Origin of the sequence: Bacillus cereus group sp. BfR-BA-01330 (genome assembly GCF_022663885.1) — a bacterium.
Classification (GTDB): Bacteria; Bacillota; Bacilli; order Bacillales; family Bacillaceae_G; genus Bacillus_A; species Bacillus_A cereus.
In genome coordinates this window covers 1-57,671 of record NZ_JAKUGK010000012.1, presented here as the reverse complement: position 1 = coordinate 57,671, position 57,671 = coordinate 1, and the positions used below count along the sequence as shown (strand labels likewise).

The window sequence follows — 57,671 nt, the reverse complement described above, 5'->3', positions numbered from 1 at the left end:
AAATATAACTAAATGACGGTGCTGTTTCGATTTGGATATTGGCGAATTCTAAAGCCTTAGCCTGTTCAAGAACCTCATCACCAGTACCTAAGCCAGTATGGTCAACTTCTCCTGTTTGGAATAACTGAAGCTTCGTATCACCAGAAGTAATTTTATAAATGAAGTTTTGAATTTTTGGTTTACCCGCATAATAATTTTCGTTTGCTACAAAACGAACTTCTTGACCTGGAATATACTTTTCAAATTTATATGGACCCGCAGCTAATGGCTTTCCATATAAATCTTTTAAGTAATCTAAGCTTGTATTTTGCTTATAATCTTTTCCATAATAAGCTTTTGATAGTACTGTACCTCCTAAAACAAATATAGCTTGTGAATTCACTTTTTCAGTTGTAATTTTAATTGTTTGTGGATCAACAACTTGAATACCTTCAATTGAAGTTGCTTTTCCTTCCTTATATTCTTTACCACCTTTAACCGCATATTGAGAGATATCTACTTCACCTTCATATGCCTTATCATGTAAAAGCGTCAATGTGAAAGCTACATCATCCGCCGTTAATGGCGATCCATCACTAAATTTCAAATCTTTACGTAAATGGAATGTATATGTTAACTGATCAGAAGAAACGTCCCACTTCTCAGCTAATTCTGGAATTGGTTTCCCTTGTTTATCGGTTGATACGAGAGATGCAAAAATAACTGAAGTTACGTTTCCATCCCAACCATTTTGTTGGAAGTATGGCAAAAATACGCCGCCTGGCTTACTAATACCAACTACTAACGTATCTTTTCTATTCTTCGCTTTGTCTGGCACTTTCGTTTTATCTGTCGCAGCGATCTTTTCAATTTTCACATTTTTTAAATCCTGCTGTTTAACCGGCTCTGTAGAAGCCGCGTCCTCCTGTCCCCCACAAGCAGACAACACAAGCGAACTACTCATTAATACCGAAAATACACCAGCCCATTTTTTTGTCTTTTTCTTCATTGTCCCCACCCTAACTTTTTATGATTATACCCTCTGAACGAATTACCTTATGTATGCCTCCCACAGCAACATTTATAGCCAATCGGAAAAGTCGGTTTTAATCGTAAAAAAATAGATGTTTTTGAGGGGTAACAATCTTATTCCGACCTTTCCGGTAGACTTTATGGTTATTAGCTTATATCGTTCATTATGTTTTGTCAATTCTTTCTAAATAAATATTTTGAGAATTTTTCCAAAATTATCACTCTACATTTATACTTTAAGAAAACTCAGCTATAATTCGTATTAAAACTTAAAAATCTACTTCTATTCCTTCAGCATGAAACATAGAATACTAATAACCAATTACCAAAAAGGGGGCGAAAATATGGACAACCTATTCCAATACGTCCTGCACTACGTATTATTAACAATTATGATAGTCGGAGCGCTATTACTATTCCCGTTCTTCCCAAAGTTCGTCCTCTTTTTAGCTTTTTTTATCATGCTCGGGATCGCTATTATAATTTCAACGAGAGAAGATGCCACGCAAAAAGAGAGCAGAGTTCAGCGCGTAAAGCTGTAACTTTGCTCTCTTTTTGTTTTCATTCACTAGTCTCTGTTACACATATTTATTCCGCTATTTGCCGGGCAGTAAAACCCCCACTGATTAAAGTTTCACTTTATCTCTCGGGAAATAATTAGCCTTTGTTTTTGTAATTACTCCTATCGAAAAGCCACTAATGACATTTCTTTTTCACCTTATCATTTTCATATGTTTCACAAACTATGCAAATTGAGGAACACGGATTTATCTAAGTTACTGTTTCACGTGAAACACACCGCTTCATTTAATCTTTAAAGCAAAATATCATTATGAAAAAAGCCACTTCCTCCAACAAAACTGAAAGGAAGTGGCTTTCTACTCTTTACTCCACAATATTCTCTAACTCACTATATAACTTCGCTCGTAACAACTCTTTCATCGTTTTTTCCTCATATAATTTTTTAAGTCTTTCAACATCAGCTACATGTTCCATTTCACATTCTATTGCATATATATCTTCTTCTACATGCATTAACTCATTTTCAATCTCTTCAAGATTCCTAGCTTTTTTCTCTTTTACTGGAACCATTTCAACACTCTTTCTCCCTTGGCGTTTTTGCTTTATTACTTGCTTCTCAAGCTTTTCTTCCCATTTTTGACGAGCCCATGCATAGTTTCCTGCAAACTCAAATAATTTACATTCATCAATCCAGTACGTCTTTTCAAATAACTTATTTAAAAAATAACGATCATGTGAAACAGCTAGGATTGTTCCATTATATTGCTCAAGGGCTTCCTCTAAAACTTCCCTTGATTCAATATCAAGATGGTTTGTCGGCTCATCTAAAATTAGAAAATTGATGTCTTGATACATAAGTTGCGCAAGTCTTAATCTCATTTTTTCTCCACCACTAAGTTGCGTTACTTTCTTAAATACTGCTGGACCATAAAACAAAAACTTAGCTAATATATGTCTTGCTTCTCCCTCTGTTACAGCCACATTCTCTCTGAATGCTTCCAATACATTACTCTTCATATTTTCATATGCATGTTGTGATAAATAACCAATTTTGACACTACTACCAATTCGAATTTCACCAACGTCTGGATTTATTTCTTCTAATAGTAGTTTTAATAATGTAGTCTTTCCTGTACCATTACGACCAACGATAGCAGCACGCTCTTGAAAACGAACATGTAAATTCGCTTGTTCAAATAAAGATCGGCCAGCAAAACCTTTACTCACTTCTTTCATTACAACAACATCTTTTCCGCTTCTCTCTTGCCCTTCAAACTGAAGACCCATCTGTTTTCTTTCTAAAATCGGCCTCTTTAATTTCTCTATACGCTCTAACGCACGTTCCATATTCCTCGCTCTTTTATGCAATCCTTCATTCGGAGGATTCGCTTGATTTGCCCATTCACGTAGGCGCTTAATTGCTTCTTTCATTTTCTTTATTTTCTTTTGCTGCTCTTGATAAGCTTGAAACTCTTGAAGTAATCTTTCTTCCTTCTCCTCAACGAACTGAGAATAATTCGTATGGTACACGTGAATCTCTCCATCTTCCAGATCAAAAATTTTCGTTACAACTTCATCAAGGAAATAGCGATCGTGTGAAATAACCATAACTGTTCCATTATATTCTTTTAAAAATTTCTCTAACCATTCAACTGCAAACAAATCTAAATGATTTGTTGGTTCATCTAATAGAAGTAAATCTGGTTTCTGCAATAGCATATATGCAAGGCTTACTTTCGTCTGTTCTCCTCCACTTAATTCCGTAAATACTCTTGGAAATAAGTCTGTTACTTGTAAGCCATTTGCTACCTTCATTATATTTGCCTCTATTTCATAACCACCGAGAAATGCAAATTTTTCTTGAATTATTCCGTACCTCTCCATTAGCTTTTGCAAAGAAGATTGTTCCTGCTCCTCCGCCATATTTTTTTCTAGAGCATGCATTTCTTTTTCTAATTCCTTTTCTACTTTAAAAGCGGAACTCAATACATCATATACAGTCATGAACTCATCAAACTTCGGAATTTGTGCGACATGACCAATACGTGTACCTTTCTTCATATGGATGGCTCCTGCATCCAAACTCTCCATTCCCGTCAGAAGCCCAAAGATTGTTGTCTTCCCACTACCGTTACGACCAACTAACCCAACACGTTCACCATTCTTTATTTCAAGCGATATATTTTCAAATATGATGTTTCCACCAAAAGATTTCGTTACATTATTTACACTACAAATAGTCATTTTCCGTACTCCTTTCAATATAAAAAACCATGAGAAAGAAACATTCCCCATGGTTTTCGGCATAGAAAAAGGAAGCCAAATAGCTCCCTTTTCACACGTTTATTAAAAATGGGTGAAGAGATTTCTATCGTTCAATAGTCACTATGCAATTGTTAAAAAAGGGCATACGTATCCCGTTAACAACTACATCATGAAAAATCGCACGACAAAAATAGATAAAATCTAAAAATTTGGCACGCGCAGCTAAAGAACGTTTCATCTCATTCACCCCTTTCGTACGGAATTTAATACTTACTTCTTTATTATACTTTCCAATTTCATGTTTGAATAGTCATTTTTCTGAAAATAATGAAGATAGACTAAACATTTCAATAAGTGACATCAAATCTTACAAAACTGTTATGTTCACGTAATGGAAAGCGATAGTACAAAAAGATGCCTCCCTATACAATAAAGATGTAAACAAGCGAGACAAACAAAAGGAGGAAACAAACATGATAAAAGAAATCGTAAAAGCAATCTTTGAGGTATTAGTGAACGGACAAGCAGTTGTAAAAGAACTAAATGAACTATAAAAAGGAGTGAAGAAATATGATGAACATGGTGAAAATGATTTTACACGCTTTAGTCGATGCAAAAGCAGTTAGCCAAGAATTAAACCAACAATAAAAAGGGGTATATGAATATGAAGAAAGCCATTATTATAATTGCAAGCACAGCAATTACCTTATACACAATAAAAAAGAGAAAAAAGAAAAATAATGAAAATGTTCTATATTATCCATACACGCTATTAGAGAAAAAATAAAAGACAAGGTACCCTATCGTAATGAGGATATCTTGTCTTTTATTTTTCCCCTATTCCTTTAGAGGATTTCCTTCTCCTTTTCCCGAATGTATTAAGCGGGATTTTTACACATATTTTAAAGGGGCATATATACAAATGGATACACAACAACTATATTTTTTAAACGATATCGGTAAACAAAAACCAGAAAGTATTCGGAATAGAAGCGCTGCATGTCCATTTTGCGATAAAGAACAATTAACGGATATTTTAGCAACTGATGGTTCTATTATTTGGTTAAAAAATAAATTTCCTACATTACAAGATACATTTCAAACAGTGTTAATCGAAACCGATAATTGCGAAGATCATATCGCAACATATACAAAAGAACATATGAGAAAATTACTGCAATTTTCTATTCAACATTGGTTACACTTACAGAAGAACGAAGAGTTCGCATCTGTGATTTTATATAAAAATCACGGTCCATTTTCAGGTGGAAGTTTGCATCATGCACACATGCAAATTATCGGAATGAAATATGTAGATTATCTTGAAAATATTGAAGAAGAAAATTTCCAAGGGTTAATTGTTCAAAAAAATGAACGCATTGAGCTTAATATTTCAGAGCGTCCCATTATTGGCTTCACTGAATTCAATATAATCATTGATAATATTTCATATATAGATGAAATGGCAAATTACATTCAGCAAACTGTACGTTACATACTGACAGATTTCCATAAAGGATGCAGTAGTTATAACTTATTCTTCTATTACTTAAATGGAAAAATTATTTGTAAAGTTGTACCTAGATTTGTCGTTTCACCATTGTATGTAGGATATAAAATACCGCAAGTTTCTACAAAACTAGAAGAGGTGAAAATACAACTCACGCAGTATTTCACGAAAGAAAAGAATGAAATTATTCATAAAAAAACAGAGTAGGTATAGAAAACCTACTCTTTTATTACACCTTTATTTCGATAGTACACATCTTCTAATCCGATGTTATACTTCATGTTATTATCCGTCCACTCTGGCCCTAAATTCCCTGGCCATCCAGATGTATTCGCTATATATTTCAGTAATGCAAAATCAGTCAAACCTTTTTGCACCCCACGCTTATATCCTTTCATTAAATGCGGCATTGCAATTTGCGCATTTGTACGTGGATCTTTCAGCTCATCATCAGTTAAATGCTCTGGTGCAAGCCCGCCGCCGCGGTGTAGTTGAAACAATCCGAATGAAGTTCCATTATCTCCAACACTTCTTGGATTTAATCGACTTTCATGCTCGGCAATTGCAAGAGGTATCCATTCTGGAAGATTTACTTTCTTCGCTTCCTCTATAATGATTTGTTTCATCTGTTTTGCTTCTTCTGAATCAACATAGCTTGTTCCATTCACTAGCTTATCCATTCCTTCAGACTTTCCTTGGAAATATAAATATACTCCAAGAACAACTAAAAATCCTACAAAGAATTTCTTCACTACCTCTACCTCTTTCTCCGCTGAAATTTGTCCCCTTTCAGCCTTCCCTTTACAATTACCTACATTCTATTACTCTTTTATCATAGCAAATAACTATACATATTATCATCATGCTTTAGACCGATTTTGTGAAAAAACAGCTGGTAAATACGTGCAAAAATGTAACTTTCATAGACTATAACGCATTTATTGTATATAATTGTAAACTGAACTCTATATATAGAATAGGAGCATACAAAATGAAAAAATGCCTAACACTCTTGTTCAGCATTTTACTACTCATCCCTACCTACACCTCTGCACAAACATCATCAAAACCAAAAGTACTTGTTTTGTATAGTACACAAGACGATAAATTTTCAAATAATGTCCAAATCCTTAATACTCAATTAGGACATTTTACAAATGATATAACCGTAAAAAACTTAAAAGAAGCAACTTCAATTAATAACGTATCCTCCTATACACATATTGTTTATATCGGTGAAACAAAAGAAGCGTTTTCTGATGAAACGAAACAATTTCTAGAAAACTTCTCCGGCCCTGTATTAGTATTAGGACAAAATGTTGAACAATTATCTAAGCGTTTTTCTTTCATTACTTTGAATAGTGATGATATACGAGTTAATAAAATTGAATATCCAGACAAGAAGCTAAAAAATACCTTAGAGGAGGAACGATTAATTCAATCATTTGATACGAATGGAACTGTGCTTGCTAACGCCTTAAGCTCAAATAACACTAACCCACTAATCGTTCAGCATGAAACATCTTATTATGTTGCAACACCTAACCTCTTTGACTGGATGTCTCATTACGTCGGTGAAATGTTATTTTCTTATTTCAGCCAAAAACCAACGAAAAATAAAGTTGAAGCTTATTTACGCCTTGAGGATGTTCACCCCGCAGCAGATATAAATCAATTGAAAGAAATTGCTGAATTACTAAAAGAGAAAAAGATGCCTTACATGATTACTGTTATTCCGGTATATAAAGATCCAGATACAGGAAAGATAATACATTTAAAAGATAAACCAGAACTAGTTAATCTTTTACGCTCTATGCAAGATGATGGTGCAGCAATTATTATGCATGGTTATACTCACCAATTTTATGACAGTGAAACAGGTGAAGGCTTTGAATTTTGGGATGTAAAAACAGATCAACCAATTCGCCAACCGAAGCATGAAAAACCGAAGACAAAAGATGACTTTCCAAATATAGAGTCATATAACCAATATGTAAAAAAAGGGGAAGAATTCGAGGAAAAATATACGAAAGATCATATCGAAAAAGGAATTCAAGAACTTGTAGATGCTAAACTATATCCTGTTGCCTTTGAAGCACCTCATTACACGATGTCTCAAAAAGGATATGAAATATTATCAAGGTACTTTTCAACTTATGTAGGACAGCTACAGTTAAATGATACAACTTGGAAATCCATGCACTCACCATACTATACAAGTACTCCATCATTTTTACATGAAATGAAACTATTGCCTGAAACAGTCGGATTTATTGAAGAAGATACGCCACAAACTACTGCTAAAATGAAAGAGCGTGCTCTATCTGTTTCTAAATTATCCGATGGAGTTATTGGTGCATTCTATCATCCTTACTTAGGTGCGAAACCATTAAAAGAAGTGTTAAAGGATCTAGAAAGTATTCCAAATATAGAATGGATTGATTTACAAAAGGAAAAGAATGAAGTAAAAATGAAAGATATTCATATTACGACGAATAAAGACGGCATTCACGTTGAAAAACCAACCAGTGCGAATGACATAATTGATTATATAAAGCAATATGGCTTCTTCCTTATGCTAGGGTTCGTTATCATTGTCTTTCTTTTATTATTAAAACGTGCGAAAAAATTAGAATCCTAATACAAAACCACCGAGCGGAACGCTTGGTGGTTTTTTGTCCTATATCAAACCGTGGCATTTTATTAAATAAATTCAACTTTTACTTTTTCCGTTACATGATTAAAACTATAATTCTCTTATCCTTTCAAATAAAATCGACTTGTATTTTCATATATTGTTTCTGCGACCTTATCAATGGATATGTTTTTTATAGAACTAATTTCCTTTAATACCTCTCGAATCATTCTTGGGTGCGTTATAACATCTTCTTGAAATTCCCACGGACCATCTGTTTCTACCATCATATATTCAAGCGGATAATACGAAACGATTTTTCTAATCTTCTCCTTATGTAAAACATCCGGTGTAATCGAAATATAATAACCATTTCTCATCATCCGTTTCATTGTTTCATCGCTTCCTTTAAACCAATGAAAGTGTGCACGTGAAACTTTATATTTCTCTAGCAAATCACATACAATGTCAACATCTTCATAAACTGCGTGTAATACAATCGGCAAATTATACTTACTAGCTAGTTCTATAAATTTTTTCAATACAGCTATGTATGGATCTGCAGCAATTCTTTCATCTTCTTTTCTCAAATAATAGGGCAAACCTACTTCACCAATCGCAACAATTTCCTCTGCGTTCTGTTCAATAAGTTGATAAATCTGTTCACACTCTCCTTTATGAATCTGTTGCTCTGGATGAAACCCTATCGCTGGATATATAAAGGGATACTTCTTCGCTAAAGATAACGTTTCCTTACAAGATTGATAATTCATAGATACTGCAATAAGCCCCTTTATTTCCTTACTATTTTCCACCTCTTTCAGCAATCTGCTCTTCTCTTCATCCTTATATTGATCAACATGTATATGACTATCAATCCATTTCATCTTTATGCCCCCATAAAAAAAACAAGAAAGGACTTCCTTTCTTGTTTTAGCATCTATATTATTTAACAATTAAGTTTGTTATGATATCAAATAATCCAATACACACTACGGCAACAGTAAAGTAGCTACAGAAATCTTTAATTGGTAACTTCACTACTTCTTCTTTACGCATCCCATTCTTCTCCCTTCTTACTAGATCCCTAATTATTTTTCTATCTGTATCTATTATGCAAAAAATATGACAAATTTACTATCGAATTAACTTACGTAAACCTTACAATGTTGTAAGGTTTAAAAAAGGATCCCCATCTTTATTCAGATGAGGATTATTAAAAATTAGTTGGTTTTTCATTCTTCATTACAAACAGAAAGTAATACATTGAGACTTTCTAGTTACACTATATGAAAATTACTATCTTTTAACTATCGAATTACATTACAGAAGGCTTACATGTTTGTAAGTTATGTGTAATGTAATTCGATAGTTCCCCTTACTTATATTTCGTACAATAAAGTTAGAAAGTAAGCCAAATAAGAAGAACACTCACATAACCAAATTACATTGCTAGTAGCTACTCTTCTTATACCTTTCACCCATGCTACTACAATGTACCCCCTTCCCCTTTATATAATAAAAAAGCCTTAGTCTATATGGACTAAGGCTTTTTTGTTAATCTCAAAAATACCCTTACCCAGTATTTTTATTTTCGACAAAAAATAGCCGGGGGTATATTTCACTATCTCATCGTTAAAAGTTTGCTCTTCGCATTTATAGGAATATTTGCAACCTCAATCTCTTCAATCGATTCACCGTAACGTCCTTTTGCAAAAACCTTTAATGCTTCATCTCTCTTTAACATATGCTTAACCGTTTTCTTTATTTTCTGCTCTCTACCACGTTCATCGAATGCAATAAATTCATATTCATACCACTCATCACCAATATGCTGACCAATTGTATTCACAACCGTATAGTATTCTTTCGTCTTATAAAATGGATTATATTTATCGATAACTGGTCCAAGTTTCGTAGGCAGTAACATTACTACTATCACTATCATCGCTATTATAGTAGTGATCATTTTTTTCTTCATAATAAACATTCCTCCTCTGCAGGATATATATACATCCATTTTAAAAAGGGGGAATAAAATCTACTATTGAATCTCATTACATTACACTTACATTTTTGTAAGAATTAAAAAAGGTGAACGAATTTACTCGTTCACCTTTTAGCTTGCTTTAAAGCCACCGCCAAGTACATCACGTACATCATGTATAACAACGAAAGCATCTTCATCTACCCGGCTAATAACTTGTTTTAACTTAACAAGCTCTTGTTTATTAATAACAACATATAAAACTTCTTTATTTTTACCAGTATATCCGCCGCGCCCTTCTAATACAGTAACACCGCGTGTCATATTTTTCGTAATAGCTTCACGAATTAAATCTGGTTGATTCGAAATAATCGTAACAGCCGTTTTTGTGTCCATTCCTTCTACAATGAAATCAATCACCTTCGCTCCAATGAACACAGCCACAAGTGTATACATCGCCTTTTCTTGCCCTATTATAAATACAGAACCAGCAATTACAACAATATCAATAATTAGTACGCCTTTACCTACACTCCAACCTAAATATTGATTTGCTAACTGAGCTAAGATTGCTGATCCTCCCGATGTACCTCCGGCTTTGAACATACAACCTAATCCAATTCCCACAAATAAACCAGCAAATAAAGCTGCTAATAATGTATCACTATTTACATGATACTCAATATGTTCTGTAACGTATAAAAACAAAGATGTTTCTACAATCCCTAAAATTGTATAAATCATTGTTTTCTTATCAAAAAATTTATAACCAACAGCTAGTAAAATTGCATTTATAGCAAAGTTCACAATTCCTGGTGACCAATCAAATAAGTAGTACGTAACAACCGTTAAACCAATAATTCCACCTTCCGATAAACGGTTTGGAATTGCAAAGTAATTAATACCAATTGCGAATAATAATGAACCAATTGTAATTAGTGTTATTTCCTTTATACGTTGATTAACCATAGTTCATACCCTCCCCCCATTTGACATTGTATCACTATCTCCTAGAGGTTTAGAAGTGGTTTTTATTCCGCATTTTCCCTCTTGAAAATTGAAATATTATGTTTAAACAGAGGGTTGATTAATTATTCATATTTGCTCTAACTGCACGGACAAATCGCTCCACATTCCCTTTCTGAATATACTTAGCGCGAATGGTTTCATGACTACAAGTAAATTCAAAATACGGATGAAAATCTATGCTATCTATATACAAATATGAATACTCTTTAAATGTTGAAGAATAGTACGGAAATTTCCCGTAAAAAAGGAGACGTCTAGTAGTGGCAACAAAAACCCCATGTTGATACGATAATATAAAATTATCCTTCTCAAATATCCCTACCACAAAAGCCAGAATCTTTTCATCATCATCTACATACTTTTTCATACTCGATAAAAGTTCATTCATGCATATTCCTCCAAATTCTATTCACTGCATTAACACTTGAAAAGAATCCATGGATTATTACAGACCGGTTTAACTCCTTTATAAAGTATGAAACGCGTTTCCTGTCAAAGATATTTCAAAAAAATAATCCGTTATGCGATTATACACATAACGGATTACGATTAAACTGTAGAGCGTTCCACAAGTTCGTATGGAATTTCCAGCTTTTCTTGTTCAGAACTCTCGTCATTCACTTTTCTATGCAACATTTCAAAAGCAGTTTTCCCTATCTCCTTTAAATTTTGATCAATAGTTGTCAATTGTAACACTTGCGAGATAGGTTGATTATCAAAGCCAATAATCGCTAAATCCTCAGGAACTTGAATCCCTAATTTTTCAACCTCTGTCATAACCCCAATCGCAACTTCATCACCTGCTACTATTAATGCTTCAGGAAGATCCTGCATCTCTTTTAACTTATGAGCCACTTTTACACCATCTTCTAGTGTAAAACATTCTGTAAAAATCCATTCTTCATTAACCTCTTCGTCTATAGATTGCAATTGCTGTTTATAAACATCAAAACGCTTTTGACTACTCGGCCCTAATTTTCTTCCCGTACAATAACCAATTTTTTTATAACCTTTCTCAATCAAATAATCCATTCCTAATTGAAAGGCCGCTGAATGATTCGTATATACACTTGAGATGTTTGAAATATCATTGTCTTCACAAGCAATTATTGCGCCGTAAGAAGCATACGGTTCTATCGTTTCCCAATCATTTGCACGTGAACAAATAATAAGACCATCCAATTGTTTTGTTTTTAACATATGTAAACTTTTCATTTCTTCTTTTTTATTATAATTCGTTTGGCAAAGTAGCACCCTGTAATTATGCGCTAACGCAGTCTCCATCATTCCGCTCACCATCGCATCAAAACACGGATGATTAATATACGGTAAAATCACACCAACAATATTCGTTTTTCCTTTTGATAAATGAACAGCATTTGCGTTTTGCGAGTAATTCAATTTCTCAACTATCTCTATAACCGCTTTTCTTTTTTCTTCACTTACATATGGGTGATCATTCAACACTCTCGAAACAGTCGTAACTGAAACTCCCGCCATCTTTGCAATATCTTTAATATTAGCCATACACTCACCTCTACCTTTAACTTAATGAATCTCATGAACATATGTCAAATCTTCTTATCATTACACCTTCATTCGTTTCTCTTACAAAAGTGTAATTTTTCTGTAAGCTAATTCGATAGTGACTTTCCGCAACATTTCATACAATTAAGTCAGAAACAAGGTAACAACTATTTGAAAAGGAGCGGATTAATATGATGAACAAAATAAAAACGAACAATTTCTTACATACAATGGGCATGGTATTTTCCGCTCTTATCGACGCAAAAGCTGTTGCTTCTACATTAAACAAGTAAGGAGAATGTATTATGAATAACATCACTTTTAACAAATTAGATTTTTTAGGACTAGCTAGTGGCTCGATTCTTCTTACTGCTTTTATTTACGCCGCTACGCTTGTATAACTTTGTGTCCCCTTTCCCCTTTATTATAAATAGTAATAGAAAAGACGACCGTCTATGCCCGGTCGTCTTTTCTTATTTTTGATTTGATTGCAAAGCTTCTTTTAACTCCTCAAACTTCTCATTTAATTGATCCGTCATCATTTTCATAGCGGTTTTTCGATCTATTTGTTCTCCAGCCTCAATTTGAATTGGATCTCCAAAAATCAATTGTGCCTTTTTCCCCTTTATTAATTCTTTTACACTTGATGGACCAACATAAGCTGCTGGTACTAACGGAACATTGGAACGCATCGCAATTGTCACAGCACCCGCTTTTAATGAAACATCTTCCGCTGATCTTGTTCCACTCGGAAAAATCCCTACTACCTTTCCTTCTTTTAATAAACGTGATGGAATTTTAAGTGTACTTGGTCCTGGATTCGCACGATCTACAGGGAATGCATTTACATTTTTAAAGAACCAATTTTTGAATTTCCCTTCAAATAATTCTTTTTTGGCCATGTAATGAATTTGAGTTGGATACATCCCTGTAGCTAACATTAATACATCCATAAAACTTGTATGTGTACATGCAACAACATAGGGTCCACCTTCTGGTAGCTTTTCTCTTCCTTGTACTTCTACTTTCCCAGCTGTTTTAAATATATATTTCAACAAAAATGTAATTGGTTTATACATTTATTTCGTTCCTTTCTAAACATCCGAAGTATAATCATATTCTTATAATAATTATAACACTAAGTTTTAGGAGTTGATAATAAAATTAAGGATGAATTGTTAAATTTCAATTCTTACAAAAGTGTAATTTTCTTGTAAGCTAATTCGATAGTTACTTCTTACTATATTTCATACAATTAAGTCAGAAACAGGGCAACAATTATTCGAAAAGGAGTGGATCAATATGATGAACAAAATGAAAACGAACAATTTCTTAAATACAATGGGCATGGTATTATCGGCTCTTTTCGATGCAAAAGCTGTTGCTTCTGCATTAAACAAGTAAGGAGAATGTATTATGAATAACATTACTTTTAACAAATTAGATTTTTTAGGATTAGCTAGCGGCTCTCTTCTTCTTACTGCTTTCATTTACGCTGCTACGCTTGTATAACTTTGTGTCCCCTTTCCCCTTTATATAGAAAAAGACGACCGTCTATGCCCGGTCGTCTTTTTAATTTTTTCTTTCTTTCAATTCTTTTAAAAGCTGTATCAGCTCAGCTTGTTGTTTTATCTTTTTACGACCATTTCGATTAATTGCTGCAAGCTCACAGGCAACTCCGACGGCGAAGAAAAACAATAAACTTTCTAACATGTGAAATCCTCCATTTGCCTATTAAACAGCTTGACGTAATTGTTCTTCTTGTAAAACTCTCTTATTTATATTTTCTTCTTTTCTCTGGCAAACGTTATTGCGAATAAGCGCTGCAATAACAAGTACAGTCCCTATAATATCAAACATTGTGATTTGATACCCTTGCATCATCATAATAGCTAAAGTCGTAATTGGTACAAAATTAATAAATAAAATCCCATTAATGGATGATAAAATTTTCACACCATAGTTCCAAGCAAGTAGCGCTACAATACCTGGCAATGTCATCATGAATAACAAATCATATTTCACAATAGAAATCGTTCCCATACTCGGAACTGAAATATATCCAAGCGACGTAATAATTACCGTTATAATTCCTGTAACAGTCGTACCGAATACACACGTCAACGTAGAATAACGTAACGTTGACCAATCACTACAAGTTTGACCACCCATCGTATAAATAACCCACCCTACAACACCAATAAATATAAATGCTAATGGGAACATATTATCTTTCAATGTTACAAAGAAACTCATGTCACCTTTTGTAATAACAAACACAGCTCCTACAAAAGCAATAACCATACTCGTTATCATATACTTCTTCGGTTTTATATGCTTATATCCCCATAAAATACAAATAGAAATCATCGGCATAAGTGCTTCCATAATGGAAGCTACCATTACACCCGACTTACCCATTAACATTTGCCCTAAAAATATGAGGACATTATATACTGTAAATGCCATCGTTCCAAAAAAGACGAGTAACTTTCCTCTTCCCTCTAAACAAAATGCCTGTTTTCCTTCTTTCACTAACAACAATACAATCAGCATTATCGCCACTGCTCCATAGCGAATAAGCGAAAAATAAAATGGATCTATGTATTCTAGCGCATGATCAGCAACTGGAAACATCGCTCCCCATGACATACTCGCAATTAAACACGCCAAAGCCCCTATTATCATTTGACCTCTTCTCACCGCAATCCCCCGTTTCTTTCTATTTGCACAAAGAGAATTGTAAAAGAAAAAATATATCACGTAAAATGATTCAAAATGATGTTAACTATCATTTATAATGATAGTTAACATCAAGGGGGATTACAAAATGGAATTAAGAGACTTACAAATCTTTAAAAGCGTTGCCGATCAGGGTAGTGTAAGTAGCGCAGCAAAGGAATTAAATTATGTACAATCAAATGTAACTGCACGTATTAAACAACTAGAAAACGAATTAAAAACCCCACTCTTTTACCGCCATAAACGAGGAATGACTTTAACAGCTGAAGGAAGAAAAATGCTCGTTTATGTTAGTAAAATTTTGCAAGATGTCGACGAACTAAAACAAGTATTTTTAGATAGCGAAACACCTTCTGGTATATTAAAAATCGGTACAGTCGAAACAGTAAGTACACTGCCTACCATTTTATCTTCTTACTATAAAAGCTATCCGAATGTCGATTTATCATTACAAGCGGGTCTAACAGAAGAATTAATTAGAGAAGTACTTGATCATCAATTAGATGGCGCCTTTATATCAGGTCCTATTAAACATCCACTAATCGAACAATACGATGTTAGTACAGAGAAATTAATGCTTATAACACAAAATAAAGCCTTTCATATAGAAGAATTTACAACAACGCCTCTACTCGTTTTTAACCAAGGATGTGGATACCGCTCCAAACTAGAACGTTGGCTTAAAGACGAAGGTTTGCTACCAAAAAGAATTATGGAATTCAATATATTAGAGACAATATTAAACAGTGTTGCACTCGGTCTCGGAATTACACTCGTACCACAGTCTGCTGTCCATCATCTTTCTAAAGCAGGTAAGGTACATTGTCATGCAATCCCTGAAAAATACGGCAGTATTTCAACGGTTTTCATACGCCGTAAAGATAGCTATATGACGAATTCAATGCGTAGTTTTTTAAAAACAATTGAAGACCATCATCATATCAATATGCTGTGAAAGACATTCTTACATGAATGTCTTTTTTTCTTACAAAAGTGTAAGTCTTTCGTAAGCTAATTCGATAGTTGGAAGTATCCATATTCCCTATAATTAAGACATAAGCAGGGCAACAACTATTCGAAAAGGAGCGGATACGCATGATGAACAATATGAAATCAAATAAATTTTTAAATACAATGGGCATGGTGCTATCCGCACTTGTCGATGCAAAAGCTGTTGCAACTACATTAAACAAATAAGGAGAGATTATAATGAACAACATTACTTTCAACAAATCAGACTTTATCGGACTTGCAAGTGGAGCTACTCTTCTTACGGCTTTCATTTATACACTTGCTCAAGGTCTTATTTAACACTTTGTTTCCCCAAACCCCTTTATATATAGAAAAAGCTCCTCGTCTTATAGACAAGCAGCTTTTTAGTTTGTCCCGCTTTAATGGGCAGTAAGACCCCCACCTCAAAATTCAGCGAAAGCAAAGAAGTTAGGTGGGGGTCGGGCTGCCTATAAAAGTCCGATTGGTTCAACTAATAATCAGTGGGGGATGAAGAACCCCCACACTGATTAAAGTTTCACTTTATTTCATATACAATTTGACCTGTTTTCGTAATATCATATCCGCCAATCGCATTTAATTCATTATGAAATTCTTCCGATTGCAGAATGTCTTTCACAACTTCAATCAGCTCTTCATTTTCTTTATTCTTCAAAATTACTAAATCATACTGTTCTTTCATGATTGGAATAAAGTCCACATTTACAATTTGCGAAAACTTTTCTGAACCTACTCCTACATCAGCTTTTCCATTTGCAACTTGCGTGGCAACACCAAGATGATTCGATTCTTCCCATTCATATCCACTAATATCAGCTTTATTTAATTTTCGGATTCGTAATTGTTCATCCACTAACACTCTAATACCAGAACCCTTTTCTCGATTCACAAACTTTATAGTGGACCCGGATATGTCAGCCCATGTCTTTATTTTCTTCGGATTTCCTTTTTGAACATAAAACCCTACATTTCTGGACAATAAATTAATCATAAGACATGGCTGTCCTACTAAAATACGTTTTACGTAAGGAATATTATATGTACCCGTTTCACCATCAAACAAATGCAAACTAACGATACTTCCTTCTCCTTGATACATTTTCACTAAACTCGTTAAGCTACCTTGATACGCTCTTAAAACATTAGAACTTGGCAAACGATTTTCTATACGTTTAGCTAACATATCTAACGTTAGTTCTTGACCACTAATAATACACGTGTTCAAGATACTACTACCATCGTTTTTTACAGGATTAACTTGTACTTTCCCTGTTTTCATTTGCTTTATATATTGATCTAAATCTGCTGCATCAATGCGCATCTGTCTACCAACTCTATAAGAAGGAAGTTCTCCTTTTTTAATTAAGTCGTATACAGTTAATTTTGATACTTTTAATCGCTTTGCTACTTCTTCCGTTGTGTAGGAATGATGATCCATAGACGATTCCTCACTTTCTCCTTTCATTGTAACAAAGAAAAGAATATTTCTCCTATTTTTTAAAAATAGACTTATGTTCAAATTATATTCAAATATAACTAGTTATATTTAGTTATATTTAGTTATAATTAGATGTGTCAAAATGAAAGGGGATTTTTTTATGAATAAATTTATATTACGTTCCATCGGGGCACTTATACTTTCTTTCCTTCTTATATTTAGCGCTGCTTGTACAAGTGGGGAAAAGCATACAAAGTCAGCTGCTAAAGAGGATAAAACAGTTGAACTGACTATCTCAGCTGCTGCAAGCTTACAAGATGCATTAAAAGAAATCGAAAAACAATATAAAGAAAAAGAGCCAAATATCAAACTTTCTTTTAACTTCGGTGCTTCTGGAGCACTTCAACAACAAATTGAACAAGGTGCACCTGCTGATTTATTCTTCTCAGCAGCAGAAGATAAATTCCAAACCCTTGTAAAAAAAGGATTCATTAATGAAAAAGAAGGGAAAAATCTTCTTGGAAATGAACTAGTTCTAGTCATCCCTAAAGATAGTTCTCTTACAAAATTTCAAGATTTAAAAGATGAGAAAATCAAAAAAATTGCACTTGGTACACCTGAATCTGTACCTGCTGGCAAATATGCAAAGGCTTCTCTAACACACGAAAACCTTTGGAATGATGTTCAAAATAAAGTCATATTTACAAAAGATGTTCGCCAAGTGTTAACATATGTAGAAACAGGGAATGTCGATGCTGGTATCGTATACAAAACAGATGCTCTCATTTCGGATAAAGTAAAGATTGGTGAGACAGCAGCAGCTACTTCTCATGAGCCAATCCACTATCCTTTAGGTGTTATAAAGGAATCTAAACATAAGAAAGAGGCGACTTCATTTTATGAGTATTTGCAGTCAAAAGATGCACAATCTATCTTTAAAAAATATGGATTTACAGTCCTGTCGTAATTACTATGAGCATTGATGCTATTTTATCGCCTGTCTTTCTATCTTTAAGAGTAGCTGCATGCGCCACTATTCTCGTTACAATTTTAGGGACAATTGTCGGGCGAGCACTAGCTCGCTCCTCATGGCGATATAAAGTACTATTAGAAACCATATTTTTATTACCAATGGTACTTCCACCAACTGTTATCGGCTTCTTTCTCATTATCATCTTTGGAAACAACAGCCCAATCGGAAAGTGGGTTGAATCATTATTTCAGCAGTCTATTATGTTCACATCTACTGCTGCGATCATTGCTTCTACAGTTGTTGCATTTCCGCTTATGTACCAATCAGCGAAAACGGGATTTTCTATCGCAAATGTACAAATTGAAGAAAGTGCTCGTGACCTTGGCGCAAGTGAATATCAAGTTTTTCTGCACGTTACACTTCCGCTCGCATTTCCTGCCTTACTAAGCGGGATGATTTTGAGCTTTGTCCGCGCGCTCGGTGAATTTGGCGCTACACTTATGTTTGCCGGGAACATTCCTGGTAAAACACAGACAATCCCAACTGCAATTTACATGGCTATTGATGCAAGTAATATGCAACTCGCATGGACACTTGTAGTTATTACTATCGGTATGTCACTCGTATTTCTACTATGTATTCAACTTATTAATAAAAGAATTACTAACTCTTAAAGCAGCTTTTTTCGAAGCTGCTTCTTTATTTCTTAGGAAATAAAATATACCACCGGGAAATAACTGAATTTTACCTCTTATTAAAATATACATTTTATTTGAATTCACTTTCTAAAATAGGCAATTTCCTGTTATTATATGGAGGTGTTTCAAAAAATGAAGAAATGAAAACGCATTTATATCGTGAATTCTTCATCCTGTTTTAGCGATCGGTAATCTTCTACTCTATTAGTGGGGCATTACCGATCGTTAGAACGATATGTAACTATATTGGTATAGCAAACCGAAGGGAGTCTTGTAATGGACATTTTATTAGCGCTTCTTCCTGCAATTGCATGGGGAAACATCTTATTAGTAAGCGTAAAAATGGGCGGTGGTGCATATAGCCAAACGGTAGGTATGACAATCGGTGCTCTATTCTTCGCAACAATTATGTATGTATTTACTCAACCAGCTTTAACAATGACAATCTTAATTGTTGGTTTTATTTCAGGTTTATTCTGGGCTTTAGGACAAGTAAACCAATTAAAAACAGTTGAAAAACTAGGTGTTTCAACTACTGTAACGATTTCTACTGGTATGCAACTTGTTGCAACTTCTATCTTTGGGGTTATCGCTTTCCGTGAGTGGACTACTACTACAACGATCATTCTGGGAACGATTGCAATCCTATTAATCGTAGTTGGTGTTGTATTCACATCATTAGATGATAAAGAAAATGCTCAGCCACCTGGACAATTGAAAAAAGGACTTCTTACTTTAATTGTTTCTACTTTCGGCTATCTTGTATATGTAATTATTATTCGTTGGTATAATATCGATGGTTGGTCTGCTATTTTACCACAAGCAGTTGGTATGTTTGTTGGTGCGGTTGTACTGACGTCTAAACATAAACCATTTAACAAATATGCAATCCGTAATGCTTTGTCTGGTTTACTATGGGGAACTGGAAACTTATTCTTACTTCTTTCATTACCACGTGTTGGAGTAGCAACAAGCTTTCCATTATCTCAAACTGGAATCGTTATCTCAACATTCGGTGCGATTGTATTCTTAGGTGAAAAGAAAACAAAACGTCAATTGATCTTTATTGCACTCGGTAGTGTTTTAATTATTGGCGGCGCTGTATTACTTGGTATGACAAAAGCATAATCTTATATTCTATTAGTAAACCCCTGAAGCATATGTACTTCAGGGGTTTTTTAATTCTAATTATTTTCTAGATATAATTATTTGTATGTTCTTGCCCCTTATAATTGCTCTTCCACTCTAGCAAACCAGCTACACATATAAAGAGATTAATAATAGCTAATATTAGCATGACGTATAAACCAGTAGAAATATAAATTACAATGCTAACTACGTTATATAAAATCCATAAATGCCAGTTTTCTAATATTTTTCGACTTAACATAAATTGAGCCACTAGTCCCAATACGGCATTTAAAGCGTCTAAATATGGACTTGTTGACTCTAAATAACGGACTTGATAATAACCCCAACCAATCCAAGCAACTAAAATAAAACTTATATAAAAAGTCCATCCTTTCAAATCTAAACGAACTGTTGCTTTTACCTCTCCCTCCCCACTTCGTGCAATCCAATAATACCAACCATATACATTAAATATAAATTGAAAAGCGGCTAATACTGCCATTGCATATAAACCTTGTGTAATAAAAATGTATAGAAATACCGCAACAGTAATCATGCCAAATAAAAAGTTGGATACTTTTTCTCTCGCTAATAACCAAACATTAATGATCCCCATAATTGATGCGAAAATTTCAATATAACTCGATTGAATATACAATCCAACTAATACACAAATAATACTAGAAACAAGTAAAAAAAGTGAACTTCTAACCATATTTATCTCTCCCCAGATGTGTAATAAATTCCCTATCACCAGTATAAGGAATAGCCCTTTCCTTTACCATGAATTTCCTCCTTCTCATTATCCATTCCATCTACGGTAAGTCTTTTCTTTTTACAAAATTCTCTTAAAGATGATATCGTTTTTATAACATATCTCTACTAGAAAGGAATAAAGGATATGCTAACTAAACATCGAATTTTATTTATTGGTGCCGGTCGTATGGCAGAAGCTATATTTTCCGGATTACTTAAAACAAGCAAAGAGTACATCGAAGAAATTATCGTCTCTAACCGAAGCAACATAGAAAAGCTAAAACAGTTACAACATCGATATAATGTGTCTACTACAACAGATTGGAAACAGCATGTTACATCTGTTGATACGGTTGTTTTAGCAATGCCACCTTCGGCTCATGAAGAGTTATTAGCTGAGCTATCTCCGTTAATATCAAATCAACTAGTCGTAACAGTAGCAGCTGGCATTGGACCATCTTATTTAGAAGCTAGACTCCCAAAAGGCACGCCTGTTGCTTGGATTATGCCTAATACAGCTGCTGAAATTGGAAAGTCTATCTCCTTATATACAATGGGACAATCAGTAAACGAGATACATCAAGAAACCCTGCAACTACTTTTAAAAGGTATTGGTACTTCGCAACTTTGTACTGAGGAAGAAATTCATCAGCTTACTGCAGTTACTGGAAGTGCACCAGCCTTCCTTTATTACTTTGCTGAAAGCTTAATTGAAGCAACAAAAAGTTATGGAGTTGATGAAGAAACCGCAAAACATCTTGTCATTCAAATGATTTCTGGCTCTGCTTCTATGCTTGAACAAACGCAAAATCCAGCTAACCTTCGCGAACAAGTAACAACGCCAGGTGGTTCCACAGCTGAAGGTCTCAAAACTTTATACGAATATAATTTTTCAGAGGCAATTCAAAAAGCAGTAGAAGCAACAAACAAAAAAGCTAGGGGGAAATAATATGATTTTAACAAGTTTAAAAGACTATACAACATTACATAACGGTGTAAAAATGCCTTGGTTTGGTTTAGGTGTTTTTAAAGTAGAAGATGGTTCAGAAGTAATTGATTCTGTAAAAGCAGCAATTAAAAATGGCTACCGCAGCATCGATACTGCAGCAATCTATCAAAATGAAGAAGGCGTTGGGCAAGCGATTCGTGAATCCGGTGTTTCACGTGAAGAATTATTTATTACCTCAAAAGTATGGAATAGCGATCAAGGATATGAAACAACGCTTCAAGCATTTGAAACTACATTAGAGAAATTAGGTCTAGAATATTTAGATTTATATTTAGTACATTGGCCTGTAAAAGGGAAATATACTGAATCATGGAAAGCATTAGAAACACTTTATAAAGATGGCCGTGTTCGCGCTATCGGTGTGAGTAATTTCCACATTCACCACTTACAAGACGTATTTGAAATTGCTGAAATTAAGCCAATGGTCAACCAAGTGGAATACCACCCACGTTTAGCACAAGAAGAGTTACATGCATTCTGTAAAGAACATAATATCCAGCTTGAAGCTTGGTCACCATTAATGCAAGGACAACTACTAGATAATCCAACGTTACAAGAAATTGCGACAAAATATAATAAATCAACTGCGCAAATTATTTTACGTTGGGATTTACAAAACGAAGTTGTAACAATTCCCAAATCAATTAAAGAACATCGCATTATTGAAAATGCAAACATCTTCGACTTTGAATTAAGTGCTGATGATATGAAAGCAATTCAAGCTTTAAATGAAGATCGTCGCGTTGGTCCAGATCCAGATAACTTTAACTTCTAGTAGAAAAACCACTGCCATATGCAGTGGTTTTTCCATTTAAGAAAACTGAAAATTTAAACTATATTCCATTTAGTTGACACTTCATTATTCAAGGTGTAAGATTTTGAATTATCAAAGAAACACAAAAATTAATAAAATTTATTCGTTTACTCATTGTATCAAGAGAGGTGGAGGGACTGGCCCTTTGAAACCTCGGCAACAGGTTCATTTTGAATACTGTGCCACTTCCTGCAAGCTTTATGCTTGAAAGATAGAATGAGGGACTTCGTTTATATACGGGTGCATAACTTGTACGTAAAAATCCCTCTTTCTCAATATGAAAAGAGGGATTTTTTATTTTTCATTTCCCTCATCATCATCCAAACTTAATTATTTAGGAGGAAAATCAAATGAAAAAGAAGTTTGTACCCGGTATTGCATCAGTTGTAGGAGTAAGTATTTTATTAACTGGTTGCGGTAGTTATAAAAACGAAGCAAGCGGAGCAAATGCAAAAGACGAGGCACCTAGTAAACAGGTTTTAAACTTATCTTCACCTACTGAAATACGAACAATGGATACGGCTCGTGCTACAGATACTGATTCTGGTCAAGTAATGAGAAACGTATTTGAAGGTTTGTATAATCTTGGTGAAGGTAACAAACCTGTTCCTGGTGTTGCAAAATCTCATGAAGTAAGTGGCGATAAAACGAAATACACATTCCATTTGCGAGATTCAAAATGGTCAAACGGCACTCCTGTTACAGCTAAAGATTTTGTGTTCGCTTGGCAACGTGCCGTAGATCCAGCAACAGCCTCTGAATATGCATTTTTATTCTTTGATATTAAAAACGCAACAAAAATTAACAACAAAGAACTTCCAGCCGACCAACTTGGTGTAAAAGCAGTTGATGACCATACGTTTGAGGTAGAATTAGAGCGTCCTGTTCCTTATTTTATTAGCTTAACAGCGTTCCCAACATTTCTACCAATTAATGAGGAATTCTTTAAAGTACAAGGTGATAAGTACGCTTTAGAAGATAATACACTCTTGTACAATGGAGCTTTTACACTAAGCGATTGGAAGCACGAACAAAGCTTTAAATTTAAGAAGAACCCTACCTATTGGGATAAAGATACTGTCAAACTAGAAGAAATCAATTTTAATGTCGTAAAAGAAAAATCAACAGAAGTAAATTTATTCGAGTCAAAACAATTAGATCGTATAAAACTAACATCTGACTTCGTCGATAAATATAAAAAGGATGCTAACTTTAAAGAACGTCCAAACGTAGGCGTACAATTTTTACGTATGAATCAACAAAACAAAGTACTTCAAAACGTTTCTGCACGCCAAGCAATTGATCAAACAATTGATAGAAAATCCTTTGTAAATACGTTATTAAATGATGGCTCTACACCAACATTTGGTCTCGTTCCAAAAAACTTTGCAAAAGGACCTGAAGGAAAAGACTTCCGTACTGCAAACGGCGATTTAACAAAAGTTGATACAAAATCTGCACAAGAGTTATGGAAAAAAGCTAAACAAGAGCTTGGTTCTGAAAAGATAACATTAGAATTATTAACGAGTGATGCTGACCTTGATAAGAAAACTGGTGAATTCTTAAAAGGACAACTAGAAAAGAATCTAGATGGATTAGCAGTAAATATAAAACCTCAGCCGCGTAAGCAACAAGTTTCGCTTTTATTAAAAGGTGACTACGAAATCGGAATTGATGGCTGGAGCCCTGACTTTGCGGATCCAATTACATTCCTTGAGCTATTTACAACGAATAACCCTTATAACTTAGATCATTACTCTAATAAGGAATTCGATGAAACAATAGCAAAAGTGAAAACAACTTTAGCTGGTGATGAAAAAGCTCGCTGGGAAGCATTACTAGCATCCGAGAAAATATTATTTAAAGACTCTGTTATCGCTCCTCTTTACCAAAAAGGCGAATCTTATTTAGAACGTTCTTATGTGAAAGGAATTGTGCAAGTAGACTTTGCAGGTCAATTAAACTTCAAGTGGGCAAAAATTGAAAAATAAAGTGAAACTTTAATAAGTGGGGGTTTCTTCATCCCCACTTATTATTAGCCCACACCAATTGTTTTTTTAGCAAAATATATTAAAAATAGGTTCTCTCACACATGAGAATCTGCTTTTTTAATATATTATTCTGAGAAATTAACAATCTATTTTTATTATTGACATATAGTTCTTTTCAGTGTTAATATTCTAAATAATCAAAGAAACAAAATATTTCACCATCAAAATATAATGTCTACTACGTTGAAACATATAACGATAGATTATAGTTCGACATGTATATACATATAGAACACCTGATTACCTATAAACAAATATTTATAATAGGTTTTATCTCCTTCTATAGCTACTTCAAGACACGGACATTATGACGTTACGAACAACACATTTAGGGAGGAACGAACAATGAAGAAAAAAGTTGTACCTGTTGTTGCATCTGTTTTAGGGGCAAGTCTATTACTAACTGCTTGCGGGGGAAATAAAGATAATGCAAGCGGAGCGAAAGCAAACGATAAAGCACCTGATAAACTGGCAATTAACTTATCATTCGCTTCAGAAATTCCAACAATGGATGTTGCAAAAGCAACGGATGGGGAATCCATGAACGTAATGCGTAATGTTTTTGAAGGGCTATATGCAATGGGAGAAGATAATAAACCGGTTCCTGGTGTCGCTGAGTCGGTTGACATTAGTCCCGATAAAACAAAATATACATTCCATCTCCGTGATTCAAAATGGTCAAACGGTACTCCTGTTACAGCAAAGGACTTTGCCTTCGCTTGGCAACGTGCCGTAAATCCTGATACAGCAGCTGAATACGCATTCTTATTCTTCGATATAAAGAATGCGAAACAAATAAACCAAAAACAATTGCCAATTGATCAACTAGGGGTCAAAGCTGTTGATGATAAAACGTTAGAAGTACAACTAGACCGTCCTGTTCCCTACTTCTTAAGCTTAACTACATTCTCAACATTCTTACCAATTAATGAAGAGTACTTAAAGTCTCAAGGCGATAAATATGGTTTAGAAACAAATCATTTAATTTATAACGGTGCTTTCACATTAGATAACTGGAAACATGAACAAAGCTTCCAATTGAAGAAAAATCCTAACTATTGGGATGCTAAAACTGTAAAATTAGAAGAAATCAACTTCAATGTCGTTAAAGATAAGTCTACAGAAGTGAACTTATATGATTCAGGACAAATTGATCGTGTTGCTTTAACTGCAGAGTTTGTTGATAAATATAAGAGCGATCCAAACTTCAAAGAACGCGCTGAAGTCGGTATTCAATTCTTACGATTAAATCAGAAAAATGAAACATTAAAAAATCAACATGCACGCCTTGCTATTAACGGCGCAATGAATAAAAAAGCTTACGTAGAAACAATCTTAAATAACGGCGCTGTTCCAGCTGAAGGAATGGTTCCTGCGAAATTTACAAAGAGCCCAGAAGGCAATGACTTCCGTAAAGAAAATGGAAATCTAGTCAAGGATGATGTGAAAACAGCTAAAGAAAACTGGAAAAAAGCAAAACAAGAACTTGGTACTGACAAAGTAACAATCGAACTATTAACAAGTGACAATGCTTTAGCTAAAAAGACTGGTGAATATTTAAAAGGTGAATTAGAAAAGAACCTAGATGGATTAACAGTGAATTTAAAACCACAACCACGTAAACAACAGCTAAAACTACTATTAAGTGGTGACTATGAAATTGGTATTGACGGCTGGGGCCCTGACTTCGCTGATCCAATTACATTCTTAGATTTATTTACAACAGATAGTGCTTATAACTTCGATAAATACTCTAACAAAGAGTACGATGAGCTAATTCATAAAGTGAAAACAGATTTAGCTGGCGATGAAAAAGCACGCTTTGAAGCAATGAAGCAAGCTGAAAAAATTCTATTACAAGACGGCGCTGTCGCTCCTTTATACCAACAAGGCCGTTCTTACTTACAACGCTCTTTCATTAAAGGACTTGTAACAACTGACTTCGGTGGTGAGTTTAACTACAAGTGGACAGAAGTTACAAAATAATAAGTGCTAATAAAAAGGTATCCCACCGAGGATACCTTTTTATTTTATACTTCTTTAACTACAGAGCTTCTTCTTCCCTTTACCATTCCTTTTATAGCTAAAGTCATCACTGCTACTGATTGTGTAACCAATACAATAACTAATAATGAAATAATATTTCTCTCTGAACTAACTCCTCCAAATATTATTGTATAATAGCCATTCGCTGCATATGTTGCAGGAAATAATTCACTAATTGTTTGATATGTTTTAGAAAGCATTTCATGTGGCACAGTTACAACCATTTGTGTTAATGAAAGAAAGGCGAAAAAGACTATTGTCAATAATCCTCTTTTCCTTCTTTTTGCATTGAACCAAAACTCATCATAAATATAAACACAAACATCAAATATGTTCTCCACGTCAAAGAAGGTATATGCCCTGACCAAAGATAGCTAACTAAATAATTAATTCCCATAATACAAGACGATATTACTAAACTAATACTTATTAGTTTTACATATTTGAGCATATCTTTTCTCCTTGTTTTTATTTTTCTACTTCTTCAAACTGTAGATTCACCGGATCTTCTAAAAGTGTTTCATAAAAGTTCTCTGCCAAATCTGTTGAAGGGATTTTTTCATCTACTTCATCAAATCGAATACTATCTAGCCACACACAGCCTTCTCCTGATAATAAAACACCAAATGCAATACCAAGTGCTTCTTCTTTTATATCTAATACAACCGAGTACGATTGCCAGTTATTCGTATTTTTAATGGGGCGATTTTGCATATTATCCATAGCGAGCGGTTCTGTATCTTTTCCATCTACTCGCATCCACAATCCTGCCCAATCTCTTACATTTTCACTCTTAATAAATGCTGTAAAACGTAATCTCTTCCCTACATATTTATCCGCTCGGAACATTTGCATTAATGTTGAAAATCCTCCATGCGTAACATTCTCTTTTGCTTTTATGTATGCAGATACTTTTCCTTGATGGACAACTTCATAATCTAAACCCATCTCATATTCAGCAGGATGACTTCCACTTAAGATCCATCCTTTCGGTATACCTTTTTGCATTGAAACACCCTCTCTTTCTATATAAAATGACTGAAAGTACTTTCGATATTTCTTTGGTGGCAATTGAAACATTCTTTTAAAAGCTCTCGTAAATGCCTCTTGTGAGGAAAAACCGTATTGCACTGCAATATCAATAACAGCTCTCTCCGTTGACACTAAAACTTGCGCAGCATGAGTTAACCTTCTCTTTCGAATATAATCTGTTACACTCATCCCAACATATCTTTGAAAGATGCGATGAAAATGGTACATCGATACTGCACTGTGGGATGCCACTCTTTCTGTTGTAAGCTCCTCATGTAAGTGATTCTCTATATATTCAATTGATTTTTTTATTATCTCTTTATATTCTTCATGCATTTTAGCCCCTCCCTCACAACTTCAATTTACCATATACATACAAATCGTTTTTGATTTAAATTGCGGATTAGTCCTTGTGACTGCAGGATAATAATTTATTTTCAACACATACATAATTACATGTTTTTTGGAAAAACTTGTATAGAACGAATTTACATAAGGAGGAATTTATAATGAGAATTCTACTATCAGTTTTATTAGCTCTTATGCTAGTACCTGCATTAACAGGATGTAAAGCTCCTGCCAAAGAAGACACAACTTCTAATAAAAAGACGACTGAAGAAGCAAAAAATGAGGCTCCTGCAGATTTAAAACTAAACTTCAATGAATTTGATTTAAAGGCAGACTACCAAGATACAAAGAAAGACTACGAAGCAGACTATAAAAATGTAGCAGCTGACAAGAAAATGGAAGCAAAAATTGAAGATCATAAAGCAGATGTAAAATTAACAGGAGACGAGGCTATCACAAAATTAAGCCCACTTCTACAAGAATTAAAATTTGATAAAGATACTCCTGACCAAGAAGTAATCGATCAAGTAGTGAACGTGTTCAAACTTGATAAAGACTATCAAAAATTCGATTTAGAAGTTGTCTTCTCTGATGGAACGAAAAAAGAATATAAAAGAGAAATAAAATAAAGAAGTAGGCGGTAGTAAGAAGAAAAAATAACCTTGCATAGGCAAGGTTATTTTTTCGTTTCTGCTTGAAAACGTTTATAGTATGTCGATGCTGTTGCAAAATTAATTTCTATATCACGAATCAACGATGAATCTTCTTCTTTAGCTAACTTCTGTAATTTTTTCATTGCTTGTTCCGATTCATTCAAGAAACCGACATATACCTCATGTTCTTGCTCTTTCGACTTCGGAACACGAATTTCTTTTCGTATATGATCAATATCTTCTAACATGCTCGTTGTTACCTTTTGCACATCTTCTTTGTATGTAGCAGTCGTTATTTCCTTACCGCCCTTTTCTTTTGCCACTTCAAATAACTGCAGTGCGTTATTAATTTCTTTATTCATTTTCAAATCGTATTTTTCATGTACTGCAAGGTATTCTTTCATTTCTTCTGTTTGTTCTGTAGATTGCTCTACCTTTTCTTTCGGTTCTTTCGTATCCTTATTTCCATTACATCCTGCTAGAAGGATCATACTTCCCATTACAGCAATACCCAAAACCTTCTTCATCTCTTCTTCTCCTTTTATCTACAGCTACTACTCATTATAGTTTCTTTTATCTTCACTTGTTATTATACCGAGAACATCCTACTTTTTACACTTAAGACGACATCGTAACATGTATACCAACATGTTTGTCACAGTATCGTCACTTTATACAAATAACTTTTGCACTGCTTTACTACTCACCTTACAAAACTGTAAGCACACATAAAGAACAAACCATGCTAGACTTACATATGCATAACGCAAACATATGTAAGGTTTTAAGGAGAATCATCTATGTACAACACAATACCTTTTATGGGAGAAGATATTCGTGTCCTTATTCGCGAAAAATCACTTCATATCGAAAATACAGAGAGCCTTCGCCGCGTATTAAAGAAGAAGCATGCTCCATTTAAGTTAGCTCAATATTTAAAACAACAACATACAAATCAATTTCATACCGTGCTCAATATATCGGATAAATCATTAACAATCGAAATCATCGGTCATGTCTACATTGGAAACTTTGCAGATACCTTAAAGGAAATCCCACGTATACCGAAGATTGCTCCTATTATCGTTAAAAAAGCGTATAAAATTACTGACCATACCGATATTATCGACTGTGGGGAAAAAGAAGTCGATAGTAATCGCTGGGTGTGGGATAAACTTGCTGTTTTATATGATACGATCATGAATAATATGTATGAGGTATTTCAAAGAAATGAAAAAAAGAACTGATTCAAACATTCCCTTTGAATCAGTTCTTTTTTGTTAAGCCTCTAAATTTTGTTTTTGCTGCAGTTCAAACTGCTTCTCACTTCTTCTGGCCATAAATAGATAACATAACACTGCTCCTACTTCACAAAGCGCAATAACAACCCCCATCGGTAATGCTGTATTACTTCCACCGATACCTACTAGCGGCGCAACAAGAGCTCCTGAAATGAACTGTAATAAGCCTAATAAAGCTGATGCTGTTCCTGCAGCTTGTTTCTGATTTCTCATCGCTAATGAAAACCCAGTTGTTGATACAACCCCGACACTTGATACGACAAGGAATAACGAACATAAAACACCGATTAAACCTATTCCTAGTACGATTGTCAGTAGTAAAGATAGGCCACCAACAGCTGCGATAATAATACCAGCAACAAATAATGTCTTCTCATTCACTTTCCCCGCTAAACGACCCGTTACCTGACTAGCAATAATAATACCGATGCCGTTAATCGCAAAGAATAAACTAAATTGCTGTGGTGATGCTCCGTATATGTTCTGCAACACAAATGGTGAGCCCGAAATGTATGCAAACATTGCCGCTGTTACTAATCCTTGTGACAATGCATATCCCATAAACAGACGGTCCTTTAACAATTTTCCGTACGTCGCCAAAGTCCCTGACAAACCACCCGTTTCTCTTTCTTCAGGAGGTAATGTTTCACGCAATACAAAAGTAGCTGAGATTAACATGAATACACTAATTGCTCCAAGAACGATGAAAACACCGCGCCACGTTGTAAACTGTAATAATTGCCCCCCAATAATCGGTGCCAAAATAGGTGCTGCTCCGTTTACTAACATAAGCAGTGAGAAAAACTTCGTCATTTCAGAACCTGAATACATATCACGTACCATCGCACGTGATATAACAATCCCGGCTGATCCTGAAGCTCCTTGTAGGAAGCGCAATAACACTAATGTCCAAATAGATGGCGCAACAGCACAAAGTAAAGAAGAAGCAACATAAATAATAAGAGCAATAATAAGAGGTTTGCGTCTTCCGTAAATATCACTAATTGAGCCAACAAATAATTGTCCTACTGACAGCCCAAGCAAACAAGCTGTTAATGTAAGCTGCGCGAGGGATGCACCTGTTTGCAAATCATCCGTTAACTTCGGTAATGAAGGCAAATACATATCAATAGATAATGGTCCAATCGCCGTAAGTGTTCCTAATACAAGAATCATCCATAACCTGTTTGCCTTTACAGGTTTATATATTTCGTGATTAACTTCATTCACTTTTTCAATTCACCCTTTCCTATACAAACTGAATCGTAACAATTATAGTTACATCATAAACATACGTCAAGTACAGCGCATTTTCCTCTTTCATAATGTAAAAAAAGCGATAGAAATTCTATCGCTTTACTTTTTCACATTGCTATTCGTAAATTTAGATACTGAGGACATCATCTCTCCCGTATCTAAATATGTAATTTGAATTGGGTCTCCTACTTCTGTAAACATAGCATATGGGAATTTCTTCACCGGTATCATAAATACCTTTTGTTCATTCTCTAAAAGTACGTACACGATTGTATTTTCACCTGATTTTTCTTTATATACACGTTGTACAATACCTTCTTTTTGCGCTTCTTTTCCTGTTGAGGTTGGTCTAAATGTATCACCATTACCGCTCATTACGTTTTTATAATTCTCAAGCGCTTCTTTCTGCGAAGAACCTGTCGCAAATATTTTTGCATTAGCAGCATATACAACTGTATGTGCACGTACTAGGCCTCCGTCATCAACAACCGGAATAATCCAAGCTGGTTTACCGTATACGTTATAAATGACAGGCATTGTCCCATGCCATTTCTCTCTCTTAAAGGAATTATCTACTACTTCTGTAGCTGCTGAACCATCCATAATCCCCTTTACTTCTTTTCCATTATAGTAATATAGCTTGCCTGTGCGTGCATCTACTAATGAATAGCCTAGGGCTGAATCTACTCCTTCTTTTGGAGAAGTAAAGTCTGTAAAATAATACAGTGTTCCATCTTTACCAAAGATCGGGGTCACGCCTTCTTTCGTTCCCCACTCAGTCGGAATTTTCATATCTGTTTGTGAGAATTTCGTATTCCAAAATCCGTGAATATATTTACCAAAGTACGTATTTAACGTAGATGCAGTCTCATGATTTAATACACCATCAACAAATTTAGGTGCCTTTCCTTTATCATATCTTTTCACTTCACCTGTTTGTGCATCTACTACGACAACACCTTCTACCTCAAATCCAGATCTTCCTGAAATAAATTCACCATACGTCATTGTATAATATGGTTTTCCTTTATCATCAACCTCAAATTTGGGTTTTCCTTTAAAGATTAAATTTGGTTCTGCTTGCCTTACCACACGCTCTAAATTATTACCAAAAAACATGCTTGGCACATATTTCATTTTATAACCGAGGTGCAGTTTCGCTTCCGCATCAGGATTCGTACCTGACATCGTTACATACCCTGGAATTGTCTCAGCTTTACGCGCTTTAAAAAATCCTGAAACTTCAATCGGCGCTACATATAAAGCTTCGCCGTTTACCATTTGTGGCGTTAATTCTCCTAGCTCAAAATAAGCTACTTTCGGAATATCACCAAATACTTTTTTCATCTTATTCTCCGCTGTCTTTGGCGGCACTGTAAACGGCTGGTCATTTTCAGTAAATGGCTCTGAAATATCTTTCTCTATCTTAACAACAGAATCATATTTCTTTTGCGAGATTACTATATCGTGCAAATAACCAAAGTAGCCGTAACTTGCGAGTAAAATAAACATTAGAAGTCCTTTTAATGTACCTTCTAATTTCCCTATTTGATCTTGTGAAAATAAAACAAGCCCAATTAAAATTGCTACTGCAACAGAATAATGAGTAAGAATCGAGTCTACCCGATCATCAATTAGCCAAAAGTATTCATAGATTGCAATACCTATCCAAAATAAAACAGGAATAACTAAAATAGATGATTTCTTACCCTTTACAACCTTCTTATCTCCCTTCTTATCCACTGCTCGAAGCTTACTACTACTTCTTGTCCATGGAATCAAAAACAAAGTAAGAATAGCTAAAACTACAAATTTCATCAAAGGCACTGTCCCCTTTTCTTTTGTATTCCCTTTTAGTATAACAAATAAAGGGTATTAAGGTGAAAATAGGAATAGTTATATTTTTTTACTACTTAATACAATCCCGCTCACTACATATAGAATAGATGCAATATAAAAAATTGTACCAATCGTAAAGAAATCTACTAAATATCCCGTGGCAATAACCGCTACTGCTCCGCCAATGGATGTCCACACATGGTATTTTCCAATCTCATAACCAGCCTTTTCCTGCGCAACCTTTCGTGCTAATGAAGTCTTCTCAGTATTACGCTGCACAGCACCTAAAACTCCCATTACAATTTGAAGAATATACACATGCCATACTTCCGTGGCAATCGGAAAGCAAAGCATTAAGATTGCCATGGACCAAGCGTATATGATTAATAATTTTTTATCACCTACTTGATCAGATACCTTTCCCACTAGTGGATATACAAGTGCTGATGTTAAAGCAAATAAGCCATACGCCCAGCCAAATTGCGAGAAGCTATTTCCAATGTTTCGAAGCAATAATATATAAAAAGGAAATACCATACTTCCTGCCATCATGATGATACTTTGCGAAGCCACAAATCTTCTATATGTCATTTCGTATACTCCCTATAAAATAAATTCACAAATCTCTCTTCTGAATCTACTTCCTTCTTTTTCTTGAGAAATTCTTCAATACGAGGATATGCCCTCTTTAACTGCTCTTTCGTTGGATAAGAATAGTACGGCAAATAGTAACTACCGTTATGCTTTAAAGTAACATCAATCATCTTCCGAATGACATCCTCTGTTTTCTTTATCTCACTCTCTGAGCGTCCCTGGTTAATCAAAAGAACCAGCGCAAACATATCATCTTTCGCATAGGACAAAACTGCATTTTCATTCTTTTCCACGTAACGAATCGTAATGTTGAGTAAATTAAACTCTTCTTCATTTAATACGTTACGTAAATCATCTATATACTCCGTGAAAGCATCTATAGGCACAAAGTATTCTTGTAACACTTCGGTCCTATTTGGATTTTCATATTCCATAAAAGCACTATCTGATCTCATAACATTATTACGCGTCTCATACTTTCCATCTGTACGTTCAAAATAACCTCTTTGTATATCCCAAAACGTATTCTTTCCCCAATCACTATAACGTGATAACCCAAGTAAAAATTTCGGTACCGCTATAATATTTTCTTCCTTTAATTCACTGTACTCTTCTCTCATATTTTGATTTTGTGCCAAAGTATAATCTGTCACATACATCTCTTTTAAAAATGAATTTGGAGCAACAGAAATACGCGCTAAGTGCATACGAACATTCTCATCTCTTTTCACTTTCTCTTTGAAATAAGATGCGTATTCTTTATAATCTATCATTCTCGTGTGCATTTCATATAATTCATCATCTGTTAACTTCAGCGTCACATCTAAAATAACTCCAAATAAACCGTAACCCCCAATGACATATGGAAATAACTCTGCATTTTCTTCTCTACTTACATTACGTACCGTGCCATCTGCCATTAACAATCTAAATGAATCTACTGTATCAATTAGTGCCTCATGACGAATATCACGCCCGTGTACATTTACACTTAATGAACCACCAACAGTAAAAATATTTTGAGACTGCATGACCTGTACCGCAAGGCCATATGGATTTATTTTCTTCTGAATATCATTCCACGTGACACCACTTTGAACTGTAATCCACTTCTTCTCTGGATCAAATTCTAATATTTTATTATATCCTTTCATATCGAGCATCGTGCCATTTGGATAATATGTCTGTCCTCCTTGGCTATGTTGCATGCCTGCAATGGAAATTTTCTCTCCTGAAACTTTTGCATCTCGCACTAATTTTATTAACGAGTGCTCTTCCGTAGCACTTTCAACACGTTTTATTTTTGTCGGAAGCAATTTACCTACATCACTCATAATAGGATGATCAATTTGTTTTTTATACATATGTACAGACGTTGCAAGCAAAACCGTATATGCGACAATGACCACTACTATCTTTCTTTTTTTCAAAGGACACTCTCCTTATTAGCAACAAAAAGAGATACCCGTTCTTTCAGGTACCTCTCTTGACAGTGATTACTTTGCTGCTGGCAATTGTATTGGATCAAATTTATCATACGATGTAAACTTCGCATCCGTAATAATGTGCGCTTTATCCTCACCATTGCTACTCATAACCATATCTATCTTTGCTGATTCATATTTAAAATCTTTTGTAATAATATATTCTCCATCTATTTCTTCTATCTTTGCATTTTGGCCTTGTAGCATTTGTTTCTGCTTTTCATCCATACTAGCTAACATACTCTCTGTCTCTTGCCCTTTTAATGCAAACTTCAGCTTATAATTATCTCCACTTTTCTCCATCTTCACTTTATTTAAAATTTCCGATGGAATCTCTAAATTATCTACCATTCCTTGAGTCGCATTCATTCCGTTAGCATTTAATTGTTCCTCTGGTACAGACATAACTTCACCCGTATTAGGATTTTTCAACTGACCAGCAATTTTGCCACCCACATCATAAACAACAACCTCTGTACCAGAAACATTCATTTCAGAACGAGAATTTTTTTTCTTCGGCTCTAATTGCATTTTGGCCTTTATTACATTCATCTCTGTTCCTTCAGCCTTTATTCCCACATCATATGTCATCGTTACATTTTCTTCGTTTTTAAAAGCTTCATTCGCTTTATTAAAAACATCCTTCGCTGTTAATTCCTTTTCTTTCTGCACAGCTTCTTTTTTCGGTTCATCAGTCTTTTTTGCTTTCTCATTACTACACCCTACTCCTAGACCGACTGCAAGTACTAAACTTGAAATTAAAATAATTTTTTTCATAACGTCCCCTCCTTCCCAAAAATAATATCATCTCTTTTCCTATGAAATCTATATAATTCGTAATATTCTTCTTTAAATTTATTTCCTATATAGCAACATGTTTGAGAAAAAGTTTAAATATGATGTAAATAATAACAACTCATTTCAGGAGGTCATTATGAAAGCTATTATTTGCACAAAGTATGGACCACCTAATGTTCTCCAACTTCAAAATATAGAAAAGCCTAAACCTAAAAAAAATGAAGTATTAGTTAAAATTCACGCAACAAGTGTATCGACTGGAGATTGTAGAATACGTGGCTTTAATAGCCCCCTCTTATTTTGGATTCCTATGCGGATCATATTAGGTTTCAGAAAACCGAGAAAACCTATACTTGGCGTAGAGTTATCCGGTGAAATCGAAGACATTGGAACAGATGTAACACAATTTAAAAAAGGAGATCAAGTTTTTGCATTAACAGAACTAAACCTTGGTGGTTATGCCGAATACACATGCGTGCATGAAAGTGGATTAATAGCATTAAAACCTACCAATGTGACATATGAAGAAGCTGCCGTTATTCCTTTTGGCGGAACTTCAGCATTGCACTTCCTTAGAAAAGGACAGATAAAAAAAGGGCAACGAGTACTTATATACGGCGCCTCTGGGTCAGTAGGGACAGCTGCCGTACAACTTGCGAAATACTTCGGGGCGACTGTCACAGCCATTTGTAGTAGTTCGAATTTCGATTTAGTAACAGCTTTAGGGGCAGACAACGTAATTGATTATATGAAAGAAGATTTTACTAAGCGGGGCGAGCACTATGATATTATATTTGATGCAGTTGGAAAATATAATAAGTCTCTTTGTACAGATGCATTAATGCCTAATGGAAAATATGTATCTGTGAACGGAATGATGGCAAAAGTCAGTAAAGAAGATATGAACCTACTAAAACAACTAGCTGAAACAGAAAAGCTAAAGCCTGTTATTGATAGAACTTACCGATTAGAAGAAATTGCTGAAGCTCATATATATGTAGAAAAAGGACATAAAAAGGGGAACGTTTCGATTACCTTAAAATAAAATATATTCTGAAAATATCATTGACAATTCTTTTTGTACGATTTACTATTAGTACCATATTCAAAACTACATACACATACTCTTATCAAGAGTGGCGGAGGGACTGGCCCGATGATGCCCGGCAACCGAGCTTATGACGTATAAGCTAAGGTGCTAATTCCTGCAAAACGAGTTTTCGTTTTGGAAGATAAGAGAGGAATCTATTTCGTCTATTCGGCACCTCTCTTATTTTTTGGGAGGTGCTTTTTATTTTGGAACGTATATGAAGGGGGATTTATAGATGAAAAAGGTATTATTAAGCATTGTAAGCGGAGCAGTATTATTATTAGGCGCATGTAGTGTGAGTTCAGATAAAGAGGTAAAAGAATTAGACGAGAAAAAGATTACTGTCGGTGTAACAGGTGGACCACATGAACAAATTTTTGAAAAGGTAAAAGAAGTTGCAGCAAAAGATGGCCTCGAAATTGATATAAAAGTATTTAATGATTATGTAGCGCCAAACGTATCATTAGATGAAAAAAGCCTTGATGTAAATAGCTACCAAACGAAATCGTATTTAGATGTATTTAAAGCTGAACGCAATATGAAATTAGCTGAAGTATTTTCAACAGTAACATTCCCTATGGGTGTATATTCTAAAGATATAAAAGATGTAAAAGACTTAAAAGAGGGCGATGCAATTGCTGTACCAAATGACCCAACGAATGAACTTCGAGCTTTAAAATTATTTGAAAAAGCAGGGGTTTTAAAAGTTGATCCAAAGGCTACAGAAAAAGCGACTGCAAAAGATGTAATTGAAAATCCAAAAAAATTAAAGATTGTCGAATTAGAGGCATCTCAATTACCAACGCAACTAAGTGAAGTGAAAGCAGCTGCAATTAACACAAACTTTGCATTAGGTGCAAAATTAAGTCCAGCGAAAGATTCTATTTTCCGCGAAGGAAAAGATTCACCCTATGTGAACTGGGTTGTTGTTCGTACTGAAAATAAAGATGATGCCGTTGTAAATAAATTAAAGAAAGCTTATCAATCTAAAGAAGTAAAAGAGTTTATCGAGAAAAAATTTGATGGTTCAGTTTTACCATCTTGGTAGGAGCTGACGATAATGATTGAATTAAAAAACATATCCAAAGTATTTACAACAAAAAAAGGGAATGTTGAGGCTCTTAAGTCTACTTCCCTTAAAGTAGAAAAAGGCGAGGTATTTGGAATCATTGGGTATAGTGGCGCTGGTAAAAGTACATTGATTCGATGTGTAAATTTATTAGAAAAACCAACGACAGGAAATATCATTGTAAACGAACAAGACTTAACAACGTTATCGACAAAAGAACTAGCAAAAGCGAGACAAAAAATCGGAATGATCTTTCAAGGATTCAATTTACTTAAAACTGTTACCGTTTATGAAAATATCGCATTACCGTTACGGCTTGCTGGCATTCCAAAAGCAGAAATTGAAAAAAGAGTAGAAAAGTATTTACGCATTGTCGATCTTTTTAATCGAAAAGATGCCTATCCGAGTGAACTTTCTGGTGGCCAGAAACAACGTGTTGCCATTGCACGTGCACTATCACATGAACCGGAAGTGTTATTAAGCGACGAAGCAACGAGTGCTTTAGATCCAGAAACAACTGATTCTATTCTTGACCTATTATTAAAGATTAATGAGGAAATCGGGATTACAATTTTATTAATTACACATGAAATGAATGTCATCCAACGTATATGCGACCGAGTTGCTGTTATGGAACATGGAGCAGTAATTGAAAGCGGGACTGTGAAGGAGATCTTCACAAACCCACAACATGTAACAACGAAGAAATTTGTAAATAGTGCATTTGCAGCAAAAATCCCAGCTGAAGTACAAAAAGAACTACAAAGAACCGGAGAAATCGTAACACTTTCATTTATAGGAAATTCTTCTGGTGAACCAGCGTTAGCTATCGCTACAAAACGTTTCCAAGTGTATCCAAATATTTTATCCGGTAATATTACACAGTTAAAACATGAGGCATACGGGAAACTTGTCATTCATATGCAAGGGGAACAAAATGAAATCAACCACGCTTTATCATTTTTACAAGAGCAAGGAATCATCGTAGAAGGGGGTAGAACAGATTATGGGAAACAAGTCCTTTTTGGATGAATGGGGTAAAGTCATATGGGAAGCAACCATTCAAACATTTCAAATGACATCTATTTCACTATTCATCTCTATCCTTATTGCACTACCACTTGGTGTCACACTTGTTTTAACAAGACCTGGTGGGCAGCACGAAAATAAAATCATTTACCCAATTCTTAATACAATTATTAATATCATTCGCTCTCTTCCATTTATCATTCTATTATTCTTCATTTTACCTTTTACAAAGTTTCTAATGGGAACCTCCATTGGTGTACAAGGCGTAATCGTACCGCTTGTCGTATTCACGGCCCCTTATATTGCACGATTAATGGAAACTGCTTTATTAGAAGTAGATCGCGGCGTTATTGAAGCCTATCAAGCAATGGGCGTTTCTACTATAAAAATTATTTGGCACGTTATGGTGAAAGAAGCTCGTCCCTCCCTTGTACTTGGATTAACAATTGCAACGATTGGCTTAATCGGCGCAACAGCAATGGCTGGTCTTGTAGGCGCTGGTGGGCTAGGGGACTTAGCATATCGCTTCGGACATTTACGCTATGAACCTGAAGTAATGTATGCAACTGTCTTTATTTTAATTATCCTCGTTCAAGGATTACAGTCTTTAGGGAATGGTATTGCACGAAGGTTGAAGAAAGATTAAAAAAAGAAGGTATCTCACCAAGGTGAGATACCTTCTTTTTTATCTTTTAAATCCACCTTCTGAATGAATAACTTGCCCAGTAATCCACTCAGCTTCTTCACTTACTAGAAATTTAATGAGTCTAGCTGCATCCTTTGGCTCACCAATTCTGCCAAAAGGAAACATCGGCTTTAACCCTTGTTTTATCTCTTCAGTCATCCATCCTGTATCAGTTGGTCCTGGATTAATTGCATTCACTGTTATTCCTAAATGAGCTACCTCTGCTGACAACGTACTAGTAAGAGCATCAATAGCTCCCTTCGTTGTTGCATACGCTAGTTCTCCTACCATAGGACCTTGAAATTGCCCCGAAGTCATATTCACAATTCTACCACCAGATTTTTTATCAAATCCACGGGCAAATTGACTACTGAGCAATGTAGTCGCACGAATATTCACCATATAATGCTTATCTAATTCTTCAGCAGTCAACGTAGAGAAATCATTATTCGTAGAATATGCTGCATTATTAATTAATATATGAGGGTACCCTAATTGTTCAGTAACTTTATTTATAAGCTCTTTCGGTGCATCATTCCGAGTTAAATCTAACTCCATGCTTGATACTCTAACACCGTTTTGTAATAGCTCTTCTTCTAATTGTATTTGTTCATTTTTCTCAACGCCCCATGGCATCTCTTTATCATAATCCGTCCAATACGTAAAAAATATATCGTATCCTGATTCAGCCAATTCTTTGCAAATTGCTGCGCCTATACCGTCTAGACGACTTACCCCTGTAATAACTGCTACTTTATTTTTTAATTGGTTCATCATATACTCCTCCAAGTTTAAAGGACGCATATTTTATATAAGAGATATAAACTTTCCCACAAAAAAGACAGATACATAAAATAGGCACCTATCCTTATAAAAGGGATGTACAAGCCAAATATGCATTCCTTGAATGATTTACAGATAACTAAATAAACCCTCGCTTATGAGAGAAAAATTCATCTATCTAGTTTCTAATCATTACAAGTTCATCCACATATTGAGTCTTTGTCTCCTTTACATATATCTCCAAATTTTATTTTAGCACTAAAGATTTAATATTTCAAAAAATAAAAGAACCACTCCTATTTATAAAGTACCGTGTACTATAAACCATAGTGAATAACTAATTTAAATTTAAGTGTATACATTTATCATTACCTATTCGTTGTATAAGTGTAGGGAGGAAAAGTGATGGGAAAAGAAAATATATTTACCTCCTATCTTATCAATCTAGGGGAGGAAGTGTTCAAACTACTACTAGCGAAAGGGGCTATAAAAGAAGATGCAGAAGACATCATCCAAAATACCTTCTATAAAGTATACACATTGCTAGATAATCTAACCGAGAGTAACATACGTCCATGGTTTTTCAGAGTCGCATTAAATGAATACATTGATTTAAAACGCAAAAAAGAACAGCAAAACATCTGCTTAACTGAAGAAATCTATTCAAAACTTCAATATACAGACCGAGAATTGGATACAGTTTTAAATAAAGATGAGATTTTCTATTTATTAAAAGATATAAAATTAGAATATAAAGAAGCCTTCTTTTTAAAATATTATTACAATTTTACATACGAAGAAATCGCTCTAATACTAGATATTCAAGTAAACAGCGTCAAACAAAAATTACATCGTGCACGTAAGACAATTCATTCTAAAGTAGGAGGAAAAAATTAATGGATACTTCTTTAAAAGATGCTTTAAAAAAGGCTAAAAGGAAACAGTTGCTTAAAATCATCATTACCTCTATTATCGTTGTCATGATGCTTATCCCTATCATTTATAAAGTTGGCAATTACTTCGCAGCGAAAAGCTCTACGAAACTTCACGAACATCTCTTTTTACATAACGCAATTGCAGAACCGAATGTACAAATTGATTCTCAAGTAACAAGTAATTCATCTATGTTTGGCGGCAATATTATATCAAACCGTTCCAAAAACATTAACGGTTATGTAGTCCCATGGAACACATTAACAAGTTCTTATGGTTGGTTCCTGACTCATATTGACTTCAATGAGTTAACACCTGGCTTTTATTGGTCAGATACAAATTTCTATGAGTATGATAAACAAACAAAGAATAAATTTGCGACATTTTATAATCCGGCTATTAAAGATTATCACGATGGTGTGCAAAATGAATTAGGTGAAGTTTCACAAATGAACAACTATGTTGCCGAAGTTGCCATCTCTTTCAATCAACCCTATACATTAAAAGAGGTTCAAACAAAAATACCAGATAACTTAAATATCGTATGGCTATATATGACCTCACCAATCAGAGATGAAAGTAAAGGACCTGCTGGTATGCCTGTTTACGGATTCAATCCAGACAAGTCTCCTAAAGAAGCGTACAAAGAGTTCATTGATTCACTTAATCAATACGATGACGATGGACATGACGAAGATATACAGAAGTTTTTAAAAGCAAACAAAAACAAACCATTTGATCAAGTGAAAATTTTAGGTGTTATGCTAACAGGAAAAACGGAAAACTTTAAAGCATTAGAAAACCAAGATTTTATTCGCGGTGCTTCTGTAGGGGTGACTGCGCAAGTTGTTCCTTATATAAAGCCAGAGAAATAATACGTAATGCCCAGATACACTAAAAAAACTACATGAATCTGTTTACTATGGGAGCTCTCTACTAAAATAGATAGCTCCCATAACACATTTATTCTTCACCTTCCAAAAATAAATTTCAAAATGCTTTATGTACAATTTTACAAATAAAAAATCATAAACTTGTTCACATTATATCCATTGTGAATTTATTCACAATGGATATATAATAAACATGTAAATACAATATTGGAGGGATTTCAATGGTTATCAATTTTTTAAGAACTGATAAACGTGCTACTTTCATATTATTACTTTTACGGCTTTACATAGGGTATACATGGTTCGCTGCTGGGATAGGCAAAGTCTTCGGACAATCTTTTGACGCAAGTGGCTTTCTAAAGGGTGCTATTGCTCAAGCATCAGGTGACCACCCTGCAGTACAAAGTTGGTGGGCAGATTTTCTTCAACATTTTGTCCTTCCAAACGCAGACCTATTTAGCTTTTTAGTTCAATGGGGAGAAATTTTAGTAGGTCTAGGTTTAATTTTAGGCGGATTAACAAAAACAGCTGCATTTTTCGGAATCATAATGAATCTTTCATTTTTATTAAGTGGAACTGTTAGTGTAAACCCAAACCTGCTTATTTGGACTATGTTCATTTTAGTTGCAGGGCAGAACGCTGGACGTATTGGATTAGATGGCTATGTTTTCCCTAAACTTTTCCGTAAAAACAACCACGGAACATATAAATTAAGTAAAACTGCGTAGTAACAGTTTACTTTTAAAATATAAATAAGAAAAAGAGCCTGAATATAGGCTCTTTTTCTTATTTATCCTAATTTAAACTTTTAACGAGCCACGAAAACCTCTGGCAGCATAGTAAGAGTCTGCTCCATTGTGGTACACGAAAACATGGCCAAAGCGATAATCACAAAATAGAGCACCACCAAGCTCTCTAATATCTGAAGGTGTTTGTACCCAACTCGATGATTTCATATCAAAATCTCCAAGTTTTTGTAACTCTCGATATTGTTCTTCCGTTAATAACTCAATACCCATAGCGGCCGCCACATCAATAGCGTTATTTTCTGGTTTATGTTTTTTTCTTGATTCTAACGCTTCAAGATCATAACAAAGACTTCTGCGGCCTTTAGGACTCTCCTTTGAACAATCATAGAAAGTATATTCGTCCTTTTCTTCATCATAACCAACAACATCCGGTTCACCACCAGTTACTTCCATTTCGTTAAGTGACCACATTTTTTCATTATTAGTAGTCAGCTTCGCTTCAACTTTAGCCCATTCAAGACCTTCATGGCGGTTCATGTTTTTCTCAAAACGAGCTTGCAATACTTTCAATAACTCTTCACGTTTTTCTACTAGTAAGTCATTTTTATTTCCTGTCATATTAGTCCTCCCTGATGTATGTACTGATAGTAGTTTAAGTATATATTTTATAATAAATCATCTCAATATGAAGACCGTTTCAACCTTATGTCTTGTACAAACATCCCTTACAAAGTCCTAAAACCCTCCATACTCTCTCCAAGAATATAGTGTGAAAACCACATCAAGTTCTGCTTCATAATAGCCACATGAACTCCTGGTTGGTCAGAACTATATGCCATTCCTTTAAATATAATTAATTCTGTATCAACTTCCATATCCATTAATCCTTGATATAGATCATATGCATTTGTAATTGGAATTCTTGCATCCTTTTCCCCATGTTGAATTAAGGTAGGCGTACAAGCTGATTTAATATACGTCATAGGTGATGTCTTCGTATATATCTCTGGATCATTCCATGGAGTATTTCCTAAATACATTCTAATAAAGTAAGGTATATCTGTATTTACATAATGGGTACTCCAGTTAGTTATTCCACCGCCAACTGAAATAGCTTTAAACCGACTACTAAACGTAGAACAGAAAGCTGATACATATCCACCGTTGCTCCATCCCATAACTCCTACTCTATCCTTGTCTACCATCCCTTTTTCTACTAGTTCATCCACTCCAGATATAACATCATCGTAGTCAGCAATCCCCTGTTTTCTATAGTTAGCTTTTAAAAATTCATTACCATAACCTGAACTTCCTCTGTAATTTGGTTCTAAAACGATAAAGCCTTTTTCAACAAACTGTTCAATCGGATATTTCTCATTGAAGCAATCTGAAAATATCGGAAAAGATGCCCAAGCCGGACCGCCGTGAATTACTACTAATAAAGGATATTTTTTATTAGTGTCCAACTCTACTGGCGTTGATAAAACACCTTCTATTTCAAGACCATCGCTACTTTTCCATGAGATGATTTCCCTGTTACTTCTAAGTTTCCCTTTGAAAAAGCTATTTTCATCCGTTATTTTTTTATCGTCTAAATAGATTTCAAAGGTTTCATTTGTTATAGCCTTATTGTAGGATATATGTTTGCCATCCTTTGTTATAGAAGCATCCATTATAAAGCCATTTACTTTTTCGCTTAATATTTCCACAGTGCCATCTTCGGCTAGCAATCCAATAAGATAATTCGTTTTATTCTGCCACCTAATTAAAACCCCTTTAGCTGTCCACTGTAATGGCATAACCGTACTATCAAAATCTGTTAAAGGTTGAATTAGCTCTCCGGTATTTATATCATATATCTCTAACGTACTATCTTGTATATGGTTTCTATAGTAACCCTTCTCTCTTATGCTTGCTGTGTAACATATTTCACTGCCGTCAGGAGAAAAGCAAACACTCCCTCCCAACAACTTATCCACATTCAGCTTTTGTAGCTCTCCAGCTTTAATATGGAGTATGTATAGATCTCCATTTATATAATCTGCCATATTTGAGCTTGGTGTCGCCATAAATACAACCTTTTTACCATCATTTGAAATATCAAATTCATGGATATGAAAATCCTTACCATCCGTTAATTGATAAACAACTCTGTTCTCGTGTTCATCTGTATCACTTTGTATCACCTTCTCTATTTCAATGTAATATAAACAATTATTCTGGTGTTCCTTACCTATATGTTGAAAATCTCCATATAGATCCTTACGTTTCTTTATCTCCTCACATTCTTTTGACTGCGTAACATAATAAAGACCCTTGCCAGTAGGACCCCATTTGAATGTACTGACTCCTTCTTTCTCATCGGTAATTTGAAACTCTCTATAACCATCTAGTGACTTAACAAATATCTGATTTTTCCCATCACCAACTGGACTAAGATATGCGATACACCTAGCATCTGGAGACCATAATGGGTGTGTACTATCTATATCACCATTTGATAATGGGTAACTCTGCTTCTTATCTTTTTCATATATCCATACATGATTCCTATATGTATTGTCTTTCCAATCAGCCGTCTTCTTAACAAATGCTACATTTTTACCATCATCACTTATGTTTGTACTTGATACGGTTGGTAATGAAATAATCTCTTCTATACTTAAATATGTTTTTTCATTCACTTTCATCAATATACCCCCTTGAAATGTCCATAAATCTCTCGTCTCTTTTTATCGTAATAAAGGAAATTGTTCACGAATACTTAAAATGATAACGGAAAATTCAGATAAATAAAAGTGAAGTCGATAAAGTAAAACTTTAATTTATGGAGTTCTATCCACTTACCAATTCTAGATGTTCTTTTCCGACACAAAAACACCCCTTTTTGATACAAATTTGTAAATTTATTTTAAAGCTATAACTATATGTTGGTTTAGAATAAAATTTGATAAAAATGAAGTCACAAATCTTTATTTAACAACAAAAAAATTCATTTTGAAAAAACGATTGATCAAAATAGAATCACTCTTTTTAACTAAGTATGAGATTTTTATAAAAAAATTTTAATCAAAACTCACTTAGAATCTTTACTTGAAGGAATAAAGCTTCGCATCTTTTTTGTGAACATCGTTAAACTAAGATAAATTTTGACCGTATCTGTAATTAATTGTAAAATATTATACGTAGAAAGGTATTATAAAATAAATATAGAAGGGGTATGTTTTTTAGTTTTAAAGGGGCTAAAGCACATCTATTTTATGTTTTTAAAGGGAGAATTGAAAAATCATATGAAGAATTTCAAAAAGAGTACAGGTAAAATTTTACTAGCATCTGGATTAGTAGTTTCTATGTCAGCTTGTAGTGTAACAAATTTATTTGGAGAAAAAGAAAAAACAAATGCTGAATCTGGTAAACAAGAAAGTAAAGAAACTAAGACAGAAGGTAAATCATCTGAAACAAAGGAAAAATCAACTAACTCAAAAGAAGAAAGTAAAGATGTTAAGATGATTATGGTTTTACCTGAGGATTACCCACAACTTATGGTAGACATTGAAGAAGACTTATTAAGACGTCTAGATTACTATGATGCTTCTGTGAGGGATAATAAAAAGGGAAGTAAGTCAAATGAAGAGGTACGAGATAGTATTAAAGACTTAGATAAAGTATTTAATAAAATAGAGCGTATAGATGCACCAGGAAAATACAAGGAAGATCATAAGGAAATTGTAAAAGCTGTTCAAAAGTTAAAAGAATCTTTCAAAGAAGTATCCAAGTTATTTGATTACTCTAAAACACTTAAAGATACGGATGATGCAATCATAGATAAAGCAAACAATAAATTAGATGAAGCAAAACGCATTTGGAAACCTGTATTTGATAAGTTAAAAGCGGAAGCTAAGGGTGGTTCAACAACTACTTCTACAACAAGTGGTACTAGTTCTTCTAACTCACCGAGTTTATCTAGTGGTAATACAGTTAAAACATACAGTACCCAAGATAAAACTGGTATATTCAAAGGAAAAATTGATACACCAGACGAGGATTCCGCTAAGCTTAAGAATGTACAGAACAACTATAAAGACGGTACAGAGCTTGTAGGTAATTGGGGTATTGATTACGGAGACGGAGTCAAAACTACGTTAGTCCTAAAAGCAGATAAGACATTTGAAACATATGCAAATGGTTCTTATCCAAATAAAGATAATTACTTAACAGGAACATACCAAGCAGACGTTTCTTCCCATCAGTTAACGCTAATGGTGGAAAAAGGAACTCAAAATGGTCAAGAAGTGAAATTGGAAAGACCTATTTATTCATCATATGAGGTTAAAAATTTAGATGGTAAAGCGTTACAGATTTTCCACATAGACGAACAAGTAACAATTTGTTATGTAAAACAATAAATAACTAAAAAAACTCTGTAAAATGATTTTTACAGAGTTTTTTCTTAGTTTTAATTTATTTCAAACGTATAACTATATTTATTAACCTACCAATCTCCTACTCAACAGTAACAGACTTAGCTAAGTTACGTGGCTTATCAACGTCACACTCGCGGTGAAGCGCTGCGTAGTATGAGATAAGTTGTAATGGAATAACTGCTACTAGCGGTGCTAGCGCTTCGTGTACAGCTGGTAATACGAAGCTGTCACCTTCCATTTCTAAGCCTTTCATTGAGATGATACATGGGTTAGCCCCGCGTGCTACTACTTCTTTCACGTTACCACGAATTCCAAGGTTTACGTGCTCTTGTGTAGCAAGTGCGATAACTGGTGTACCATTTTCAATTAAAGCGATTGTACCGTGTTTTAACTCTCCTCCAGCGAATCCTTCTGCTTGGATGTAAGAGATTTCTTTTAGTTTTAACGCACCTTCTAATCCTACGTAGAAGTCTACGCTACGGCCGATGAAGAAACAGTTACGCGTTGTTGCTAAAAATTGTTTTGCTAATGCGTCCATTTCTTCTTTTTGATCACAAAGTTCTATCATTGCATTTGCTACAAGTCCTAGTTCGTGTGTTAAATCGAAATCAAGAACTTCACCTTTTGCTTTAGCAATATCAGCCGCTAAAATTGAAAGTACTGCAAGCTGTGCTGTGTAAGCTTTCGTTGATGCAACTGCAATTTCTGGTCCAGCGTATAACGGAAGTGTATAATCAGCTTCACGAGAAAGCGTAGAACCAGGCACGTTTGTAATTGTTAATGCTTTATGGCCCATTTCATTTGTTTGCACAAGTACTGCACGGCTATCAGCTGTTTCACCACTTTGTGAAATGTAAATGAAGAATGGTCTTTCTGTTAATAATGGCATGTTGTAAGAGAATTCACTTGCCACGTGTACTTCAACTGGCATTTTTGCAAACTTCTCGATAAATTGTTTTCCAACAAGACCTGCATGATAACTCGTTCCACATGCAATGATGTAAATACGATCGCTATCTAAGATCGCATTGCGGATGTTTTGATTTAATTCAATTTCGCCATTTTCATCTTGATACTTTTGAATTATATTACGGATTACAAGTGGTTGCTCATCGATTTCTTTAAGCATGAAATGAGGATATGTTCCCTTTTCAATATCACTTGCGTCTAATTCCGCTGTAAACGGTGCACGTTCAATCGTTTCACCTTGTAAGTTTTTAATTGTAATACTTTCTTTCGTTACGATTACGATTTCTTTATCCATTAACTCAATAAATTGATCTGTAACTTGTAACATCGCCATAGCGTCGCTTGCCACAACATTAAAGTTGTCACCAACACCTACTAATAGCGGGCTTTTGTTTTTAGCAACATAAATCATGTTTGGATTTTCAGCATCAAGTAATCCGATTGCATAAGAGCCATGTAAAAGAGATAGCGTATTACGGAACGCTTCTTCTACACTTAATCCTGTGCTCACTTGTTGTTCCATAAGCTGTACGATAACCTCTGTATCTGTTTCACTTACGAACGTTACATCTTGTAAATATTCCTTTTTCACTAATTCATAGTTTTCAATTACACCGTTATGAACTAATGTAAAGCGTTTTGATGTACTTTGATGCGGATGCGCGTTTACTTTACTTGGAACACCGTGTGTAGCCCAGCGTGTGTGTCCGATACCCACGCTTGCTGCTACGTTCTCATCTACGATTTCACGAAGTTTTGCGATACGGCCTTTTTCTTTGTATACAACAACACCGTTCTCTGCTTGTACTGCAATACCTGCTGAATCATATCCACGATATTCTAGCTTTTCTAAACCTTTTAATAAAATTTCCTTTGCATCTTGCTCTCCAATAAATCCTACGATTCCACACATGTTTAGTCGCCGTTACAAATGCTTACACTGCTCTGCGAACATGTAACGACATAGTCCGATACCATTTTTATTTATACTAAAAAACGGATTACATATTGCTAGCCCTGTAAGCTTGTAACGGCTTTCACCTTCCTCTCGATTGGGTTTAAGTCCGTATATACTTATACAGCTAGTTTTCATCCGTTCCTCTTCTCTCATCACACTTTCACCTTTGTCCACTAAGTCACCTTAATGATTTAAGTAAAAGCTTGCGGTTGTGATGAACAACCGGGAGTCATCCGCCGAAATCTCGATAAACCCCACCTCGTCAACTACACTATTTGTAGTTCTGGCGCTTTTATAATTTACAATATTTCCTTTGAGAAAAAGAACAAGACCATCTTATAACAAACATGGATAAACCGTCAATGAAATTTTTTTCATCGTCTATAAAACATATGAAAAAGGAGCACTTTTTGTGCTCCTTTTTCATATAAATTCAGCTAATTATTCAGCGCCAACTTCAGCTTTCACAACTTCTACAATGCGATGTACATATGCATCACAAACTTCTTGTGTTGGTGCTTCTGCCATTACACGAATAAGTGGCTCTGTTCCAGATGGACGAACAAGAATACGGCCATCACCGTTCATTTCTTCCTCTACAACACGAATAATTTCTTTAATTTTTTCATTTTCTAATGCTAATTTTTTATCTGTTACACGAACGTTTACTAACAATTGTGGGAATTTCGTCATTTCTCCTGCAAGCTCAGATAATGGCTTTTTCGTCATTTTCATGATGTTTACAAGTTGAAGTGCACTTAACATTCCATCACCAGTTGTAATGTAATCAAGTAAGATAATATGGCCTGATTGTTCTCCACCTAGGTTGTAACCTCCACGCTTCATTTCTTCCATTACGTAGCGGTCACCAACTGCTGTTTTATCACTTGTAATATTATTTGCTTCAAGTGCCTTGTAGAAACCTAAGTTACTCATAACAGTTGAAACAACTGTATTATGTTTTAATTGACCAGTTTCTTTCATATATTTCGCACAAATGAACATAATTTGATCACCGTCAACGATGTTTCCTTTTTCGTCTACAGCAATTAAACGGTCGCCATCACCATCAAAAGCAAGTCCGATATCCGCACCTTTTTCTTTTACCAATTCAGCTAAGCCTTCTGGATGTGTAGATCCTACACCCTCATTAATATTCATACCGTTTGGAGAAGTTCCCATTGTTGAAATATCAGCTTCTAGGTCTGCAAATAAGTATGGAGCTAGAGAAGAAGTTGCACCATGTGCACAATCTAAAGCGATATGTAGGCCAGAGAAATCTTCTTCAACAGTTTGTTTAATGTACTGTAAATATTTTTGTCCACCTTCAAAGTAATCGCTCACTTGTCCAAGATTAGTACCTGTCGGACGTGGTAGTTCATCAACTTCTTTGTCTAATAAAGCTTCAATCTCAGCTTCTTGCTCATCTGTTAATTTAAAGCCGTCTGAACCAAAGAATTTAATACCGTTATCTTGTACTGGATTATGAGATGCAGAAATCATAACACCCGCTTGTGCATCTAGTGCTTTTGTTAAATAAGCAACGCCCGGTGTAGAAATAACGCCAAGGCGCATTACTTCTGCTCCAGTTGATAATAGACCTGCTACTAAAGCTCCTTCTAACATATGACCAGATACACGTGTATCACGACCGATAATTACTTTTGGACGATCTGTATCTTTTGTTAATACATAACCACCAAAACGTCCAATTTTGAAAGCTAATTCAGGTGTTAACTCCTTATTTGCAACTCCGCGTACTCCATCTGTACCAAAATATTTACCCATTATGATTCGCTCCTTTTTCTTGCTCTTTTTGATTATCTACTGTTGGTTCTTGACTCGTTTCTTTATCTTTATCTTGATTTTGATTTTGGTTTTGATTCTTTTCCTGTTCTTTTTCTGAATCAGGTTCAGGATTTTTTGGTTTCTCATTTTGATTTTCTTGATCCGTATTTGAATCCGGTTGTTGACCGTTACCCTGTACTTCTTTATCTGGTTTTTCTTTCTTCACAATAGTAACTTTAGCACTTTTTTGTTTTGGCTCTATTGAAATATTACCAGGACCGCTCACTTGAATGGAAATATCTTTCGTCCCTGAGGATACATTTTGCAGATTAATTACCGCTGTTATTTGAGCAGCTGTTATTTTATCTACTATACTTGCTTCTCCTGAAATATCAACACTTATCTTTCCATCTTGCGGCGAAAGTAGCTGAGCAGTAACATCTTTAGACAGTCCATTTTTCTGGATTGGGATACCATCAATCGTTTTTGTTTTCGTTTGTTTTGTTTTTTGCACTCCCACCGAAACCTTCACTTGATTCGGTTTTGCACTTGTTACACCCTTGGGTAATAAAACAGAGGCATCGAATGTTGTAGACTCTGTCAATTGACTAAGATCTACTTCGACCCCCTCTAGCGATTGTATATTATCCAAAATATCTTTTGGACCAGCTATCGTTACTTCTCTCGGTTCAACACTGATATTTGTAACCGCCAATCCTTCTGCTAAACTCCCCTTCTTCGTATACGTTACAGGAACAGTTTTTTCAGTATTATTGGCTGTAGTTTGCGTTGCCACATTCAACGTTACACTAATCTTAGATGGACTTGTTCTTACATTTAAACGTTTTCCTTCTTTATTGTATAATGTAACTTCGGGCGTTTTTGTAACAGTTTTATTAACACCTTTTAAATCAACATACGCTTTGGCAGATGAAATGCTTTCAATTTCTTCTTTCGTCCCAACTACCTCAACAGTATCCGGTTTAAGGCTTGATTTTTCTAGAGTAGCCCCCGCTGGCATCTGATCCTCATTTGATAATTTCAGATCTACATGAACATATTTTCTCGCCTTTTCATGAAGAGTAACTTTAATTGTTGATGGCTGAACTGTTCCTTTCACATCATCTGGAAGCCCGTTCGTTTTTAAAGAAATCTCATAAGTTCCTTTTGGACTATCTCGCAAATCAACCGGTATGTCAAATTGTTTTTTTGCTTTTGCTGTAGCAACTGATGCTTTTGGGCCTTCTAATTTTACTTTAACGCCCTCTGCCGGAATACCACTTACAATATATTTCTCCTCATCATACTTAAGATTAATAGCATAATTAGTTAATGTTTCTTTCGTATCATTTGCAAAAGGTAATATACCTGATGTCGTATTTTTTTCAGTTAACGTCGCTGACATAAAAAGCATACACGCCAATAGTAATGAGATCCCTTTTAAAAACCAATGATTCTCCATTAACTTATCCATGACGCTTTCTCCTCCAATTCCATAAAGACGAAGAAGTCGTTTTTTCGTTTCCACTAAATTCAGCTAATAACATATCTTTCAGCTGTTCTGTCTTCAAATCACGATGCAACTTACCATTTTTCGTTAAAGAAATTTGACCAGTTTCTTCAGACACAACTACTGTAATACTATCAGTAACTTCACTAACTCCCATTGCAGCACGATGTCTAGTTCCTAATTCTTTAGAAATAAACGGACTTTCTGATAATGGAAGATAGCATGCTGCTGCTTTAATTGTACTTCCTTGCATAATTACCGCTCCGTCATGAAGAGGTGTATTTGGAATAAAAATATTAATAAGTAATTCCGATGATACGTTTGCATTAAGCGGAATACCCGTTTCCACATAATCACCCATACCGGTCTCTTTTGACAAAGTAATTAATGCACCAATTCTACGTTTCCCCATATATTCGGTTGCTTTTGCTATCGCTGTTGCAACCATTTCAGGTTCATCATCCTCATGCGTTCCAACACGCGAAAATAAACTCCCGCGCCCTAGCTGCTCAAGTGCTCTTCGCAATTCTGGCTGAAAGATGATAATAACGGCTAAAAATCCCCACGTTAATACTTGTTCAGTTAGCCAAGATAGCGTACGCAATTCAAGGAAAATACTGATCATCTTAACGACGATAATAACTGTAATCCCTTTTAAAAGTTGAACAGCTTTCGTCCCTCGGATTATAAGAATTAGCTTATATATAATAAACCATACAATGGCAATATCTAATGCCGTACTAAGATATTTCAAAATGGTCGTATCTTCAAAAGGCATGCTATCCCTTCCTCCTACTTACGAGCAATTCTATCCATATATTGAAATATTGTTTTATGCTCTATCTGTATGTATTTCCAACAACTAGTTAATTATACCATACATGAAACAAACGACAATTACAAACAACCCCCTTTAGCTCAAATTGGTAAGATGTCAAACATTTTTATTGTACAGTATAATATAAATCATTATTATACGCTTATTTTCAAATAAAAAAAGCAACTTCTCAGTTGCTTTTCTTACATTTATTTTAGTTTTTCACCGAATAAAGAACCCATTAAAGCAACTGCTGTTGTTGCCGTTCTATTTCTCTCATCTAAAATCGTATTTACCTCAACAAATTCAGCAGATGTGATAATATCAGCTTCTGCTAACATTTCCATCGCCAAATGACTTTCACGATAAGATAGACCGCCAATTACAGGCGTTCCAACACCTGGTGCATCATGAGGATCAAGACCATCTAAATCTAATGATAAGTGTACACCATCGGTATGAGATAAATATGCGATTGTTTCTTCCATCACAGCCGTCATCCCCATACGATCAATTTCATGCATTGAGAACACTTTAATACCTTCATTGCGAATGAAATCTTTTTCTCCTTCATCCAATGCACGCGCACCGATAATTACGACATTCTCTTTTTTCACCTTTGGATATGCTCCGTATAAATCTACAAGTGAAGAATGTCCATAACCTAAACTTGCTGCAAGTGACATACCATGAATATTTCCAGATGGTGAAGTTTCCTCTGTATTTAAATCACCGTGTGCATCATACCAAATAACGCCTAAGTTTTTATAATGTTTTGCTACACCAGCTAATGTACCGATAGCAATACTATGGTCACCACCTAATACAAGTGGAAAACGACCTTCTTCTATAATATGATCCACCTTACTTGCTAATTCATTACATACAGTTGCAACTTGTGTAAGGTTTCTTAATTTTGTATTTTCATCTATCTCTTTTTCTCTCTCTATACATATATCTCCCATATCTTTAACGTCATATCCAATTTCTTCAATTCTTTCAATTACCCCTGCATAACGGATCGCGCTCGGTCCCATATCAACTCCACGACGCATCTGTCCTAAATCCATTGGAACTCCAATAACTGAGATTTCTTTTTTCATAGATAGTATCCCCCTTTTATGCCTTCACTAAATATTTTAAATCTTTTATATAGTCTGACTCAACTCGACATTTTTCTGTATGGATATACAATTTATTCACTTATATTCACGTTGAAAACCAAATTTTAAGACTATTCTATGTATAAAGTTAACTTAATGAAACAATCGCAATCACTATTATTAAATAATAATAATAATAAAACACTCCTATATTTAGAAGTGTTTTTCTGATGCTATTTTCCATACTGTTGCAATATTCTTCGTTGTCATTTCAATATTTTCTTCTGCTACTTTATATGCTTCTTCTAGTGTCATCGGTCTCGTTGTGATACTAAATACCGCATCTATTCCTTTCTCGTACACAGCTGAATAATCAGATGATACAGACCCTCCAATAGCAATTACAGGCACAGAAAAACGTTTTGCACGCCCCGCAACACCCACAGGAGCCTTTCCATATGCAGTTTGTTTATCTATTCTACCTTCACCAGTTATAATAAGATGTGCATCTTCTATATGTTTATCGAAATTTGTATAATCTAATACAATTTCAATGCCCCTACGCAAGTCTCCCTTTAACACTGAAATAACAGCCGCTCCCATTCCTCCCGCTGCCCCTGCACCAGGTATTTCAGATACATCAAAAGATACATATCGTTTAAGCATATTCGCATAATGTTGTAAATTCTCATCTAGCTCTTTCATCATCTCTATATTTGCACCCTTTTGTCTCCCAAATACGAAAGATGCTCCCTGCATTCCGACTAATGGATTATCCACATCACATGCCGCTTCTATCTTTACCCCCTTTAAGCGTGGGTCCATTCGTGAAAAATCAATAGTAACAATCGAGTGTAATGTGCCTCCAGATGGATCTATTACTTCACCCTTACCATTTATAAACCTTACTCCTAAAGCCGCTAACATACCTGCCCCGCCATCATTTGTAGCACTTCCTCCAAGTCCTAAAATTATGTACTCCACTCCTTGATCTAGCGCATGTAATATAAGTTCTCCTGTTCCTTTTGTCGTTGTAATAAGTGGGTTGCGCTTTTCAACTGGAACGTGCTGTAATCCTGATGCTGCTGCCATTTCAATAAACGCTGTCTTTTTATCTTTAGAAATGCCATAAAAAGCTTGTATACCTTCTCTAAGCGGTCCTGTCACACTAATTGATATAATTCTCCCCCCTGTAGCATCAACAAGTGATTCAACCGTCCCTTCTCCTCCATCTCCAATTGGTATTTTCACATACTCTGCATTAGGAAAAATTGCTCTAAAACCTCTTTCAATAGCTCCACATACTTCTATAGCTTTTAGGCTTTCTTTATATGAATCAGATGCAATAACAACTTTCACAATTATCTCCCCATCCCTTATTTTTACGTTTTCTTCATTTTAAACGACAAGTATAAAAGTTGTCTTTTTAAACACAAAAAAAGCTTACATCGTATGATGTAAGCTTTTTTATTTAGATGGAGCCTAGCGGGATCGAACCGCTGACCTCCTGCGTGCAAGGCAGGCGCTCTCCCAGCTGAGCTAAGGCCCCTTATTAATTAAGCGGAAGACGGGATTCGAACCCGCGACCCCAACCTTGGCAAGGTTGTATTCTACCACTGAACTACTTCCGCAAAAATGATGAGCCATGAAGGACTCGAACCTTCGACCCTCTGATTAAAAGTCAGATGCTCTACCAACTGAGCTAATGGCTCGTAAATGGCTGGGCTAGCTGGATTCGAACCAGCGCATGACGGAGTCAAAGTCCGTTGCCTTACCGCTTGGCTATAGCCCATTAATATTTACTAGTATGGTTATCTTTTCAAAAAAATAAACCCTCTCAGGTTATTTTAAAGAAAATGGTGGAGGGGGGCAGATTCGAACTGCCGAACCCGAAGGAGCGGATTTACAGTCCGCCGCGTTTAGCCACTTCGCTACCCCTCCGACATTTTAAATATATATGGTGGAGGATGACGGGATCGAACCGCCGACCCCCTGCTTGTAAGGCAGGTGCTCTCCCAGCTGAGCTAATCCTCCAAAAGTGGTGACCCGTACGGGATTCGAACCCGTGTTACCGCCGTGAAAGGGCGGTGTCTTAACCACTTGACCAACGGGCCAAAAAAGTTTTAAACCTATTCCCAAGCTTCCAACCGGGCTTGAACCGGTGACCTCTTCCTTACCATGGAAGTGCTCTACCAGCTGAGCTATGGAAGCATAATGGCTCCGCAGGTAGGACTCGAACCTACGACCGATCGGTTAACAGCCGATAGCTCTACCACTGAGCTACTGCGGAATAATATTAGCCTGGCAACGTCCTACTCTCACAGGGACAAGGTCCCAACTACCATCGGCGCTAGAGAGCTTAACTTCCGTGTTCGGTATGGGAACGGGTGTGACCTCTCTGCCATCATTA

Annotated in this window: 58 protein-coding genes, 9 tRNA genes, 1 rRNA gene and 2 riboswitches (1 of these 70 running past the window's edge); of the genes, 25 read left to right on the top strand and 43 right to left on the bottom strand. The window is 35.1% G+C overall.

Going from position 1 to position 57,671, the window contains the following annotated elements; translation table 11 throughout:
* Positions 1 to 988, bottom strand: the 5' portion of a protein-coding gene (locus MR112_RS26575) for an ABC transporter substrate-binding protein (protein ID WP_000730692.1). The gene continues 740 nt to the left of window position 1, outside the view; 988 of the gene's 1,728 nt are visible here — the first part of the coding sequence; it begins with the start codon at positions 986 to 988; its stop codon lies off the left edge, out of view.
* 367 nt (positions 989 to 1,355) lie between these two features.
* Between MR112_RS26575 and MR112_RS26570 the strand changes: the two genes are divergently transcribed.
* On the top strand, positions 1,356 to 1,553 hold the full coding sequence (locus MR112_RS26570) for a hypothetical protein (protein ID WP_000369254.1): 198 nt from the start codon (positions 1,356 to 1,358) through the stop codon (positions 1,551 to 1,553).
* A 343-nt stretch (positions 1,554 to 1,896) separates the two neighbouring features.
* Here the strand turns inward: MR112_RS26570 and abc-f are convergent, their stop codons facing one another.
* Positions 1,897 to 3,777, bottom strand: coding sequence for a ribosomal protection-like ABC-F family protein (abc-f, locus tag MR112_RS26565; RefSeq protein WP_242245695.1), 1,881 nt, complete (start codon positions 3,775 to 3,777; stop codon positions 1,897 to 1,899).
* A 124-nt stretch (positions 3,778 to 3,901) separates the two neighbouring features.
* A complete protein-coding gene (locus MR112_RS28845; protein WP_000830643.1) occupies positions 3,902 to 4,036 on the bottom strand; it encodes an RAxF-45 family protein in 135 nt (44 codons plus the stop codon).
* Between the two features lie 420 nt (positions 4,037 to 4,456).
* Here MR112_RS28845 and MR112_RS26555 point away from each other — a divergent pair, with 420 nt between their 5' ends.
* Positions 4,457 to 4,585, top strand: coding sequence for a hypothetical protein (locus MR112_RS26555; RefSeq protein ID WP_002023099.1), 129 nt, complete (start codon positions 4,457 to 4,459; stop codon positions 4,583 to 4,585).
* A 135-nt stretch (positions 4,586 to 4,720) separates the two neighbouring features.
* Positions 4,721 to 5,515 (top strand): DUF4931 domain-containing protein, encoded by a 795-nt coding sequence (locus MR112_RS26550; RefSeq protein WP_025710407.1) that lies wholly within the window; start codon positions 4,721 to 4,723, stop codon positions 5,513 to 5,515.
* A gap of 11 nt (positions 5,516 to 5,526) precedes the next feature.
* Here the strand turns inward: MR112_RS26550 and MR112_RS26545 are convergent, their stop codons facing one another.
* Positions 5,527 to 6,060 carry a transglycosylase SLT domain-containing protein gene (locus tag MR112_RS26545; protein WP_000713249.1) on the bottom strand — a complete coding sequence of 178 codons (534 nt, stop codon included), beginning with the start codon at positions 6,058 to 6,060 and terminating at the stop codon, positions 5,527 to 5,529.
* Positions 6,061 to 6,299: 239 nt separating this feature from the next.
* On the opposite strand from MR112_RS26545, the gene MR112_RS26540 reads away from it, so the two are divergent.
* Complete coding sequence (locus tag MR112_RS26540; RefSeq protein WP_242245692.1) at positions 6,300 to 7,949, top strand: DUF2334 domain-containing protein; 1,650 nt, start codon at positions 6,300 to 6,302, stop codon at positions 7,947 to 7,949.
* A gap of 116 nt (positions 7,950 to 8,065) precedes the next feature.
* On the opposite strand, the gene MR112_RS26535 is transcribed toward MR112_RS26540, so the two are convergent.
* The 5 genes from MR112_RS26535 to MR112_RS26515 all read right to left on the bottom strand — a co-directional run bounded on the left by MR112_RS26535 (position 8,066) and on the right by MR112_RS26515 (position 12,486).
* Positions 8,066 to 8,830 carry a TatD family hydrolase gene (locus tag MR112_RS26535; RefSeq protein ID WP_242245687.1) on the bottom strand — a complete coding sequence of 255 codons (765 nt, stop codon included), beginning with the start codon at positions 8,828 to 8,830 and terminating at the stop codon, positions 8,066 to 8,068.
* 737 nt (positions 8,831 to 9,567) lie between these two features.
* A complete protein-coding gene (locus MR112_RS26530) occupies positions 9,568 to 9,924 on the bottom strand; it encodes a YxeA family protein (RefSeq protein ID WP_000728422.1) in 357 nt (118 codons plus the stop codon).
* A 138-nt stretch (positions 9,925 to 10,062) separates the two neighbouring features.
* Entirely contained in the window at positions 10,063 to 10,899 is an 837-nt protein-coding gene (locus MR112_RS26525; protein WP_000248045.1) for a YitT family protein, read from the bottom strand.
* Between the two features lie 118 nt (positions 10,900 to 11,017).
* Positions 11,018 to 11,347, bottom strand: a complete 330-nt coding sequence (locus MR112_RS26520) for a PH domain-containing protein (protein WP_001004246.1) — start codon at positions 11,345 to 11,347, stop codon at positions 11,018 to 11,020.
* A gap of 161 nt (positions 11,348 to 11,508) precedes the next feature.
* Positions 11,509 to 12,486, bottom strand: a complete 978-nt coding sequence (locus MR112_RS26515; RefSeq protein WP_001273903.1) for a LacI family DNA-binding transcriptional regulator — start codon at positions 12,484 to 12,486, stop codon at positions 11,509 to 11,511.
* Positions 12,487 to 12,791: 305 nt separating this feature from the next.
* On the opposite strand from MR112_RS26515, the gene MR112_RS26510 reads away from it, so the two are divergent.
* Entirely contained in the window at positions 12,792 to 12,887 is a 96-nt protein-coding gene (locus MR112_RS26510) for a DUF3948 family protein (protein ID WP_001059999.1), read from the top strand.
* A 72-nt stretch (positions 12,888 to 12,959) separates the two neighbouring features.
* On the opposite strand, the gene MR112_RS26505 is transcribed toward MR112_RS26510, so the two are convergent.
* Positions 12,960 to 13,565 carry a lysophospholipid acyltransferase family protein gene (locus tag MR112_RS26505; protein WP_000277778.1) on the bottom strand — a complete coding sequence of 202 codons (606 nt, stop codon included), beginning with the start codon at positions 13,563 to 13,565 and terminating at the stop codon, positions 12,960 to 12,962.
* 337 nt (positions 13,566 to 13,902) lie between these two features.
* Here MR112_RS26505 and MR112_RS26500 point away from each other — a divergent pair, with 337 nt between their 5' ends.
* Positions 13,903 to 13,998, top strand: coding sequence for a DUF3948 family protein (locus MR112_RS26500; RefSeq protein ID WP_001060007.1), 96 nt, complete (start codon positions 13,903 to 13,905; stop codon positions 13,996 to 13,998).
* A 60-nt stretch (positions 13,999 to 14,058) separates the two neighbouring features.
* Here MR112_RS26500 and MR112_RS26495 read toward each other — a convergent pair whose 3' ends face one another.
* Positions 14,059 to 14,199: a YrzO family protein gene (locus tag MR112_RS26495; protein ID WP_000894065.1), complete on the bottom strand. Its 141-nt coding sequence runs from the start codon at positions 14,197 to 14,199 to the stop codon at positions 14,059 to 14,061.
* A 21-nt stretch (positions 14,200 to 14,220) separates the two neighbouring features.
* Positions 14,221 to 15,189 (bottom strand): DMT family transporter, encoded by a 969-nt coding sequence (locus MR112_RS26490; protein ID WP_002182372.1) that lies wholly within the window; start codon positions 15,187 to 15,189, stop codon positions 14,221 to 14,223.
* A 127-nt stretch (positions 15,190 to 15,316) separates the two neighbouring features.
* On the opposite strand from MR112_RS26490, the gene MR112_RS26485 reads away from it, so the two are divergent.
* Together MR112_RS26485 and MR112_RS26480 are read left to right on the top strand one after the other, a co-directional pair.
* Positions 15,317 to 16,183 carry a LysR family transcriptional regulator gene (locus MR112_RS26485; protein WP_000423031.1) on the top strand — a complete coding sequence of 289 codons (867 nt, stop codon included), beginning with the start codon at positions 15,317 to 15,319 and terminating at the stop codon, positions 16,181 to 16,183.
* Between the two features lie 254 nt (positions 16,184 to 16,437).
* Positions 16,438 to 16,539, top strand: coding sequence for a DUF3948 family protein (locus MR112_RS26480; protein WP_001060017.1), 102 nt, complete (start codon positions 16,438 to 16,440; stop codon positions 16,537 to 16,539).
* Between the two features lie 217 nt (positions 16,540 to 16,756).
* Here MR112_RS26480 and MR112_RS26475 read toward each other — a convergent pair whose 3' ends face one another.
* On the bottom strand, positions 16,757 to 17,677 hold the full coding sequence (locus MR112_RS26475; protein ID WP_002180310.1) for a substrate-binding domain-containing protein: 921 nt from the start codon (positions 17,675 to 17,677) through the stop codon (positions 16,757 to 16,759).
* 160 nt (positions 17,678 to 17,837) lie between these two features.
* On the opposite strand from MR112_RS26475, the gene modA reads away from it, so the two are divergent.
* The 3 genes from modA to MR112_RS26460 all read left to right on the top strand — a co-directional run bounded on the left by modA (position 17,838) and on the right by MR112_RS26460 (position 20,476).
* The gene (gene modA / locus MR112_RS26470; RefSeq protein ID WP_078386440.1) at positions 17,838 to 18,644 is read left to right on the top strand and encodes a molybdate ABC transporter substrate-binding protein; all 807 of its coding nucleotides are present in this window, start codon (positions 17,838 to 17,840) and stop codon (positions 18,642 to 18,644) included.
* A 5-nt stretch (positions 18,645 to 18,649) separates the two neighbouring features.
* Positions 18,650 to 19,324: a molybdate ABC transporter permease subunit gene (gene modB, locus MR112_RS26465; RefSeq protein ID WP_000020526.1), complete on the top strand. Its 675-nt coding sequence runs from the start codon at positions 18,650 to 18,652 to the stop codon at positions 19,322 to 19,324.
* A gap of 300 nt (positions 19,325 to 19,624) precedes the next feature.
* Positions 19,625 to 20,476, top strand: coding sequence for a GRP family sugar transporter (locus MR112_RS26460; RefSeq protein ID WP_000353544.1), 852 nt, complete (start codon positions 19,625 to 19,627; stop codon positions 20,474 to 20,476).
* A gap of 67 nt (positions 20,477 to 20,543) precedes the next feature.
* Here the strand turns inward: MR112_RS26460 and pnuC are convergent, their stop codons facing one another.
* Complete coding sequence (gene pnuC, locus MR112_RS26455; protein WP_226368416.1) at positions 20,544 to 21,194, bottom strand: nicotinamide riboside transporter PnuC; 651 nt, start codon at positions 21,192 to 21,194, stop codon at positions 20,544 to 20,546.
* Positions 21,195 to 21,380: 186 nt separating this feature from the next.
* Here pnuC and proC point away from each other — a divergent pair, with 186 nt between their 5' ends.
* The 4 genes from proC (at position 21,381) to MR112_RS26435 (ending at position 27,095) form a co-directional block, all read left to right on the top strand.
* Positions 21,381 to 22,184, top strand: a complete 804-nt coding sequence (gene proC, locus MR112_RS26450; RefSeq protein WP_226368417.1) for a pyrroline-5-carboxylate reductase — start codon at positions 21,381 to 21,383, stop codon at positions 22,182 to 22,184.
* 1 nt (position 22,185) lies between these two features.
* Positions 22,186 to 23,019, top strand: a complete 834-nt coding sequence (locus tag MR112_RS26445) for an aldo/keto reductase (protein WP_000604203.1) — start codon at positions 22,186 to 22,188, stop codon at positions 23,017 to 23,019.
* Positions 23,020 to 23,171: 152 nt separating this feature from the next.
* Positions 23,172 to 23,276, top strand: a riboswitch (SAM riboswitch).
* Positions 23,277 to 23,408: 132 nt separating this feature from the next.
* Complete coding sequence (locus MR112_RS26440) at positions 23,409 to 25,049, top strand: peptide ABC transporter substrate-binding protein (RefSeq protein ID WP_226368418.1); 1,641 nt, start codon at positions 23,409 to 23,411, stop codon at positions 25,047 to 25,049.
* Positions 25,050 to 25,454: 405 nt separating this feature from the next.
* Positions 25,455 to 27,095 (top strand): peptide ABC transporter substrate-binding protein, encoded by a 1,641-nt coding sequence (locus MR112_RS26435; protein WP_226368419.1) that lies wholly within the window; start codon positions 25,455 to 25,457, stop codon positions 27,093 to 27,095.
* A 44-nt stretch (positions 27,096 to 27,139) separates the two neighbouring features.
* On the opposite strand, the gene MR112_RS26430 is transcribed toward MR112_RS26435, so the two are convergent.
* The 3 genes from MR112_RS26430 to MR112_RS26420 are packed head-to-tail and all read right to left on the bottom strand — an operon-like array spanning position 27,140 to position 28,523.
* Positions 27,140 to 27,418, bottom strand: coding sequence for a hypothetical protein (locus MR112_RS26430; protein WP_226368420.1), 279 nt, complete (start codon positions 27,416 to 27,418; stop codon positions 27,140 to 27,142).
* Positions 27,415 to 27,606 (bottom strand): hypothetical protein, encoded by a 192-nt coding sequence (locus MR112_RS26425; protein WP_000922547.1) that lies wholly within the window; start codon positions 27,604 to 27,606, stop codon positions 27,415 to 27,417. The genes MR112_RS26430 and MR112_RS26425 overlap by 4 nt, the downstream gene beginning before the upstream one ends.
* A gap of 17 nt (positions 27,607 to 27,623) precedes the next feature.
* Positions 27,624 to 28,523: a helix-turn-helix transcriptional regulator gene (locus MR112_RS26420; RefSeq protein ID WP_000544202.1), complete on the bottom strand. Its 900-nt coding sequence runs from the start codon at positions 28,521 to 28,523 to the stop codon at positions 27,624 to 27,626.
* A gap of 173 nt (positions 28,524 to 28,696) precedes the next feature.
* On the opposite strand from MR112_RS26420, the gene MR112_RS26415 reads away from it, so the two are divergent.
* Positions 28,697 to 29,164 carry a YusW family protein gene (locus MR112_RS26415; RefSeq protein ID WP_001221552.1) on the top strand — a complete coding sequence of 156 codons (468 nt, stop codon included), beginning with the start codon at positions 28,697 to 28,699 and terminating at the stop codon, positions 29,162 to 29,164.
* A gap of 47 nt (positions 29,165 to 29,211) precedes the next feature.
* Here the strand turns inward: MR112_RS26415 and MR112_RS26410 are convergent, their stop codons facing one another.
* The gene (locus tag MR112_RS26410) at positions 29,212 to 29,715 is read right to left on the bottom strand and encodes a hypothetical protein (RefSeq protein WP_000756525.1); all 504 of its coding nucleotides are present in this window, start codon (positions 29,713 to 29,715) and stop codon (positions 29,212 to 29,214) included.
* Between the two features lie 273 nt (positions 29,716 to 29,988).
* On the opposite strand from MR112_RS26410, the gene MR112_RS26405 reads away from it, so the two are divergent.
* A complete protein-coding gene (locus MR112_RS26405) occupies positions 29,989 to 30,435 on the top strand; it encodes a hypothetical protein (RefSeq protein ID WP_000282860.1) in 447 nt (148 codons plus the stop codon).
* 33 nt (positions 30,436 to 30,468) lie between these two features.
* Here MR112_RS26405 and MR112_RS26400 read toward each other — a convergent pair whose 3' ends face one another.
* The 5 genes from MR112_RS26400 to MR112_RS26380 all read right to left on the bottom strand — a co-directional run bounded on the left by MR112_RS26400 (position 30,469) and on the right by MR112_RS26380 (position 36,440).
* Positions 30,469 to 31,728 (bottom strand): multidrug effflux MFS transporter, encoded by a 1,260-nt coding sequence (locus MR112_RS26400; protein WP_224200803.1) that lies wholly within the window; start codon positions 31,726 to 31,728, stop codon positions 30,469 to 30,471.
* Between the two features lie 117 nt (positions 31,729 to 31,845).
* On the bottom strand, positions 31,846 to 33,564 hold the full coding sequence (locus tag MR112_RS26395) for a DUF3981 domain-containing protein (RefSeq protein ID WP_000674040.1): 1,719 nt from the start codon (positions 33,562 to 33,564) through the stop codon (positions 31,846 to 31,848).
* 78 nt (positions 33,565 to 33,642) lie between these two features.
* A complete protein-coding gene (locus tag MR112_RS26390; RefSeq protein ID WP_000222352.1) occupies positions 33,643 to 34,176 on the bottom strand; it encodes an MFS transporter in 534 nt (177 codons plus the stop codon).
* Positions 34,173 to 35,609: an FAD-binding protein gene (locus MR112_RS26385; protein ID WP_166695632.1), complete on the bottom strand. Its 1,437-nt coding sequence runs from the start codon at positions 35,607 to 35,609 to the stop codon at positions 34,173 to 34,175. The genes MR112_RS26390 and MR112_RS26385 overlap by 4 nt, the downstream gene beginning before the upstream one ends.
* Positions 35,610 to 35,675: 66 nt before the next feature.
* Complete coding sequence (locus MR112_RS26380) at positions 35,676 to 36,440, bottom strand: DUF6612 family protein (RefSeq protein ID WP_000720580.1); 765 nt, start codon at positions 36,438 to 36,440, stop codon at positions 35,676 to 35,678.
* Positions 36,441 to 36,597: 157 nt separating this feature from the next.
* Here MR112_RS26380 and MR112_RS26375 point away from each other — a divergent pair, with 157 nt between their 5' ends.
* From MR112_RS26375 to MR112_RS26360, 4 genes are all read left to right on the top strand, one after another.
* On the top strand, positions 36,598 to 37,506 hold the full coding sequence (locus MR112_RS26375) for an NAD(P)-dependent alcohol dehydrogenase (protein WP_000643856.1): 909 nt from the start codon (positions 36,598 to 36,600) through the stop codon (positions 37,504 to 37,506).
* Positions 37,507 to 37,585: 79 nt separating this feature from the next.
* A riboswitch (SAM riboswitch) is annotated at positions 37,586 to 37,700 on the top strand.
* Positions 37,701 to 37,786: 86 nt separating this feature from the next.
* Positions 37,787 to 38,599: a MetQ/NlpA family ABC transporter substrate-binding protein gene (locus MR112_RS26370; RefSeq protein ID WP_000756994.1), complete on the top strand. Its 813-nt coding sequence runs from the start codon at positions 37,787 to 37,789 to the stop codon at positions 38,597 to 38,599.
* Positions 38,600 to 38,611: 12 nt separating this feature from the next.
* Positions 38,612 to 39,652: a methionine ABC transporter ATP-binding protein gene (locus MR112_RS26365; protein ID WP_000571311.1), complete on the top strand. Its 1,041-nt coding sequence runs from the start codon at positions 38,612 to 38,614 to the stop codon at positions 39,650 to 39,652.
* The gene (locus tag MR112_RS26360; protein ID WP_000527136.1) at positions 39,627 to 40,295 is read left to right on the top strand and encodes a methionine ABC transporter permease; all 669 of its coding nucleotides are present in this window, start codon (positions 39,627 to 39,629) and stop codon (positions 40,293 to 40,295) included. Before MR112_RS26365 ends, MR112_RS26360 begins: the two co-directional genes overlap by 26 nt.
* A gap of 39 nt (positions 40,296 to 40,334) precedes the next feature.
* On the opposite strand, the gene MR112_RS26355 is transcribed toward MR112_RS26360, so the two are convergent.
* Complete coding sequence (locus tag MR112_RS26355) at positions 40,335 to 41,111, bottom strand: SDR family oxidoreductase (protein WP_048655827.1); 777 nt, start codon at positions 41,109 to 41,111, stop codon at positions 40,335 to 40,337.
* Positions 41,112 to 41,522: 411 nt separating this feature from the next.
* On the opposite strand from MR112_RS26355, the gene MR112_RS26350 reads away from it, so the two are divergent.
* The 3 genes from MR112_RS26350 (at position 41,523) to MR112_RS26340 (ending at position 43,671) form a co-directional block, all read left to right on the top strand.
* On the top strand, positions 41,523 to 42,014 hold the full coding sequence (locus MR112_RS26350) for an RNA polymerase sigma factor (protein WP_048538437.1): 492 nt from the start codon (positions 41,523 to 41,525) through the stop codon (positions 42,012 to 42,014).
* Positions 42,014 to 42,925, top strand: coding sequence for a sigma factor regulator N-terminal domain-containing protein (locus MR112_RS26345; RefSeq protein WP_006920121.1), 912 nt, complete (start codon positions 42,014 to 42,016; stop codon positions 42,923 to 42,925). Before MR112_RS26350 ends, MR112_RS26345 begins: the two co-directional genes overlap by 1 nt.
* A 239-nt stretch (positions 42,926 to 43,164) precedes the next feature.
* Positions 43,165 to 43,671 carry a DoxX family membrane protein gene (locus tag MR112_RS26340; RefSeq protein ID WP_226368423.1) on the top strand — a complete coding sequence of 169 codons (507 nt, stop codon included), beginning with the start codon at positions 43,165 to 43,167 and terminating at the stop codon, positions 43,669 to 43,671.
* A gap of 72 nt (positions 43,672 to 43,743) precedes the next feature.
* Here MR112_RS26340 and MR112_RS26335 read toward each other — a convergent pair whose 3' ends face one another.
* Together MR112_RS26335 and MR112_RS26330 are read right to left on the bottom strand one after the other, a co-directional pair.
* Complete coding sequence (locus tag MR112_RS26335) at positions 43,744 to 44,310, bottom strand: DUF4256 domain-containing protein (protein WP_048538436.1); 567 nt, start codon at positions 44,308 to 44,310, stop codon at positions 43,744 to 43,746.
* 107 nt (positions 44,311 to 44,417) lie between these two features.
* Positions 44,418 to 46,382: a S9 family peptidase gene (locus MR112_RS26330; protein ID WP_226368424.1), complete on the bottom strand. Its 1,965-nt coding sequence runs from the start codon at positions 46,380 to 46,382 to the stop codon at positions 44,418 to 44,420.
* A gap of 588 nt (positions 46,383 to 46,970) precedes the next feature.
* On the opposite strand from MR112_RS26330, the gene MR112_RS26325 reads away from it, so the two are divergent.
* Positions 46,971 to 48,098: a DUF3994 domain-containing protein gene (locus tag MR112_RS26325; protein WP_472926402.1), complete on the top strand. Its 1,128-nt coding sequence runs from the start codon at positions 46,971 to 46,973 to the stop codon at positions 48,096 to 48,098.
* 97 nt (positions 48,099 to 48,195) lie between these two features.
* Here MR112_RS26325 and glmS read toward each other — a convergent pair whose 3' ends face one another.
* From glmS to rrf, 17 genes are all read right to left on the bottom strand, one after another.
* Positions 48,196 to 49,998 carry a glutamine--fructose-6-phosphate transaminase (isomerizing) gene (glmS, locus tag MR112_RS26320; RefSeq protein WP_000334165.1) on the bottom strand — a complete coding sequence of 601 codons (1,803 nt, stop codon included), beginning with the start codon at positions 49,996 to 49,998 and terminating at the stop codon, positions 48,196 to 48,198.
* Positions 49,999 to 50,010: 12 nt separating this feature from the next.
* Complete coding sequence (locus tag MR112_RS26315) at positions 50,011 to 50,196, bottom strand: hypothetical protein (protein WP_001206405.1); 186 nt, start codon at positions 50,194 to 50,196, stop codon at positions 50,011 to 50,013.
* Positions 50,197 to 50,484: 288 nt separating this feature from the next.
* Positions 50,485 to 51,831, bottom strand: a complete 1,347-nt coding sequence (gene glmM, locus MR112_RS26310; protein WP_000521476.1) for a phosphoglucosamine mutase — start codon at positions 51,829 to 51,831, stop codon at positions 50,485 to 50,487.
* On the bottom strand, positions 51,824 to 53,305 hold the full coding sequence (locus MR112_RS26305; RefSeq protein WP_000359601.1) for a CdaR family protein: 1,482 nt from the start codon (positions 53,303 to 53,305) through the stop codon (positions 51,824 to 51,826). The genes glmM and MR112_RS26305 overlap by 8 nt, the downstream gene beginning before the upstream one ends.
* Positions 53,298 to 54,119, bottom strand: a complete 822-nt coding sequence (cdaA, locus tag MR112_RS26300) for a diadenylate cyclase CdaA (RefSeq protein ID WP_001115697.1) — start codon at positions 54,117 to 54,119, stop codon at positions 53,298 to 53,300. Before cdaA ends, MR112_RS26305 begins: the two co-directional genes overlap by 8 nt.
* Positions 54,120 to 54,367: 248 nt before the next feature.
* On the bottom strand, positions 54,368 to 55,261 hold the full coding sequence (gene rocF / locus MR112_RS26295) for an arginase (protein WP_000711563.1): 894 nt from the start codon (positions 55,259 to 55,261) through the stop codon (positions 54,368 to 54,370).
* A gap of 213 nt (positions 55,262 to 55,474) precedes the next feature.
* Positions 55,475 to 56,620: a glycerate kinase gene (locus tag MR112_RS26290; RefSeq protein WP_000869587.1), complete on the bottom strand. Its 1,146-nt coding sequence runs from the start codon at positions 56,618 to 56,620 to the stop codon at positions 55,475 to 55,477.
* 117 nt (positions 56,621 to 56,737) lie between these two features.
* Positions 56,738 to 56,810 (bottom strand) — tRNA-Ala (locus tag MR112_RS26285).
* Between the two features lie 10 nt (positions 56,811 to 56,820).
* A tRNA-Gly gene (locus MR112_RS26280) sits at positions 56,821 to 56,892 on the bottom strand.
* 8 nt (positions 56,893 to 56,900) lie between these two features.
* Positions 56,901 to 56,973, bottom strand: a tRNA-Lys gene (locus tag MR112_RS26275).
* Positions 56,974 to 56,978: 5 nt separating this feature from the next.
* Positions 56,979 to 57,053: transfer RNA gene (locus tag MR112_RS26270), tRNA-Gln, on the bottom strand.
* A gap of 65 nt (positions 57,054 to 57,118) precedes the next feature.
* Positions 57,119 to 57,202: transfer RNA gene (locus tag MR112_RS26265), tRNA-Tyr, on the bottom strand.
* A 17-nt stretch (positions 57,203 to 57,219) separates the two neighbouring features.
* Positions 57,220 to 57,295 (bottom strand) — tRNA-Val (locus MR112_RS26260).
* Between the two features lie 5 nt (positions 57,296 to 57,300).
* Positions 57,301 to 57,375: transfer RNA gene (locus MR112_RS26255), tRNA-Glu, on the bottom strand.
* A 24-nt stretch (positions 57,376 to 57,399) separates the two neighbouring features.
* Positions 57,400 to 57,472 (bottom strand) — tRNA-Thr (locus MR112_RS26250).
* Positions 57,473 to 57,476: 4 nt separating this feature from the next.
* Positions 57,477 to 57,551, bottom strand: a tRNA-Asn gene (locus tag MR112_RS26245).
* A gap of 9 nt (positions 57,552 to 57,560) precedes the next feature.
* Positions 57,561 to 57,671: ribosomal RNA gene (gene rrf, locus MR112_RS26240) — 5S ribosomal RNA — on the bottom strand; the annotation flags it as partial.

Coding starts and splice junctions, on each gene's coding strand:
- MR112_RS26570 (WP_000369254.1), top strand. CDS start 1,356: ATGGACAACCTATTCCAATACGTCCTGCACTACGTATTATTAACAATT.
- abc-f (WP_242245695.1), bottom strand. CDS start 3,777: ATGACTATTTGTAGTGTAAATAATGTAACGAAATCTTTTGGTGGAAAC.
- MR112_RS28845 (WP_000830643.1), bottom strand. CDS start 4,036: ATGAAACGTTCTTTAGCTGCGCGTGCCAAATTTTTAGATTTTATCTAT.
- MR112_RS26555 (WP_002023099.1), top strand. CDS start 4,457: ATGAATATGAAGAAAGCCATTATTATAATTGCAAGCACAGCAATTACC.
- MR112_RS26550 (WP_025710407.1), top strand. CDS start 4,721: ATGGATACACAACAACTATATTTTTTAAACGATATCGGTAAACAAAAA.
- MR112_RS26540 (WP_242245692.1), top strand. CDS start 6,300: ATGAAAAAATGCCTAACACTCTTGTTCAGCATTTTACTACTCATCCCT.
- MR112_RS26535 (WP_242245687.1), bottom strand. CDS start 8,830: ATGAAATGGATTGATAGTCATATACATGTTGATCAATATAAGGATGAA.
- MR112_RS26530 (WP_000728422.1), bottom strand. CDS start 9,924: ATGAAGAAAAAAATGATCACTACTATAATAGCGATGATAGTGATAGTA.
- MR112_RS26525 (WP_000248045.1), bottom strand. CDS start 10,899: ATGGTTAATCAACGTATAAAGGAAATAACACTAATTACAATTGGTTCA.
- MR112_RS26520 (WP_001004246.1), bottom strand. CDS start 11,347: ATGAATGAACTTTTATCGAGTATGAAAAAGTATGTAGATGATGATGAA.
- MR112_RS26515 (WP_001273903.1), bottom strand. CDS start 12,486: ATGGCTAATATTAAAGATATTGCAAAGATGGCGGGAGTTTCAGTTACG.
- MR112_RS26510 (WP_001059999.1), top strand. CDS start 12,792: ATGAATAACATCACTTTTAACAAATTAGATTTTTTAGGACTAGCTAGT.
- MR112_RS26505 (WP_000277778.1), bottom strand. CDS start 13,565: ATGTATAAACCAATTACATTTTTGTTGAAATATATATTTAAAACAGCT.
- MR112_RS26500 (WP_001060007.1), top strand. CDS start 13,903: ATGAATAACATTACTTTTAACAAATTAGATTTTTTAGGATTAGCTAGC.
- MR112_RS26495 (WP_000894065.1), bottom strand. CDS start 14,199: ATGTTAGAAAGTTTATTGTTTTTCTTCGCCGTCGGAGTTGCCTGTGAG.
- MR112_RS26485 (WP_000423031.1), top strand. CDS start 15,317: ATGGAATTAAGAGACTTACAAATCTTTAAAAGCGTTGCCGATCAGGGT.
- MR112_RS26480 (WP_001060017.1), top strand. CDS start 16,438: ATGAACAACATTACTTTCAACAAATCAGACTTTATCGGACTTGCAAGT.
- MR112_RS26475 (WP_002180310.1), bottom strand. CDS start 17,677: ATGGATCATCATTCCTACACAACGGAAGAAGTAGCAAAGCGATTAAAA.
- modA (WP_078386440.1), top strand. CDS start 17,838: ATGAATAAATTTATATTACGTTCCATCGGGGCACTTATACTTTCTTTC.
- modB (WP_000020526.1), top strand. CDS start 18,650: ATGAGCATTGATGCTATTTTATCGCCTGTCTTTCTATCTTTAAGAGTA.
- MR112_RS26460 (WP_000353544.1), top strand. CDS start 19,625: ATGGACATTTTATTAGCGCTTCTTCCTGCAATTGCATGGGGAAACATC.
- pnuC (WP_226368416.1), bottom strand. CDS start 21,194: ATGGTTAGAAGTTCACTTTTTTTACTTGTTTCTAGTATTATTTGTGTA.
- proC (WP_226368417.1), top strand. CDS start 21,381: ATGCTAACTAAACATCGAATTTTATTTATTGGTGCCGGTCGTATGGCA.
- MR112_RS26445 (WP_000604203.1), top strand. CDS start 22,186: ATGATTTTAACAAGTTTAAAAGACTATACAACATTACATAACGGTGTA.
- MR112_RS26440 (WP_226368418.1), top strand. CDS start 23,409: ATGAAAAAGAAGTTTGTACCCGGTATTGCATCAGTTGTAGGAGTAAGT.
- MR112_RS26435 (WP_226368419.1), top strand. CDS start 25,455: ATGAAGAAAAAAGTTGTACCTGTTGTTGCATCTGTTTTAGGGGCAAGT.
- MR112_RS26425 (WP_000922547.1), bottom strand. CDS start 27,606: ATGCTCAAATATGTAAAACTAATAAGTATTAGTTTAGTAATATCGTCT.
- MR112_RS26420 (WP_000544202.1), bottom strand. CDS start 28,523: ATGCATGAAGAATATAAAGAGATAATAAAAAAATCAATTGAATATATA.
- MR112_RS26415 (WP_001221552.1), top strand. CDS start 28,697: ATGAGAATTCTACTATCAGTTTTATTAGCTCTTATGCTAGTACCTGCA.
- MR112_RS26410 (WP_000756525.1), bottom strand. CDS start 29,715: ATGAAGAAGGTTTTGGGTATTGCTGTAATGGGAAGTATGATCCTTCTA.
- MR112_RS26405 (WP_000282860.1), top strand. CDS start 29,989: ATGTACAACACAATACCTTTTATGGGAGAAGATATTCGTGTCCTTATT.
- MR112_RS26395 (WP_000674040.1), bottom strand. CDS start 33,564: ATGAAATTTGTAGTTTTAGCTATTCTTACTTTGTTTTTGATTCCATGG.
- MR112_RS26390 (WP_000222352.1), bottom strand. CDS start 34,176: ATGACATATAGAAGATTTGTGGCTTCGCAAAGTATCATCATGATGGCA.
- MR112_RS26380 (WP_000720580.1), bottom strand. CDS start 36,440: ATGAAAAAAATTATTTTAATTTCAAGTTTAGTACTTGCAGTCGGTCTA.
- MR112_RS26375 (WP_000643856.1), top strand. CDS start 36,598: ATGAAAGCTATTATTTGCACAAAGTATGGACCACCTAATGTTCTCCAA.
- MR112_RS26370 (WP_000756994.1), top strand. CDS start 37,787: ATGAAAAAGGTATTATTAAGCATTGTAAGCGGAGCAGTATTATTATTA.
- MR112_RS26365 (WP_000571311.1), top strand. CDS start 38,612: ATGATTGAATTAAAAAACATATCCAAAGTATTTACAACAAAAAAAGGG.
- MR112_RS26360 (WP_000527136.1), top strand. CDS start 39,627: ATGGGAAACAAGTCCTTTTTGGATGAATGGGGTAAAGTCATATGGGAA.
- MR112_RS26355 (WP_048655827.1), bottom strand. CDS start 41,111: ATGATGAACCAATTAAAAAATAAAGTAGCAGTTATTACAGGGGTAAGT.
- MR112_RS26350 (WP_048538437.1), top strand. CDS start 41,523: ATGGGAAAAGAAAATATATTTACCTCCTATCTTATCAATCTAGGGGAG.
- MR112_RS26345 (WP_006920121.1), top strand. CDS start 42,014: ATGGATACTTCTTTAAAAGATGCTTTAAAAAAGGCTAAAAGGAAACAG.
- MR112_RS26340 (WP_226368423.1), top strand. CDS start 43,165: ATGGTTATCAATTTTTTAAGAACTGATAAACGTGCTACTTTCATATTA.
- MR112_RS26335 (WP_048538436.1), bottom strand. CDS start 44,310: ATGACAGGAAATAAAAATGACTTACTAGTAGAAAAACGTGAAGAGTTA.
- MR112_RS26330 (WP_226368424.1), bottom strand. CDS start 46,382: ATGAAAGTGAATGAAAAAACATATTTAAGTATAGAAGAGATTATTTCA.
- glmS (WP_000334165.1), bottom strand. CDS start 49,998: ATGTGTGGAATCGTAGGATTTATTGGAGAGCAAGATGCAAAGGAAATT.
- MR112_RS26315 (WP_001206405.1), bottom strand. CDS start 50,196: ATGAGAGAAGAGGAACGGATGAAAACTAGCTGTATAAGTATATACGGA.
- glmM (WP_000521476.1), bottom strand. CDS start 51,831: ATGGGTAAATATTTTGGTACAGATGGAGTACGCGGAGTTGCAAATAAG.
- MR112_RS26305 (WP_000359601.1), bottom strand. CDS start 53,305: ATGGATAAGTTAATGGAGAATCATTGGTTTTTAAAAGGGATCTCATTA.
- cdaA (WP_001115697.1), bottom strand. CDS start 54,119: ATGCCTTTTGAAGATACGACCATTTTGAAATATCTTAGTACGGCATTA.
- rocF (WP_000711563.1), bottom strand. CDS start 55,261: ATGAAAAAAGAAATCTCAGTTATTGGAGTTCCAATGGATTTAGGACAG.